This is a genomic window from Streptomyces sp. NPDC111516 (genome assembly GCF_055635345.1).
In genome coordinates, this window is the sequence record NZ_JBVKBV010000007.1 from 17,686 (window position 1) to 74,338 (window position 56,653).

Below are 56,653 nucleotides of genomic sequence, written 5' to 3' on the forward strand. Positions count from 1 at the left end.
AGCGTAGGGGCTGGTTTCTTGTCCGCCGCCTCGCCAATCACTTCCCCCACCCCGCTCAGCCCCACCCCCCCTTCCCCTACCCCAAAAAACCACCGCGCCGTGTCGTATACGTACCGCCCGCGAGTACCGGACCGCGGACGGGTCACTCGGGTGGTGCCCGTCAGCGCTTGACTCGGATCAGCTTCTTGTTGGCGAATTCGTCCATGCCGTACCTGCCGAGCTCACGGCCGATACCGGACTTCTTGATCCCGCCGAAGGGGAGCTCGGCGGAGGTGCCGGGGGCGTCGTTGATGTACACCATTCCGGCTTCGAGGCGGTCGGCCACGCGCAGTGCGTGTTCCTCGTCGTCGCACTGGACGACCGCGCCGAGGCCGTAGGGGCTGTTGTTGGCGAGTGCGATGGCCGCTTCCTCGTCGGCCACCCGGTGGATGAGGGCGACCGGGCCGAAGAGCTCCTCGTGGAAGGCACGCATCCCTTCGGTGACCCCGGTGAGGACCGTCGGCTCGAACCAGGCGCCGGGCCGGTCGATGCGGTGGCCTCCGGTGAGGACCGTGGCGCCGTGTGCCACCGCGTCGTCGACCTGGGCGGCGAGCCCGTCGGCGGCCGCGACGGAGGAGAGCGGGCCGAGGAAGGTGGCCGGGTCGGTGGGATCACCGGGCTCCACCGCCCTTACCGCAGCGGTGAACTGCTCGACGAACGCGTCGTGGTTCTCGTCGAGGACGATGATCCGCTTGGCGGCGTTGCAGGCCTGGCCCGCGTTGCCGAACCGGCCGATGAACGCCTGCTGGACGGCGCGCGTGAGGTCGGCGCCACCGAGCACGAGGAAGGGGTCGGAGCCGCCGAGCTCCAGGACGACCTTCTTCAGGTGCCGGCCGGCGATCTCGGCGACCGCCGCCCCCGCCCGCTCGGAACCGGTGAGCGAGACGCCCTGTAGCCGCGGGTCCGCGATGACATCGGCCACCTGCTCGTTGGTGGCGAAGAGGTTGATGTAGCCGCCCTCGGGAAGACCCGCGTCACGGAAGATCTCCTCCATGGCGAGCGCGGACGCGGGGCACTGCGGGGCGTGCTTGAGCAGGATCGTGTTGCCCAGCATCAGATTGGGCGCCGCGAACCGGGCGACCTGGTAGTAGGGGAAGTTCCACGGCATGATCCCCAGGAGCGGCCCGACCGCTTCCTTGCGGACGACGGCGGTGCCGCCCGACACGACGGCCAGTTCCTCGTCGGCGAGGAACGCGGCGCCGTTGTCGGCGTAGTAGCGATAGATCGACACGACGATGTCGATCTCCATCCGGGCCTGTGCGACCGGCTTGCCCATCTCCTGAGTGATCAGGTCGGCCAACTCGTCCTTGCGTGCGGCGTGCAGATCGGCGACCCGTTGCAGCAGCGCGGCCCGGTCATCGACGGCGCTGCCGCGCCAGCCGGCCTGCGCGGCGGCGGACGCGGCCACGGCATCGGCGATCTGCGCGTCGGTGGCCTGCGGGTATTCGCGGATCGTCGTGCCGGTGGCCGGGTCGACGATGGCGTACTGAGTGGTGGTCATGGTGCGTGCTCCCTTACGGCAGGGGGATGTTCTGGTCGACGACGACATGGATGACGGCGGGCCGGCGTTCGTCGGTGACTGCCTTGAGGGCGCGCTCGACGGCTCCGGCCGCCTGGTCGTCGGCGGTGACGGTCTCGCCGTGGGCACCGAAGGCTCGCGCGTAGGCGGCAAAGTCGGGGTTGGCGAGCTGGGTACCGCTGATCCGGCCGGGGTAGTGGTGCTCCTGGTGCTCGCGGATCGTGCCGTACTGCTGGTTGTCCATCAGGATCACCAGGAAGGCCGCGCCGTGCTGCACCGCCGTGGCGATCTCCTGACCGTTCATCAGGAACTCGCCGTCGCCCGCGACGGCGACGGTCAGGCGGTCCGGGCTCTCCAGTGAGGTGGCGAGGGCGGCCGGGACGCTGTAGCCCATGGAACCGTTGCGCATGCTGAGCTGGCTGGGGAAGACCCGGGTCGGCAGATAGCGCTGGGCCCAGACGCAGTGGTTTCCGGCGCCGAAGGTGTACACGGCGTCGTCGGGGAGCCGTGCGACGAGTTCGGCGACGACGGTCGTCATGTGGGCGGTGCCTGGTGCGGTCGCGGGAAGGCCGGCGCCGGTGCGGACCTCGGCGGGCAGTGCGGCGTGCCGGGCCTGCTCGTCGCGGGCCTCGGCGGTCCACCGCGTCCAGTCTGGGTGTCCCGTCAGGTCGAGGCCGGTCAGGGCCTCGGTGAAGGTGTCGGGGGCTGCGAGTATCTGCCGGGTGAGGCCGCCGCTGCGACCGCGCAGCGTCGCGTCGATGTTGGCGACCACGGTGGTGGACGTCGGGGACTGGCGCAGCGTGTAGCCGTCGCTGGGTACATCGGTCAGCACGCCGCCGACGCAGAGCAGCAGGTCGGCCTCTTCGACGCGGCGGGCCAGCGAGTCGGGTCGCCCGTATCCCAACTGGCCTATGTTGACCGGCGAGTCGAAGGGGACCCGGTCCGAGGCTCGCCAGTCCTGGGCCACCGGGATGTGGTGGCGCTCGGCGAATGCGGTGAGCCGGGCGGCGGCACGGGGGGTCCAGCGGGGGCCGCCGGTGAGGATGAGCGGGCGTTCGGCGTGGAGCAGCAGTTCGCGCAGCGCGTCGAGTTCGGCGGGGGCGACGCCGCCGTCCGTCACGGGGATGACGGGGTGGACCTCCGGGGGCGCGGGGCGGGTGATGATGTCCTCGGGCAGACCGACGACGACGGGTCCGGGACGGCCGGAACGGGCAGCGAAGAACGCCTCGGCGACCATTTCGGAGGCGCGCTCGGGCCGGTCGAGCAGTAGGACGCGCTTGGCCTGCGTGCCGAACCAGGCTCGCGGGTCGAAGTCCTGGAACGCCTCGCGGTCGCGGTGGTCGCTGGGGATGAGGCCGACGAACAGCACGAGCGGTGTGGCGTCCTGCCAGGCGGCGTGGATGGCCACATAGGCGTTGGCGGCACCGGGGCCGCGGGTGACCATGGCGACGCCGGGTTCACCGGTGAGCTTTCCGTGCGCCTCCGCCATATAGGCGGCGCCGCCTTCGTGGCGGCAGACGACGGTGGTGATGTCGGAGTCGTGCAGCCCGTCAAGGAGGTCGAGGTAGCTCTCGCCGGGGACGGCGAACACCCGCTCCACACCGTGCAGGGCGAGGGATTCGACGATGGCGTGACCGGCTGAGCGGGTTCGGGCGGGGGCGGTGCCGGGGTGTGCGGAAGCGACTGACGTTTCGGTCACGGACGGGTCCTTCGGGGAGGTGCGGCGCAGCGGCGGGTACGGATGCGCTCGACGGTCCCGTCAGTATCGGAAGGCGATCACCATGCCGTCCAATACAGAAATGGCAGTTCAACCATAACCATCAGGCATGAAGAGCAGGTGGCATCCACCGCGCGTGCCACCGAGCGACGCGACCGCCCGGCCCCCCAGAACCGGCCCGGGGCCGCAAGCAGACCCTGCGGCGCCCGGCTCCGGCCCGTGCACGTCACGCCGTGGCTCGCAAGCATCCGTACGCGTACGCCGAGCCGTAGTCGTTCTCGGCGCCGTACGCATACGTGGAGCCGCACGCGTACGCGGAGCCCTCAGGGACGTGGGGGCGCCGGGATCACGGCGTCCCCCTGCCCCACCAGAAAGTCCCGCAGCCGCACCGCCGTCGCGCGAATGGTGTCGGCCGCGAAGTGCCCCGGCAGCCAGGCCACATGGAGCGGCACCTGCAGCACCTCCCTGCACCCGGCCCCCTCCGTCGTGATCCACAGCGCGTGCGCCCCGTACCGCGGCAGATCGGTGCTGACCCCGATCCCGTGCCCCGCCACCGCGAGCGCCTCCACGGTCGGGCCGTCCTCGCATTCGATGAGCCGCTCGGGTACGAGATGTGCCGCGCCGAGCGCGTTGTCGAGTACGGCGCGGCTGACGCTGGAGCGCGAGTGGGCGAACAGCCGGTCGCCGCAGATCTCGGCTAGGTCCACCTCGGTGCGGCCTTCCTCGGCCCAGGGGTGGCCCGGTGCGACATGCGCCTTCAGCGCGGTGCCACCGAGATCGACGGTCTCGAAGTCCACGACCATCGGCGTCGGGGACACGATGAAGTCCGCCTCGTCGAGGAGCTCGTCATTGAGCGCGAAGTGACCCGCCTGACGGGTGATCAGCAGCGGATCGTCCGGACCCGTCGTGGCGATGAACGGTGCGAGGAAGCCCCGGATGGTGGCTGCCGTCGCGGCGACCGTCAACTGCGCGACCCGTCCGGAGCGGAGCCCCTCGACCGCGGCCTCCATCTGGCGGGTCTCCGCGATGACACGGCGGGCAAGGGGGACGAAGGCGCGTCCGGAGGCGGTCAGTACCAGCCGGTTGCCACGCGGCTCGAAGAGCGTCATCCGCACCTCGCGCTCCAGCGTCTTGAGCTGACGACTCAGTCCCGGCTGGGCGACATGGAGAGTGGCGGCGGCGGAGGTGATGGTCCCGGCCTCCACGACGGCGAGGAAGTACAGGAGGCGCCGGTAGTTCATCGGCCGATGATAGCTACGACCAAAAGCTTCGAGGCCACCGTGCGCCAGGGCGTCGCCGAGGCCGAGCAGGCCACCGGAGCCGGCCGCCGCATCGGGTGACAGCCGCACCGGGGACGTGACGGCGGCCGGTCAGCACAGTCACGTGCGCCGGCCGCCGCCCACACCCCCGTCGCTCAGCCGCCGCTTGTCATCCCACCGACCGCAGGGCCTCGGCCAGGATCTTCGCGCCCTCCTCCGCCTCCGGGATGGTCAGTGTGAGCGGCGGTGCGATCCTCAGCACGCTGGTGTTGTGACCGCCGCCCTTGCCGATGAGCAGGCCGCCCTCCCGGGCCGCTTCGAGCACGGTGGCAGCCGCCTGCGGGTCCGCCTCGTCGGTGCCGGGCTTCACCAGCTCGATGCCGATCATCAGGCCCCGGCCGCGCACCTCCCGCACACACGGGGAAACCGCGCCGACCGCACGCAGCCGCTCGATCAGCAGCCCGCCGACGCGCCGGGCGTTGCCCTGCAGATCGTGATCGAGGAGGTACGAGAGGTTGGCGAGGCCGGCTGCCATGGTGACCGGGGAGCCGCCGAAGGTCGAGATGGAGTTGGCGTCGAGGCAGTTCATGACGTCGGCGCGGGCCACGACACCGCCGATCGACATGCCGTTGCCGATGCCCTTGGCGAAGGTGAGGATGTCCGGCGGCCCGTTCTCGCCGTGTGCCTGCCAGCCCCAGAAGTGTTCCCCGGAGCGGCCCCAGCCGGTCTGCACCTCGTCGGAGATCCACAGGACGCCGTGGCGGTCGAGGACTCGACGGAAGGCCGCGTACAGACCGTCGGGCGGTGAGGTGAACCCGCCGACGCCCTGGATGGGTTCGGCGATCAGGGCGGCGGGCTCGCGGATGTGGCCGAGCAGATCCTCCAGGTCGGCGACGCAGGCCGCGATGAAGTCGGCGTCGCCGAGGTGCGCGTACGGCCCCCGGGTGCGGACGCCGCCGTGCACGTACAGCGTCTGCAGCGGCGACAGACTCGTGGGCGACCACGCGTTGTTGCCGGTGATGGAGACCGCGGAGAAGGACCTGCCGTGGTAGCTGTTGCGCATCGCGAGGATCTGGTTGGACCTGCGGTACGCGGTGGCGAGGAGGAGGGCCGTGTCGTTGGCCTCGGTGCCGGAGGTGGTGAAGAAGACCCGGGCGTCCGGGATGCCGGAGAGCGTGGCGATGCGTTCGGCCAGCTCGACCATCGGCCGGTTGAGGTAGAGCGTGGAGGTGTGGATGATCCGCCCGGCCTGCTCACTGACCGCCTTGGTCACCTCGGGCAGTGCGTGCGCGGTCATGGTGGTGAGGATGCCGCCGAAGAAGTCGAGGTAGCGCCTGCCGTCGGCGTCCCAGACGTGACGGCCCTCGCCGTGGGTGATCTCCAGCGGGTGTTTGTAGTAGAGCGCCAGCCAGTCGGGGCTGACGGCCAGATGGCGTTCGTGCAGGCTGCTCACGGCTCCACCAGTCCTTCGTATGCGTCGGGCCGGCGGTCCCGGTAGAACGCCCACTGCTGACGGACCTCGTCGATGAGGCCGAAGTCGAGGTCGCGGACGACGAGTTCCTCTTCCTTGTCACTGGCGACCTCGCCGACGAACTGGCCGCGCGGGTCGACGAAGTAGCTGGTTCCGTAGAAGTCGTTGTCGCCGTACTCCTCCTGGCCCACGCGGTTGATCGCGGCGACGAAGTACTCGTTGGCGACGGCGGACGCGGGCTGTTCCAGCTGCCAGAGATAGCTGGAGAGGCCGCGCGAGGTGGCGGACGGGTTGTACACCAACTGGGCTCCGTTGAGCCCGAGTTGGCGCCAGCCCTCCGGGAAGTGCCGGTCATAGCAGATGTAGACGCCGACCTTGCCGACGGCGGTGTCGAAGACCGGCCAACCGACGTTTCCGGGCTTGAAGTAGTACTTCTCCCAGAATCCCTTGACCTGGGGAATGTGGTGCTTGCGGTACTTGCCGAGATAGGAGCCGTCGGCATCGATGACGGCGGCGGTGTTGTAGTAGAAGCCGGACTGCTCGATCTCGAAGACCGGCACGACGATCACCATGCCGGTCTCGCGGGCGAGTTCCTGCATCCGCCGGACGGTGGGCCCGTCCGGGACGGTCTCGGCCCAGCGGTAGTGCTCGGGTTCCTGCACCTGACAGAAGTAGGGGGCGTTGAACACCTCCTGGAAGCCGATGATCTTCGCGCCCCGGCGGGCGGCCTCGCGGGCATGCTCCTCATGCTTGGCGATCATGGATTCGGTGTCGCCGGTCCAGGTCGCCTGGACGAGTGCGGCGCGTACGACTTGGGACATGAGCTGCTCCTTCGACGCGGCGTCAGAGAGCCTCTACGCGTTTCTACGCCCGTAGACACGTGCGTAGAGGAGAACGTAAGCCCCGTCATACAGCGGGGCAAGAGCATCGCCGTGAACCGACGGAGTCGATCATGTTTCACACCCGTGCGGTCCACATGCGCGCCGCCCGAGGCCCGTACGGCGCTCTGCCCCCCGAACCGGTCCCGCGCGCCGGTTCGCCGAAGCAGCCCGACCTCTCCGAGGAGCTGCCGAGCCTGCCCGTCGGCGGCACGCCGCCGCCGACGGTACGGACGTACGCAACCGCGCCCCTACCCGGCCAGCGGCACCGCATCCGACTCCGGGGCGCAGCGCATGAGCAGTGCATCCATCGAGAGTCCGAGCGCCCCGGCCAGCGCCGCGACGGTGAAGAACGCGGGCGTCGGGGCGCGGCCCGTCTCGATCTTGCGGAGCGTCTCGGCGGAGATTCCGGCGCTCGCCGCGATCTCGACCATGCTGCGCCCGCCGCGCGCCTCGCGGAGCAGCGCTCCGAGGCGTTCGCCGCGGCGGTGCTCTTCCGGGGTCAGGGGCGTTCGTACCATGCCGTCATTCTAATACCGACTCGACCGGTATAGTAATTGGCATGGTGCAACTCAACACAGACACATCCATCGAAGCGGAGGCGGGAATCGCGGCGGCGGTCGTCGGGAATCGCGGCGGCGGTCGTCGGGAATCGGATCGGCGACATCGCGCATGCGATCGGCACGGTGTGCCGCAGGGCCGGTTACGGCATTCCGGAGGGGTTCGGCGGCCACGGCGTGGGCCGGTCGATGCACGAGGACCCGGCCATCCCCAATGAGGGACGGCCGGGTCGTGGCATGCCGTTGCGGCACGGAATGGTGCCGGCGATCGAGCCGATGCTGATCGGCGGCGGCAAGGACGCGTTCCATCCTGACCGGGACGGCTGGACGCTGCGTACGTCCGACGGCAGCCGGGCCGCTCACGCCGAGTACACGGTGGCGATCAACGACGACGGTCCACGGATCCTGACCGCGTTGTGATCAACCCGTTCACCCATGCCCAGCGCCCGTCCCGGCACTGCCCGTCAAGACAGCTATTGACGGAGCATCAGGGGCGCCCGCTCGGCTTCACGACCATCGCGGAGCCCCCGCCCCGACGCACCTTCTCGGCGGCCGCCAGCCACCGTCCGTCCGGCAGCCGCTGCACACCTGTCGCCGCGCCGATCTCCGGGTTCACCTTGAAGGCATGCCCCAGCGACTCCAGTTGCGCCCGCACCGGGCTGTTCCACAGCCCTGGTTCGAGTTCCGTGGTCGCCGAGTTGCGCTGACTGGCGCGCGGCGCCGCGATGGCGTCGACCAGGGGCAGCCCACGGTCGACCGTGCCGATGAGCGACTGCAGCACGGTCGTGATGATCGTGGCACCACCCGGCGACCCGAGGGCCAGCACCGGCTCACCGTGCTTCAGCACGATCGTCGGCGAGATGGACGAGCGCGGGCGCTTGCCCGGACCGGGCAGGTTCGGGTCGTGGACCGCCGGGTTGGCAGGCGCGAACGAGAAGTCCGTCAGCTCGTTGTTGAGCAGATAGCCGCGCCCCGGCACGGTGATGCCGCTGCCGCCCGTCTGCTCGATCGTGAGGGTGTACGCGACGACGTTGCCCCACTTGTCGGCGGTCGTCAGATGGGTGGTGTTCTCCCCCTCGTACGTCGTCGGGGCAGCCGTGCCACCGGCCGCGCAGTCGGCCGGGTGGCTGGGGTCCCCCGGCGCCAGCGGGCTCGTCAGCACCGCGTCGTCCTTGATCAGGCACTCCCGCGAGTCGGCGAACCGCTGGCTGAGCAGCTCCCGCGTCGGTACGTCCTCGAACGCCGGGTCGCCGACCCACCGCCCGCGGTCCGCGAACGCGATCCGGCTCGCCTCGATGTAACGGTGCAGGTACTGCGCCTCGCTCAGCTTCGAAAGGTCCGTGGATTCAAGGATGTTGAGCGCCTCACCGACGCTCGTGCCGCCGGACGAGGAGGGTGCCATGCCGTACACGTCGAGGCCGCGGTAGTCGACCTTCGTCGGTGCCTGCCGCAGCACCCGGTAGGACCGCAGGTCCTTGGCCGTGAGGTCGCCGGGACGTACGACCCGGCCGGCCTTCGGGTCCACGGGCGGGTTGCGTACGGTCCGCACGACATCGTCGGCCAGCTCGCCCTTGTACAGCCCGTCGATGCCCTCGCGGCCGACCTGTTCGTACGTACGCGCCAGATCGGGGTTCTTGAACACCGAGCCGACGACCGGCAGTTGGCCGCCCGGCAGGAAGAGTTTCCGGCTCGCCGGGAAGTCGGCGAACCTGGCCTGGTTGCCCTCGGTCTGCGAACGGAACGTGCTGTCGACGACGAAGCCGTCCCTGGCGAGCCGCTCGGCCGGTTTCAACACCTGCCGCAGCGATTTGCTGCCCCAGGTGTCGAGCGCGGCGGCCCAGGTGGCCGGGGTTCCGGGAGTGCCCACGCTCAGTCCGCTGGTGACGGCGTCCTCGAAGGCGAGCGGCTTGCCGTTCTCCAGGAACAGCGAGGAGTCCGCACTGCGCGGTGCGGTCTCGCGGCCGTCGATCGTTTCCACGGTGTGCGTCCTGGCGTCGTAGTGGACGAAATAGCCGCCACCCCCGAGACCTGACGAGTAGGGCTCGGTCACACCGAGCGCCGCCGCGGTCGCCACCGCCGCGTCCACCGCGTTGCCGCCCTTGCGGAGCACCTCGATCCCGGCGGCCGACGCATCCGCGTCGACGCTGGCGACCGCCCCTCCGTACCCCACCGCCACCGGCGACTTGGGAGGTGGCTGGGACGGTGGTGCGGACGAGGACGGGGCCGCCACCCCCATCGTCACGACAGCGGCGAGAACGACCGGCAACGACACATACCGCGCGACGGGACGTCGCATGCGCACCTCCAGTGAAGGATTGTCCGCCGCAGGGTAACGCCGCACCCCCCGCCCCGTCAGGACCACCGGTGAACCCGGGGCCGATCGCCCGCTGACATGCCCGCCCATGACTGACGACGTGCGCAACCTCGTGCTGGGCGTGATAACAGTGAGGGTCTCGCGCTGGGCGGTGAGGTCCTGGTCGACGGTCGAGCACCTGGCGTAGCCGATGAGTTCTCCCACCCGGCGAGCGTGCCGTTTGGGCCCCCTTCACCGGACGATTTCGCGGACCGCCTATATGAGACGGTGTCCGTGCAGGTCGGCCGGTTCGGGGAGGGCAGCCCCGGCCGTCACGGTGAGGGATCCCCTGACGGACACAAGAGGAGGCCGCAGTCAGTACCCTGACGCGGTGACAACCGACACCGCCTTGTCGAGAGCCGTGAGTGGCACCGTCGACCTGCCTCTGCTCCCGCTGCCGGCGTCGAGCAGGTTCTGGGCGATGGTCGCATAGCGGCTCGCGGTGGTGTGGGACAGGTTGTGGGCGAGGTGCAACGGGTCGGCGCCGACTGTCACCGAAAGACCGTACGGAGGGGGTCGCCTGTGCTACTGGATCACGCCGGCGCAAGACCGTGATCAATCTCGCCGATGCTGGCTGTTCCGTTGGTCCCCACGGCCGGTGACCCACATCTCTGCGCTCGTTGGACTCGGGGATGTCACAGGCCGAGACGCTGTCTCGTCTCGTGTTCGGGAGTCCTCGATCAGGGAGTTGATGATGAACGTCGCGCTGTGGATCACCGCCGGAGTGCTCGCCGCTGTCTGCCTGGTGGGCAGCTCCAAGATGTTCGTGCCGCAGGAGAAGCCGGCCGCGGTGGGGTCCTCCGCGCAGTGGGTCCTAGAGTTCAGACCCGTCGCGCTCAAGCCATCGGCGCCGTCGAACTGCCGGCCGCCGTCGGCCTGATCCTGCCCGCGGTCCTCGGTATCGCGCCGGTGCAGGTGCCGCTGGCCGCCACCGGACTTGTCCTGCTGTTCACCTGCGCGGTCACCATGCGGCTGCGCCGCGGCGAGAATGCCACCATCACCGGCGACCTGATCTACCTCGTCCTGGCCGCCTTTGTCGCCTGGGGCCGCTTCGGCCCGGCGCCCTCACCGGCTGACCCACGGGGTCGACTGCCGCCGTGGGGCGCGGTGCGGTGCCGAAGTGCCGCTCACCGCGCCGGGGCCGGCGCCCACGCGCCAGGGTCTGCCGTCAAATTCGCTCCTGCTCCACGGGCGACGACCGGATCTGTCCGGGGAGTCGTCGCCGCCGAGATCGTCGGCGGTGGCCGTCGCCAGGGTGACGCGGGCGTGGTCGAGTTCCCGTGTAAATGAATCTTCAATTCGTTCTGTCTCTATAGAAAGATCACTGGCATGGAGATCCTTCGGTACACATTCCTTGTCTTCCACCTCTTCGGGTTCGCCGCGCTCCTGGGTGGCATCTTCTTCCAGCTGCGAGGGAAGGACCCGGTGACTGGCAGTTACATGGTGAGCAGCACGGTCGTTCAGCTGGTCACCGGTGCGGGACTCGTCTGGACCCGAATATCCCTGGACCTTCCGGTGCCTCACGCGAAGATGGGGGTAAAACTGGCCTTGGACGTCCTGGTGGCGGTGACAGCACTGGTGGGCATGCGCAACAAGCAACCGTGGGCCTTCTATGCCGTGGGGACGTTCACAGCGGCCGCAGCCATCGTGGCCGTCGCATGGAAGTAGCTTCCCCAGCAGGCCCGAGCCCGCATCCGCACCACGAACACACCTCAGAGGGCATTTCACCTAGGCGGATTGCCCTTTCTGTCCTAGTAGGTTCCTCGCCAAGCGCATTGCGGATGAAACAACATCCACCTGGCGAGGCGCCTACTAGGCCCTAGGCCCTCGGGGAGCATTCGACCGGGAAGTACCGCCAGGGTGTGCAGTTTCCTGAACGCCTGTTGGCGGTTCGGGCCTGGTGGCAGGGTGTCGGAGATGAAGCGCGAGTGGTTGCAGAGGTTCCGTCGAGAGCAGCGGAAGCTCGCCCGGGTGCGACGGGCGGCGTGGCGGTCGGAGCAGGCGGAGCGGGACTGGGCTCTGGCCGCTGCCCGGAGCGGGGGTAAGGCTGAAAGGGTCTCGGTGCGGAAGGTCGCCGAGGCTGCCGGGTTGTCACCATCGCGGGTACACCAATTGACCCAGGGCGCCGACCTCGATGCGCTGGATGCCGCGCTCGGAGAACTGCGCGCGGCCGGGTGGCCGGCCCCGGAAGATCCGGGCGGCGGTCCAGGCCAGGCGGGATGCGCCCGCATTTCCGCTGATCACGGGCCAGGCGAGGGTACTCACTGCCGCACCAGCGGTTGCCGTTGCTCATGGCTCTTCCGCTCTCGTAACGAAGGCCCCGCCAAAGCGGGAGCCTTGCGTTTCCGCAGGTCAGGTGGCCGTCATGAAACTGAGTTCAAGGTGGGGACCCCCTGGAACGTGTCCGAAAGGGCTCGGGCCTGTGAATTCGCCGTTACTCGCTCAAGATCCGGCCCAAGCCCCCGACGGGAAGCGGGGAGACTTCTCGGCCCAGCGCACGGTTGCCTTCCCTGGCTGGCGGCCGGTCATCCGGCCCGTCGGACGGCAACTTGCCCTACCACCCGGGCCTTCGCTTCTGATGACCCGTCGGCCTGCCGGTTGGTAGCCTCAGGGCGAACGACGCACAGGGGAGGTCCACTTGGTGCCGCGGTTGGTGTTCGTACACGGAATAGGCGGACTTCGGGATACCGAACGTGAACTGGCCGCGTGGACGGGTGCCTTGGCAGACGGGATGCGGGCGGCCGGCCACACGGCACTCGTCGAGCGGCTGACCACTACGGATGCGGGCCGTTGCGTCTTCGCCTCCTACGCCGACCTTTTCTCGCTCCCCGAGGCCCAGGGCGGCGGCGGGACGACGGCCGAGGGCGAGGCGGGCGAGATCCTCGAAGATCTCCTCGTCGAGCTGGTAGCCGCTCTCGCGTCCGAGCACTCCGCCACCGAGGCGCCCCACGACAGCGCCTGGCAGGACCGGGAACGAATCCTGGCCCACGCGCGCGCCGAAGCCGACACGTCCGGCCAGGCCCAGGGAAGCCTGTCGGCACTGCGCAGGGCTCTGAATGTGGCGACCACCCTGATGGCGCTCAAGCCGTGGAGCGGTGTCGCACGCTGGGCAACTCCCAAGCTGATGGTCCGGGACCTCGCCCAGGTGTCGCGCTACCTGGCGCGCGGGGAGAAGGACGCGTCCGGGCTGACCCTCGACAGTCGCGTACGGAACCGTCTGCACGAGGCGCTCGGGGACGCCCCCGTGGTCGTGGTCGCGCACTCCCTGGGGACCGTCGTCGCACTGGAGGCACTGCACGAGCATCGGGCGGTCACCCCCCTCCTCGTCACCCTCGGATCACCGCTCTCGATGCGTACGGTCGTCCGGCCCAGGCTCCTGCCGCAGCCGCCGCGCACACCCGAGCGCGTCGAACGATGGCTGAACTTCTGGGACAAGGACGACATCATCGCCGTCCGCCCCCTGCTCGAACGCGATGTGCTGGCCAACGCGACCGGGGTGCTTCCCCGCAGCAGCCGGGTCGACTCGGACGGAATCTGGGTTCACTCCGCCGGGAAGTACCTGGCCCAGGCCGCCGTCGCAGGCCCCGTCGCGGAAGCCCTCATGTCCGCAGAGGCCGGTCCGCCTCATGAGTGAGAGGCCCCGGCGCCACCTTCTCGTCGTGGCACCTCAGTGCGCATCGATGCAGCACCTCACCCGCCTCGGGGAGGCGGCCTCCGAGCTGCATACCGCGCTGACCGACCCGGACATGGGCGACTGTGCTCCGGGGCTCCCCGACGGACGCTCCCTGATCGACGACGAGCGGCTGACGAGCAACTGGATCCGGACGCTGATCGGCGAGGCGATCCGCCATGCCGAGGATCGGCGGGCGTCACTCGTCCTCGCCCTGCTGGGGCACGGATTCGTGCCCGGAAGCACGCACACGCTGTACCTGATGGGCGCCGACTCCGCCGAGGACGCGACCGAACGGGCGGTCAACGTGGGCGAACTCCTCGCAGCCGCCGCGAACAAGGCCGACATCCCCAGCGTGCTCGGCATCATCGACACCTGCCACGCGGCCGGTGCGGTACCCCCGGGTCAGGACCTCACGGGCGGCGCCGGCAACGGGCGCAGTCGACTCGCCGTACTCATGTCCGCGTCGCTCACCCAGCAGGCGGTCGACCTCTCGTTCTCCAGAGCGCTCGCCAAGCTGATCAGGGAGGGCGTGCCCGGAGCGGGCCCCCTGCTGGGGGTGGACGACGTACAGCGGGAGCTGCGCGGCTCCGTCGTCGGTCAGGACGTGACGGTCTCCCAGCACGACGGCGACCCCTTCGCGACGGAGCCCGTCTGGGTCACCCGCAACATGCAGGGCCGCGGTACCGACCCCGGCGGGCTTCTCGGACGGCTGGCACGCGAAGACCTCACCGAGGCATTCGGCGCACTCCCTGCCGACGTACCCTCCCTGCCCGTGCCGCACGACGTGAAGTCCGCGCTCGACAGCCTGGAGGCACTCAAAGGTCTCCTCCCGTCCCCGGCCCGTGACCGGGCCGAGGAGGTCGTGCACTTCATGCTCACCGCGCTACGAACCGTCGGGTTCCTCCGTGCCTGGCTCGGCAGCGAGCTGACGACGGCCCGCCTGCGCCAGGCCCTGCGCGCCCTGCTGGCGTCGGAACACCGCGCCCTGGCCTCTCCGGTACCCGAGTTCACCGACGTTGCGATCCTGGACCAGCTGGCTTTCGACCACCCGGTGACCCGGAGCAATGGCAAACCGTCGGTCGCCGAGTTCGTGGTGCGCCTCGCCCTCGCCTCGGGCAAGGATCTGGCCTCTCCGGAACTGCACGCATGGGCGCGGTCGGTGGATGCCCAGCAGGAACTCAATGACGCCGTGGCGAAGGTCCTCGACGACCGGGAGGACCAGCAGCTGAGGCTTGCCGTCAGCCTCGACTCCTCGCTGACAGGTGGCTGGCCGGAAGCCGTGAGCGCGTGGCTGCTCCAGGACGGGAAGCTGCTCGAACGGCAGGACTTCAGCTGCCCCACGGTGGACCGAGCAGGTGCGGAGGCCGCGGTCGAGGAGGCGGCCAGCTGGGCGGAGGACCATGCGGAGGCGCTCGGGCGGCGTCTGAGATGGCTCGATGTCGCAGTGCCGAGCGGTGTACTGCTGGAGTGGCGTCCGGAGGAGGCCGGCAAGGGCCTGCGCTTCGGGGTGCAGTACGACGTCGTGTTGCACTGGAGCCGTCGGCTCGCCCCCGATCCCCTTCTGAGACGCGTCCAGGGCGCGGTGAACAAACGGTGGGAGGAGATCGCCGCCTGCACCGGAGTGCCTGTCGACTGGCTGGACGCCTCCGACACGGCCGACCGGCCGCCGTTGCAGGGCAGGTTGCGGGACGGCCTCTACCGACGGGCCATCGGCCTGACGCACCACACCGGACTCGACGGCCAGCTGATGGAAATCCTCCTCTCCTACACCCCAGTGCTGTTGTGGCCCCAGGGAGCGGAGGGATTCCCCATTGACCGGCACAGTTGTCTGGAGCCGCAGTGGGTGACCATGCCGGAAGGACTCGGCCACGCCTACCAGCGGCGATGGCGCGGCGAGTACGCCGGTCACTTCGCCGATCTCCGCGCGGTCTGGGACGACCGCGAGTGGTTGAGGTTCTGTCGGCTCGTGAGGACCACCGTTCCCCCCGTCCAGAACACGATCAAGGAAACCTCATGACGTGGAATCCGTACTACCGAGGCGACGGCGTGGTGAGGCAGGACACTCGTCTGCCCGACCCGCCGCCGTGGAGGACCTTCCCCCGCGTGTCGTCCCCCGGACTGTTCGAACCGCCGGAAGGACTCGTCGCCGCGGTCAACGCCGCTCTCGCCCTGCGCCGGCCCCTGCTGATCACGGGTAGTCCGGGCACGGGCAAGTCCACCGTGATCGAACAGGTCGCGGCGGAGCTCGCGCTGGGACCCGTACTGCGCTGGCATGTGACCTCGCGCAGCACGCTCGGGGACGCTCTGTACCGTTACGACGCTCTCGGGCGCATCCACGCCCACCGGCTGCAGCAGGACAGGATGCGCGCCGGTGAACAGGACGTCGGCACCGATGACATCGCGGCATTCATGACCCTGGGACCACTGGGAACGGCGCTGCTGCCGTCGGACCGGCCGCGTGCGCTCCTCATCGACGAGATCGACAAAGCCGATCTGGATCTTCCCGGGGACCTGCTCGACGTGCTGGAACGCGGCGAGTTCCGCATCGAGGAACTGCGCCGTGAAGGGCAGGAGCTCGCCTACCTGCGCATGTCCGGTGAGGATGCCAAGCACCCCGTACACAGCGGCCATGTGCGGTGCACCGAATTCCCCTTCATCGTGATGACGAGCAACGGGGAGCAGGAGTTGCCCGCACCGTTCCTGCGGCGGTGCCTGCGCTACACGATGCCCCGCCCCACACCGGAGCTCGTCCGGGAAGTCGTGCGCAGGCACCTGCAGCTCGACGTACCTGAATCGGGTCCGCTCGCCGATCTCGTCCACGACTTCGTACGCCGGGTGGGCGACGGCGAACGAGTCGCGATCGATCAACTGCTCAGCACCCTCCATCTGCTGGACGGACCGGCGAAGATGGAGGCATCGGAGCGCAGCGGAATCATCGGACTCCTGATGAAGAACCTGTCCGGTGCCTGACCGGGCCGACGGGCTGGGTGCCGTCGTCGACTCACTGCTCGGTCTGGACAGAGATCTCGACGCGGTGTCGATCGCCGAGGTCCTCTGGCTCGCGGCCCAGGACGACAGCCCTTCACCGGGCGACGGTACGGAGACCTACGACGCCAGGAGCCGGAAGGCCCCGGACGCCCGGGCGACGGCCGCCGGGCAGTCGGCGGAGACGGACGAGGCCGCACGGCGGAGCCCGCTGCACACACCCTGGGAGGAGGGTACGCCAGGCCCGGGAACGGTCGAGGTGTCGCTGCCCCGGAACAGCACACTGCCGCGCGGCCGGGAGCTGGCGCGGGCACTGAAGCCGCTGAAGCGACCATGGCCGCGAGGCCGCAGGCAGCGACTGGACATCCCGGCGACGGTGGCCGACTATGTGCGCGTCGGAGAACTCACCCCGGTGTTCTCCGACGAACCGGAGCGTTGGTTCGACGCAACCGTGGTCATCGACCGGTCACCCACCATGGCGGTGTGGGCCGGCACAGCTGACGAACTGGTGCGCCTCCTGGCCCGCACCGGGGTGTTCCGCACCATGCGGGTCCGCGAGCTCTACGCGGACGGGCTCCTGGAGAACACACCGACCTTGCACGGCCCCCTGGGACAGCACGTCGTGGAGGGCGGCGGGAGATCCGTCCAGCCGCGACGGCTCATGCTCGTCCTCTCCGACTGGGCGTCGGCCGCGTGGCGCGACGGCTCGCAGTGGAACCAGCTCCGTACGTGGGCTGCCGCCATGCCCACCGTCCTTCTCAACCCGTTACCGTCGAAGATCTGGCGCCAGGCGGGCATGAGCCTGCCGGCCGTCCGCGTGGTCTCGCCCGGGACACCCGGCGTGAACAACGCTCAGCTGCGGTTCGTCACGACACTCCTGATGAACCAGGCGTTTCCCGGTACCACCGACCGCGACTGGCTGCCGGTCCCCGTGAACTCCCTGTCACCCCACGCGATCGGCAGCTGGGCACGCACCCTCATGCTCTCGGATCCCGCCGGCTGCGAAGCCCTGCTCCTGCCCGCGCCAGGTCTCGTCGACCAGATGGTGGAACCGGACGAGGAGGAACCGCGCAGCGGCCGGTCCCTGACGGACGCCTATCTGTACCGCGCATCTCCGGCCGCGGTCCGCCTGGCCGTGCTGTGCTCGCTGTACCCGCAGGTGAGCATCGACATGCTCAGGGTCGTTCAGCAGAGCCTGGTCCCGGAGGCAACGCCCCCCGACCTGGCCGAATTCGTCGTCGGCGGCCTCGTCACCGTCACCGAGGCCGCCCGGGCGGGCGGCCATCCCGTACTGCGGTTCCGGGACGGTACGCGCGAGCAGCTCATGCCCAGACTCGGAGCCCGGGACGCCCGGCGTCTGCACAGTGCCGTTGACCGGTTCATCGAGAGCAACTCCGCCTCGCTCACCCGTTTCCCGGCCGCCGTGTCCGGTTCCAGGGCGGCCGCAGGGATTCCGGTGGACCCCGAACCCTTCGGCGAGGTGTCGGCCGGTGTCCTGCTGGCGTTGGGACTCCCCGTCGAGACGCCCGCGCCGGTCGGCCTCACGGAAACCGCCACTGCCGAGTCCCCGGTGGAACCGGTACCCGATCCCGGCGCTGCGGCGGCCGAAAGCGCGGGGGCCTTCACCCCCTCCCCGCCGCTCCCGCGCGGAGGGAGGACCGACCACACAGCGTCCCCGTACTTCTTCCTGAGCTACGCGCACACCCCGGGGTACGCCGGTGGAACGGAGCCGGACATGTGGGTCGAACGGCTCTTCCAGGATCTGTGCGGTCACGTGACAGCCATGACCGACCTGCCCGCAGACGTACCGGCCGGCTTCATGGACCGAGAGGTACAGTCCGGCGAGGGATGGTCGGAACGGCTGGCTGGCGCACTGGCCAGCTGCCGGGTCTTCGTGCCTCTGTTCTCGCCGCGCTACTTCGCCAGCGAGATGTGCGGCAAGGAGTGGTACGCCTTCGAACAGCGGGCCGTCCATCACCGCGCGCGTTCGAATCAGCCCGCGGAGGCAATCGTCCCCGCGCTCTGGGTACCTGTGCCCCCCAGCCAACTTCCGGTCCCAGCCGAGCGGTTGCAGTTCAACCACCGTGACTTCGGGGAGCGTTACGCCAGTGACGGGCTCTACGGGCTGATCAAGCTCAGGATGTTCGCCGACGAATACGAACGAGCGGTGTACGAACTGGCGAAGCGCATTGTCAGCGTCGCCGACACCATGCGGATCGCCGAAGACAGGCCCGTTGACTACCGCATGGCTCCCAGTGCCTTCGGACACCCGACCGGTGGGGGTGGTGGGCCCAGGCCGTTGCGGATCACCGTGATCGCGCCCACCCGCCACGACCTGCCCGAGGGGCGCAGGCCGGAGTACTACGGCGACAGTGCAAGGGACTGGAACCCCTACTACCCGGACTCTGCCCGCCCTCTGGCCCAGGTTGCCGAAGAGGTGGCGCGGTCCCGCGGCTACCAGGCCGTCATCACCTCGTTCGACGAGGAGTACGGACTTTCGGGAGGAAGGCAGCTGCCCGACACCCCGGAGATTTTCCTCATCGACCGCTGGGCCCTTCAGGACGAGGACCGCAGGCGCAGGCTCGCCGCCTTCGACGCGGAGTACCAGCCCTGGGCGACGGTGATCGTGCCCTGGAACCGCGACGATGGCCAGAGCAGAGCCGCCGAGGCCGAACTGACCGAGACGCTTGTACAGACGATGCCGGCCAAGATGCGGCACGCATGGACAGTGCTCAGCATGGAGGAGTTCGGCCAGTTCCTTCCCCAGGCGGTCGACGTGGCCGCTCAGGAGTACCTGAGGTATGCGCCGGCCAATCCGCCGGCGGGCGAGCGGCGCAGCGACACGGCCCGGTGACCGATCGCGGTACTCCGTGATCATTTCGGGAACGCCCCACCGCCGGAATGTCTCGGCGGCGGGGCGAGTGGTCGGCACGCGGTCAGCCCTGCGCGGCGAAGGCCTCCGGCTATCTGGCCCGCAATTACGAGAAGCTGGCCCGCAAGCACGGCAACAACACCTTCTGCCTGCTGCTGAAGGTGGTCAACTCGCAGGCGTACGGCCCCGATGTGGTGGAGCTCGTCGCCGATGTGACACGGGCTGCGCAGACCCCCGTACCGGCACCGCGCAACTCTCACCGGGCAACGGGCTGAGCCCCTGTCGCGAAGGCAGGAAGCCGACGGTCAGACGGAGCAGTGGGCCGGTCCGATGACACCGTCGGTGCCGATCACCTTCACCGCCGCGCTCCGGTCCGCGGTACGGGCCTGCGCGGCCGTGCAGATCAGCTGCTGCCGGGCGACCTCGGAGAGTTCCCCGACGGGGGTGTTCACCCGGACGGACACACCGTCCGGCCCCAGAGTCAGACCCGACACCCCTTGAATGTACGGAAGTTCGGTACGGAGACCCGCGTCGGCCTCGGCCTTGGTGGGCCCGCCGAACAGCATGGCGACCGCCTTGTCGGAGCCACGCCACACGTCGGCCGCGCCCTTGTCGTCGACGTAGCCTTCCACCGTCAGGTCGACCTGCCGTACGACGGGCATCAGCCGGTTCGCGGACGACGAGGACACGAAGTAGAGCAGCACGCCCTGTTGGCCCCCCGGGGCCACCTGCACGGTCGCCGGATCGCCGACCTCGACGACATCCGTCTGCCGTATCCCGCACCCGGTTCCCAGCAGTGCAAGGGGCAGCAGGGCGCCGAGCGCACGTACGCGTCTCACTGCTCCTCCAGCGGAAGTTCCACGGTCAGGACCGCGCCGCCCCCGGGCCCGGCGGCGGCGTGCACGGTACCGCCGTGCAGCCGTACGTTCTCCTGGGTGATCGCCAGGCCGAGCCCGCTGCCCGCCGACCGGGTGCGGGCCGTGTCGGCCTTGTAGAACCGGTCGAAGATGTGCGGAAGCACGGCCGGGTCGATACCCGGCCCGTTGTCCGCGACCTCGGTCACCAGCCGGCGGGCCGCACCCCGCCGCTCGGTCCGCAGCCGTACGGTGACAGGCTGCGCACCGTGCCGCAGGGCGTTGCCGACCAGGTTGGCGACGACGACGTCGAAGCGGCGCGGGTCGAGCATCGCCCTTATCCCGTCCGGCAGTTCGGTGCGGACCCGGTCCTCCCAGTGCCTGCCCTGCAGGGTCTTGCGGATCGTCTCGGCGACGTCGACCTCATAGAGGTGGAGATCCGCGGCCTTCGCGTCGAAGCGGGAGATCTCCATCAGATCCTCCACGAGGGTGGCGAGCTTCCCGGTCTCGGCACTGATCAGCCGGACGGCCGCCGCGGTGTCGGCGTTCAGCTCGGCGGCGTCCTCGTCGAGCACCTCGGTGACGGCGAGCATCCCGGCGAGAGGGGTGCGCAGCTCGTGCGAGACGTCCGAGGCGAAGCGTCTGGCCCGCGCCTCCGCCCGCTGGAGCTCCTCCACCGACTCCTGGAGCTTTGTCGACGACTCGTTGAACGTCCGGGCGAGTTCGGCGAGTTCGTCGGAGCCTTTGACCTCGATACGGCTGTCCAGCTCGCCCCGGCCGATGCCGGCGGCGGCCCGCCGCAGATCGCGTACCGGACGCAGCACGCTGCGGGCGGCGAGCAGGGCGGGCACCAGCGCGATCAGGAGGGCGGGCAGGGCGCCGTCGCGGGCCGCGGTGACCATGGCGTTGACATTGGCCTCCTCGGTGGAGAGCGGCATCACGGCATAGAGGACGAGCCCGGTGGGCTGGCGCCCGTCGCCCCGGTCGAAGACTGCGGGCATCCCGATGGTCAGCCATGGATCGCCGTTCTTGACGACCCGTTGGAAGGAGCCGTGCGCGTTGTCACGGGCCGCATTGCGCAGTGCGGGCGTGATCACACCCGAGGTGGGCTGGTCCGTCGAGGACACGCGGATCTTCCCGTATTCGGCGAAGACTCTCCACGTGTGCGGCTTGCCCTCCCTGGCGAGGGTCTGGCAGGTCCGCCGCAGTTGCTCCGGATCAACCGGCAGGGTCACTGCCTGTGCGGCGATCCGGTCGCGGAACTGGGCGACGGCCGTGTCCTGCGCCTGCTGGAGGATGGCGGAGCGGGCCTCCCGGTAGGTCAGGGTCGCGGTGGTGACGACGCTGATCGCCGCGACCAGGAGGAAGGCGCCTATGAGACGGGTCCGCAGTCCGAACCGCGCGGCGAAGAGCTTCATGCGAGCGGTCCGAAGCGGTAGCCGAAACCACGGACGGTTTGGATGTAGCGCGGGCTGCCCGCCACGTCCTCGATCTTCTGCCTCAGCCGACGCACGCAGGCGTCGACCAGGCGCGCGTCTCCGTGGTAGCTGTGCTCCCAGACGTATTCGAGGAGTTGCTGCCTGCTGAAGACCTGCTCGGGCGAGGCCGAGAGGTGGAGCAGCAGCTTCAGTTCGGAGGGCGCGAGCAGGACGCGCTGCCCCGCCTTGGCGACCGAGAGCCCTGCGCGGTCGACGGCCAGTTCGCCGTGGAATTCGATGCCACTGCGCCCAGCGGGTTCGGCGAGTCTGCGCAGTACGGCGCGGATCCTCGCCTCTATCACTTCGGTACGAGCGGGCTTGACGATGTAGTCGTCGGCGCCGGCCTCCAGCCCGACGACCACGTCGAAGTCGTCACCGCGCGCCGTGAGCATGATGATCGGCAGCTGGCTGGTCTCCCGTATCAGGCGGCAGACCTGGACCCCGTTCATTCCTGGGAGCATCAGATCGAGGAGCACCAGATCGGGCCGGAACTCCCCCAGCTCGGCCAGTCCCTCCTCACCGGTCTCCACGGCCCGCAGCTCATGACCGCGCCGCCGCAGCCCCAGCTCGACCCCTTCCCGTACGGAGGGGTCGTCTTCGATCAGCAACACGCGAGGCATGGCGGCAGTATCCCAGCGATCAAGGAATGGATTCGAACCGGTGACCGGACTGTGCGCCGGGGGCTCACGCCCGCCGCAGCCGCCCCCGGCCCGCGGCGATCATGGCGCTGATCTCCCGCAGCCGGAACGGCCGTGCCAGCAGCGCCACCGTGAGAAGGAGTACGACGGCGCCCGCCCCCACCGCGGCGAAGTCCCCGGACCCCTCGCAGGCGCGAGCGGCCAGGTATCCCAGCAGCCCGGCGGGCACACTCGCCACCACCAGCCGGAGCTGCGCCCACAGCCCGGGCGAACGCAGCAGCGAGGGCCGGGCGGCATCGCTGCCGGAGACCCTGCGGTGCAGCACGTAGGCGGTGACGCCGAAGCCCACGAACAGCGCCACGGAGTACGCCCCGGCCATGCCCGTCACGGCCCAGCGGACCGGCAGCAGCAGATACGCGGCGACGCAGAGCCCGGCGTTGAGTACCGCGATCACCAGATTGAGGAGGAACGGGGTGCGGGTGTCGCTCATCGCGTAGAACGCGCGGGAGAGCACGTACTGCCCGGAGTAGGCGATCAGCCCCGGCGCGAACGCCATCATCATTCCCGCCATCACGGCAATGTCCGCGTCGCCGGTGCGCCCGTATCCGTACACGGCCCCCATCACCCACGGTGCCAGCGCGAACAGCAGGGCCACCGCGGGGACCACGACCGCGGCCGAGGTGCGCAGGGCGTACGAGACATCGCGTCGCACACCCGTCAGGTCGTTGTCGGCGGCCGCCCGGCTCATCCGGGGCATCAGCGCGGTGACGAGCGAGACGGTCACGATGCCGTGCGGCACCACCCACAGCTGAAAGGCGTAGCTGTACGCGGTGTAGCCCACGCCGCCCGGCACATGCTGTTCGGCGGCGTGCTGCCCGGTGGCGGTGGAGAGCCGGGTGACCACCCAGTAGGCGATCTGGTTGGTCAGCACGAGCATGACGAGCCACCCGGCCGCGCGCAACGGCCGGGTGAGTCCGCTGCCCCGCCAGTCGAACCGCGGCCGCCAGCGGAACTTCGCGGCGCGCAGCGCGGGCACCAGGGCAAGGGTCTGCACGGCGATCCCGGCGGTGGTCCCCCAACCGAGCCACTGGGCCTGCGCCGGGGTCAACGTACCGTCGGAGCCTGCCGCGACGGCCAGATAGATCCCGAACACCGCGATGATCACCACGTTGTTGAGGACGGGAGTCCACATCATCGCGCCGAACCGGTCGCGTGCGTTGAGCACTTGGCCGAGGAGGGTGAACAGTCCGTAGAAGAGGATCTGCGGCAGGCAGTAGCGGGCCAGGGCGATGGTGAGTTCGGCCTGTTCGCCGTGGTAGTCGGGGGCGTAGACCGAGACGATCCACGGTGCGCCGACGACCGTGATCGCGGTGAGGGCGAGGAGCCCGATCGTGCAGAGGGTGAGCAGCCGGTCGGTGTACGCGGCTCCACCGTCGGCGTGGTTCCTGGCGGCCCGCACGAGTTCCGGGACGAAGACGGCGTTGAGCGCGCCACCGATGAGCAGTGTGTAGAGGATGTTGGGCACGGTGTTGGCGACGGTGTACCCGTCCGCCTGGAGTCCGGTGCCGAGCGCGGCGACGACGACCGCCGAGCGTACGAAGCCGGTCGCCCGGGAGACGATGGAGCCGGACGCCATGACGGCGCCGCTGCGCAGCACCGAGCCGGACCTGCGCTCTGCGGCCTTCTCGGAGGCCGCCTCGGTGGCCGTCATCGGCGCGCCAGGTACGCCTGGAACGCCCGGTACAAGGTGTTGTTGGCAGGTCCGCCCACCGATGTCTCCCACTCTCCGAGGGTCTCGACCACCTGACCTCCGGTGCCGAGCTTCCAACGGAGCAGCCCGAAGGGTCGGTCGTCGGGGTCAAGGGTGGAGGGTACCCCGCGCATGTCGTGCACATCGGCACCCAGCTCATGGGCGTCGAGCATCATCTTCCACTGCAGTGCGTTGCTGGGACGGACTTCGCGGCGGTGGTCGGCGGAGGCGCCGGTCTGGTACCAGACCCGCCGGCCGGTGCTGATCATGGTGTGGGCGGCCAGGATCTCGCCCTGGTGGACGGCCAGATAGAGCCTCATCCGACCGGGGTGTTCGGCGTTGAGTACGGCGTACTGCTGCTGGTAGTACGCCAGGGAGCGGCCGAGCCGGAAACCGTCGCGATCCTCGGTGATCCGCAGCAGGCGGTGGAATTCCGGCAGTTCGGCCGCGCCGCCGATGACGATCCGCACCCCGGCCTGCTGGGCCTTGCGTACGTTGCGGCGCCACTCCTGGTTGAGTCCCGACCACAGTTCGTCGCGGGTCCGTCCGGCGAGCGGCACCTGGAAGACGTAGCGCGGCTGTGCGTCGGCGTCCCCTCCCCCGTCGCCGCCGCAGCGGCGCCAGCCGCGGGCCCGGAGCCGTTCGGCGACGGCCGTGCCGAGCGGCTCGACCCCGGTCGCGAGTACGTCGCCGACCTTGCGGCCGCGGCCGGTGGCCGCTTTGAGGCGGGCTGTGTCCCAGCGGCGGTACGCCGGCGAGGGGCCGATCCGTACGGCGAAGGCGCCGGACTTCCGCAGGTGCGCCATGAGCGGCCGCAGCCAGCGGTCGATGTCGGGATCGGCCCAGTCGGCCACCGGCCCCTCGGGCAGATAGGCGAAGTACTTGCGGGTTCCAGGGAATTGCCGGTAGAGCACCAGCGCGGCCCCGGTCAATTCACCCGAGTCGCTGTGCCAGCCGACCATTTCGGAGGCCCATCGGTCCTTCACCGAGGCCCAGCACGGATACTGCAGAAAGCTTGCCTCCGTGCGGGTGGACACGAAGGCCCGGTGCTCTTCGGCGGTCAGGCTGCGTATCCGTAGCTCGTGGTCATGGCTGCGGTCTCCGGTCGCAAGCAGCGCTGACATGTTCGTGGCCCTCCCTGGTCCGCCCCGTTGTCGGCTCTGCGGGGCTGCACAGGATGCTCACAGCGGTCCGTGACGGAGCCGAGCGGCGAATGTGACCGGACGATGACCGTTGCGATGCGGTCCATGTCACAGAGAGGATTTCCTGGTTTTCGGCCGATTTGTGGAACCTATCGTCGGTGGTAACGCCTCTCCATCGATGAGAAGCAATGCCTTGGAGGTTTTCCGTTGTTCCCCGAACGTCGGCGCATACGCCGTACCGCCCCGCTCGTCCGCCCGGTCCGGCTCACGCTGATCGCCGGTACCGCGGTGCTCGGCACCATGCTCACCGCCTGTACCGGTGCCTCGGCCTCGGACTCGGAGAAGGCGGCGGCCGGGGCCGCACCGGCGCACGACACCAAGATCTCGGTGAACCTCCAGGGCACCCGGGCCACCCCCGGGAAGCCGGTGGAGGTGACCCTCGGTGCCGGAAAGCTGAAGGCGGTCACGGTGAACTCCACCGAGGGGGACGCGCTCACCGGCCGAATATCCGCCGACGGCAGGACCTGGACGTCGGACCGGGTGGCCGCGCCCGGCACCACGTACGGCGTCGAGGCGAAGGACACCGAGGGCGGCAGCGACAAGGCTCGGTTCACCACCGCCGGGGCCGACAAGGTCAACAAGCTGACGCTGGCGCCCGGCAAGAACACCACGGTCGGCATCGCCCAGCCCCTGTCGATCGTCTTCGACAACCCGGTGAAGGACCGGGCGGCGGTCGAGAAGGCCCTGAAGGTCTCCACCTCGAACAACACCGAGGGCTCCTGGGGCTGGCTGCAGGACTACTCCGGCAAGGACCGCGTCGACTGGCGCCCCAAGGAGTACTGGAAGTCAGGTACGAAGGTCACGCTCGACGCCGATCTCAACGGCATCGACTCCGGCCCGTCCGGCGGCTGGTTCGTCCGCGACTACCGGACCACGTTCACCATCGGCGCCGACCAGGTGGTCAAGGTCGATCTCGACCGTCACCGGCTGGCGCTGAAGCGGGACGGGAAGACCGTCATGGACGTGCCCATGTCCGCCGGCACTCCGGGCGGCGAGAAGGCGTCCTGGCGCGGCACGGCCGTGCTGATGGCCAAGGAAGGCACGATCAACATGCGCTCCGAGACGGTCGGCCTGGGCGATGCCTACGACAAGATGGTCGACTCCTCGATGCGGCTGACCTGGTCGGGGATGTACGCCCACGCGGCGCCATGGAATGCCGCCTACTTCGGGGTGGCCAACCACAGTTCGGGCTGTGTCGGCATGAGCGATGCCAACGCCGGCGCGCTGTACCAGCAGGTGCGGGTCGGCGACCCGTTCGAGATCACCGGTGCCGACGCCAAGGGCACGGTCGCGGAGGGCAACGGGTACGGGGCGTGGAATGTGACATGGTCCGACTGGCAGGCGAAGAGCGCACTGAAGTGAGCCGCTGAACCCCGTCGCACCACGTGATCGACACGCTCGACCCGCTGTACGTCGAGCACGGCCCGGCCGGCTCGCAGCTGACCTTCTCCTCGCCCTCGGCGGACCCGTCGTACGGGACCGCCGACTCGCGCGAGGAGTGATCACCGGCTGCTGCCGGACGGGCACTGCTCCTCAAAGACCGCTTCGCAGCGGATCCCGGCTACTGCACTCCCGGCAGCAGCGTTCCTGGTTCGGCCGGCGCGACCTCCACGGCCTTCGTCTTCGGATTGCGCCGCTCCTGCTTGGCCACCCAGGTCGCGAACCAGGAGAGCAGCATGCACATCCCGATGTAGATCGGCGAGATCACCATCACCACGGGGATGAAGGGAAGATCGTAGTCGAGGTTGGACGCGATGAGTTTGCCCGCGTGGAGAAATTCCTCATAGGTGATCAGGTAGCCGAGCGAGGTGTCCTTCAACGCGACCACCAGCTGACTGATGATCGTGGGCAGCATGGCGCGCACCGCCTGCGGGGCCAGTACGAACGTGGTGACCTGCGTCTTGCGCATCCCGAGGGCGTACGCGGCCTCGCGCTGGCCGCGCTCCACCGAGTTGATCCCGGTACGGAACACCTCGGCGAGCACCGAGCCGTTGTAGAGCGTCAGGCCGGCGACCAGCGCGGGCAGGGGCTGCACCTTCAGGGCCACGAAGATGAAGAAGATCATCACCAGTACGGGCATGGCCCGGAAGAACTCGACCAGAACCGTCGAGAGCCGGCGCACGGCCCAGTGGTCGGAGAGCCGGCCGACGGCGAGCACCGCCCCGAGCACCAGGGAGAGCACCGCGGCCAGCGCGAACGCCTTGAGGGTGTTGCCCAGTCCGCGCAGCAGCAGCACCTGAATGCCCTTGTATTCGAAGGGTGTCCATTTGGCGCCGGCGAACTGTCCGGTGTCGACGAGCAGATGGACGATCCAACCGAACAGGGCGAGGATCAGGGCCGTCGACGCGAACCCGTAGAGGCGGTGGCGCCTGCGGGTGACCGGGCCCGGGATGTCGTAGAGCGCGGTGGCGGAGGGCGTGGTGCGGGTGATCATCGGGCGACTCCCCAGCGCTTCTCCATCACATGGAAGAGCGCACTGATGGACAGGGTGATGATCAGGTAGCCGACGGCGATCCAGACGAAGGTCCAGATGATGCTGTACCCCAGCTCGTTGAGGGTCTTGTAGGTGCCGAGCAGCTCGGTCACGCTGAAGGCCCCGGCGATCGCCGAGTTCTTGGCGAGCGCGATCAGCGTCGAACCGATCGGCGGGATCACCGTGCGGAACGCCTGTGGCAGCACGATGCTGTTCAGCGTCTGACCGAACGTCATGCCGAGGCTGCGAGCCGCGTCGCCCTGCCCCTTCGGCACCGTGTTGATGCCGGAGCGCAGCACCTCGCAGATGAACGCGGAGGTGTAGCAGCCGAGCGCGAGGACCGCGAAGACCTCGAAGGGAAGCACCAGCCCGAAGCGCGGCAGTCCGAGCAGAACGGCGAAGAAGAGCAGCGTCAGCGGGGTGTTGCGCAGCACCGTCACCCAGACCGTGCCGAGTACCCGGAGCGAGCCGACGGGTGCCACCCGGCAGGAGGCCATGAAGAAGCCGAGGAGCAGGGCCAGGATCGAGGAGTAGACGGTCAGCTCGACCGTGCCGAGGAAGCCCTTGCCGTAGAGCGAGAAGTTCTCCGTGAGTACGTCCATGGTCGATGCCCGCCCTCTCAGGTCGCCGGGTAGCGGTCGATGGGCGGCGGGGTCGGCGCGGGCGCTCCGGACAGACCGAGTGTGGCCTCGAACGCCTTCTTCCAGTTGCCGTTCTTCTGGTTCGCCTCCAGGGCGTCGTCGAGAGCGAACCGCAACACGTTGTCGCTGCGCGGGACGCCGATGCCGTACGGCTCCTCGGAGAAGGGCTTGCCCACCACCTTCATCTCCTCGGGCGCCTTGGCGGCGAAACCCAGCAGGATCGCGTCATCGGTGGTGACGGCGTCGACCTGGTAGGTCAGCAGGTTGTCGACACAGATCGAGTACGTGTCGTAGGCGACCAGGATCGCCTTCGGATAGTCGGCGGCGATGCGCTGGTACGGGGTCGATCCGGCCGCCGAGCAGACGGTCCTGCCGGCCAGGTCCTGCGGTCCGTCGATGTCGTGCTCGTCGGTGCGCACGAGCAGCGACTGCCCGGCCATGAAGTAGGGCCCGGCGAAGCCGACGAGCCTCTTGCGCAGGGCATTGATGGTGTAGGTGCCGACGTAGTAGTCGATCTGACCGTTCTGCAGTGCCGTCTCGCGGTTGGCGGAGGCGATGGTCCGGAAGCGGATCGTCTTCGGGTCGAAGCCGAGCGAAGCCGCCATCATCTTGGCGATCTCGATGTCGAAGCCGGAGTAGACGCCGGTGGCCGGGTCCTTCTCGCCGAGGTAGGGCTGGTCCTCCTTGGCCCCGACCCGGAGGTATCCGCGATTCATCGCTTTCTGCCAGGTCGGTGATCCGGGCAGCCGGAAGGCGGTGTCGACCTTGTACACGGGCAGTTGTTCGGGCTTCGACCCCTTCACCGACGGGCTGCCCTCCTTGCCGCATCCGGCGGCGAGCACGGCGAGCAGGAGAGCGGCGCAGGCGGTCAGAACTTTTCTCGTACGCAACACGGAGCCCCCCGTCAGTGCTTCAGGATCTTGGACAGGAAGTCCTTGGCGCGGTCGCTCTCCGGGGCGGTGAAGAACGCCTCGGGAGTGCGGTCCTCGATGACGCGTCCGTCGGCCATGAAGATCACACGGTTGGCGGCGGAGCGGGCGAAGCCCATCTCGTGCGTGACGACGACCATGGTCATGCCGTCCCGGGCGAGCTGCTGCATGACCTCCAGCACCTCGTTGATCATCTCCGGGTCGAGCGCCGAGGTCGGCTCGTCGAAGAGGAGCGCCTTGGGGTTCATGGCGAGGGCGCGGGCGATGGCCACACGCTGCTGCTGGCCGCCGGAGAGCTGGGCGGGGAACTTGTCGGCCTGCGAGGCGAGTCCGACCCGCTCCAGCAGCTCCCGGGAGCGCCGGTCGGCCTCGTCCTTCTTCCGCTTGCGGACCTTGAGCTGGGCGAGCGAGACATTGTCCAGCACGGTCTTGTGCGCGAACAGGTTGAACGACTGGAAGACCATGCCCACTTCGGCCCGGAGCCGGGCCAGCCCCTTCCCCTCCTCGGGGAGGGGTCTGCCGTCGATCGCGATGTACCCGGACTCGATCGTCTCAAGCCGGTTGATGGTCCGGCAGAGCGTCGACTTGCCGGAGCCCGAGGGGCCGATGACCACCACCACCTCCCCGCGGCCGACGGTGAGACTGATGTCCCGCAGTACGTGCACCTGTCCGTAGAACTTGTTGACGTCCCGCAGCTCGATCAATGGATCGACGGCCATGCCCTGCCCCACCCACTTGTCGCTATGTCGAGGTCAGCGCAAACTATCCAGCGCGAAAAGGGGCTTCGCCTACGACACGCATAAATGGGGCATAAGGCGTCTTATCCGGTTTTGGTGAGAGCCCTACCCCTCGGCCGATTCCGAGTACACCTGCGAGAGCTCGGGGCTGCCCGCCATCGCCCAGTCCAGTCCGGCCTCGACCACATCGATCTCCCGCCCCGAGGCGAGCCGCACCACGGGCTGCCCGCTCGGCCAGATGTTCCAGACCGCACCGGGGACATTGCGCACCAGAACCGTGCCGAGGTAGAGCCCCGCGTCATTACCCAGCCAGGGCAGCTCCTCGGGATCGTCGCGCCAGCGCGGCGGCAACTGGTCGAGAGCCGCCAACGAGTCCGGGCTGTCGTCGAGTTCGAGCCCTCTTTGCCCTGCCCGGACACGCAGCAGCTCGCACTCGGCAAGCAGCTCGGCCACGCCCTCGGGATCGGCCGCGACGGCGGCGGCGAGCCCCGTCCCTCGCGTACCGTCGTGACGCTTACGCCAGTTGTCCAAGAAGGGGATGTTCATACCACTCAGGGTCGCATCCCGGGCGTGTTACGCACCACAGGGCGCGCGGCCTGTCGTTCGAGTGCTGAACCGGATGCGGCCCGGTCCAGATGTTCCGGCGGAAAAGGGGTGGAGACGAGGGGGGCCGGGCTGGTAGCTTCGCGATCGTGTCCAGCCCCGAGTCCGACAGAGACTAGCCACCGGTCCGCCGGTGGCCGAACCGCTGTCGCGTCGATCCCGCCCGCTCGTGTACCGGCGGTGGGGCCGCTTCCGCCCGGCTGCCGCCGCAGGACCACCTCGGTGTGGGCTGCGCGTTCCCCGTCTGTGCCCGTGACGCACTCGTACGTGCACGCGTGCACGGATTCTCCGGCACCCGCGCCTGCCGCGCGTGCCCGAGTCCCGTCCATGAACACCCCGGACGTTCCGTCGCGTTGCCGCCCGTCCTGACGGGCGGGCGCGGCCCACACCCCCTGCATGGTCCATCCATCAGCCGTCCATGGGGTTCCTTTCATGCCTTTTGCCGTGTACGCACTCGGGCTCGCCGTCTTCGCCCAGGGCACATCCGAGTTCATGCTGTCCGGTCTGGTCTCGGACATCGCCGCCGACCTCCACGTAACCATTCCGGCCGCCGGGCTGCTGACTTCGGGCTTCGCGATCGGGATGGTCGTCGGGGCGCCGTTGATGGCGCTCTTCAGCCGGAACTGGCCGCGCCGCCGCGCCCTGTTGTTCTTCCTCTGCGTCTTCAGCGCCGTTCATGTCGCCGGCGCGCTCACCCCCAGCTATGGGGTGCTGCTCGCGACGCGGGTCGTCGGGGCCCTGGCGAATGCCGGATTCTGGGCCGTGGCCCTGGTGACCGCGGTCTCCATGGTCGGGCCCGAGGCCCGGGCACGCGCCACGTCCGTGGTCGTCGGGGGCGTCACCGTCGCCTGCGTGGCCGGAGTACCCGCCGGTGCGGCGCTGGGCGGACAGTGGGGGTGGCGGTCGGCATTCTGGGCCGTGGCGCTGGTCTCCGTACCGGCCGTCGTAGTGATCGCCAGGACGATTCCGGGGACACGGCCGGAGGCCGTCCCGGCACGCGCCCGCGTCGAGCTGCGGGCCCTGGCCCGTCCGCGGCTGCTGCTCACGCTGCTGACGAGCGCCCTCGTGCAGGGCGCGACGTTCTGCGCGTTCTCCTACGTCGAACCGCTCGCCACCCGGGTCACCGGACTCGGTACCGACTGGGTGCCCGTTCTGCTCGCGCTGTTCGGCCTGGGCTCGTTCGTCGGGGTCACCGTCGCCGGCCGGGTCGTCGACGCACGGCCCCTCGCCCTCACCGCGGCCGGTCTGCTCACGCTCACCGTCGGCTGGACCGGGCTCGCACTGAGCGCGGGAAACCCGTTCGCGGCGGTCACGCTCGTCGCGGTCCAGGGGATGCTCGCGTTCGGCACCGGGACGGCGCTGATCTCGTGGGTGTTCCGGCTGGCGGCCGACGCGCCGACCCTGTCCGGCTCGTTCGCCACATCCGCGTTCAATGTGGGCGGCGCGCTCGGCCCCTGGCTCGGCGGACTCGCGATCGGTGCAGGACTCGGCTTCCGCTCACCGCTGTGGGTGAGCGCGCTGCTGATGGTTCTGGCGCTGGGCACCGCCTGGGCGTCGCTGGGCATGCGCCGGGCCGCCGACCGGCAGAACCCGGATCGCATTCCCGCGGTCTGACAGCAGGGTGGTTAAGAGGAGCTCAGGCCCCGCCCGGCGCTGAACGGGCGGGGCTGTCCTGGTCACAGCAAGCAGCCAGCAAGCGGGATAAGGACATCGACCACCGTATCGGCGACCACTGACAACGACGGCTCGTCCGAGGCGTCAGACGTCGAGGTCCACGACCACCGGGGCATGGTCGGACGCGCCCTTGCCCTTGCGTTCCTCGCGGTCCACATAGCTGTCCTGGACCGCCGCGACGAAGGGCGCGTTGCCGTAGACGAGGTCGATCCGCATGCCCTTGTTCTTCGGGAAGCGCAACTCCCGGTAGTCCCAGAAGGTGTAAGGACGGTCGTACTTGAGCGGGCGCGGCATGACGTCGGAGAGCCCCTCCTGGCGCAGTGCGGCGAGGGCTGCGCGCTCGGCGGGGGTGACATGGGTCGCGCCCTCGAACAGCGCCGGATCCCAGACGTCCTCGTCGGTCGGGGCCACGTTGAAGTCGCCCAGGACCGCGAACGGCCGCGGGCCCACGGCGTCCGCCGCGACGGCCTTCTGCAGGGCCTCGAACCAGCGCAGCTTGTACGCGTAGTGCGCGTGCTCGACCTCGCGGCCGTTGGGCACGTACACCGACCAGACGCGAACCGGGCCGCAGGTCGCGGAGATCGCCCGGGGCTCCTGCTCGCCCTCGTACCCGGGGCCGTCGGGCAGGCCCTTGACGACGTCGGACAGGCCGGCCCGGGAGACCAGCGCGACCCCGTTCCACCGGCCCGTGGCGTGGACCGCGGACTCGTAGCCGAGTTCGCGAAGTGCGTCTGCCGGGAACTGTTCGGCGGCGCACTTGGTCTCCTGGATGCACAGCACATCCGTGCCGGAGCTCTCCAGCCAGGCCAGCAGCCTCGGGAGCCGGGCGGTGATCGAATTGACGTTCCAGGTGGCGATGCGCATGTACGTAAACCTAGCGGCTGCCACTGACAACCGCCGGACCGGCCGGGGTCACAGGCCGGTCGATTCCCCCGGGGTCAGCCGGCCGTGGTCGGTGCCGCCGAGGCTGCCGATCTGGTTGTCGTAGATCGGGCGGGCGAGGTCGGTGAGGAGCGCGTCGTGGATGTCGATGGCGCGGCGCGGCTTGACCTCGCGTACGTAGTCGATGACCTCGGAGATCTTGTTCCAGGGGGCCATCACGGGGAGCATCAGGGTGTCGACCGGCCGGTCGGGGACGGTGAGGGCGTCGCCCGGGTGGAAGACCGAGCCGTCCACCAGGAAGCCGATGTTGGTGATCCGCGGGATGTCAGGGTGGATCACCGCGTGCAGCTCGCCGTGCACCTGTACGTCGAAGCCCGCCGCGGAGAAGGTGTCACCGTGGCCGACGGTATGGACGCGGCCGGGGAAGGCCGTGGCGAGCCGGTCGGCGACGCTGCGCAGGGTCCAGATCTCGGCGGCCTGGTTGGCCTCCAGACCGGCGCGCAGCCGCCCCTCGTCGAAGTGGTCGGGGTGCTCGTGCGTCACCAGGATCGCGTCGGCGCCGACGGCGGCGTCCTGCTCCGAGAAACCGCCCGGATCGATGACGAGCGTCTGCCCGCCCTTCTCCAGGCGGATGCAGGAGTGCGTCTTCTTGGTCAGTGTCAGGTGCGCGGGGTTCACGGCGTTCATGGCCCCATCCTGCTACGGGCGGGGCGTCGTTTCTTCCTGAATCACGGTCTGCGCGATCGAGAACGCAGCGCTCGCGGCGGGCACGCCGCAGTACACAACGGTCTGCATCAGCACCTCCTTGATCTCGGCCGGGGTGAGGCCGTTGCGCAGCGCGGCCCTGACATGCGCGGCCAGGCTCTCCAGACGGCCGGAGGCGACCAACGCGGTGAGCGTGACGCAGCTGCGGGTGCGGCGGTCGAGGCCCTCCCGGGTCCACACCTCGCCCCAGGCGTACCGCGTGACGAGCTCCTGGAAATCGCCGGTGAAGTCGTCGGCGGCGGCCGTGGCCCGGTCCACATGGGCGTCGCCGAGCACCTCGCGGCGCACCTTCATGCCGGGCTCGTACGGGTCGGCGCGTCCGGTGGTGCCGGTCTCCGGCTGCGCGGTGGCGGCGGTGATCTCGGCCACGGGCAGCACGGGGGTGGAGAGCTGCGGAGTGAACGGCGGAACGGGGATGGCGGCGAGAGTGTCCTGCCAGGCGGTGGAGAAGTGGGTGAGGAGCAGATCGGTGACGGCTCCGGGCTGCTCGACCGGGGCGAGGTGGGAGGCGCCGGGGACGAGGGCGAGCCGGGCGTCCGGTATGCCCGCGACCAGGGTGCGGGCGTCGCCGGGCCCGGTGACCCGGTCCTCGGCGCCGACCAGGACGAGGGTCGGGACGGTGATGCGGCCGAGGTCGCCGCGGATGTCGAAGGCGGCGAGGGCTTCGCAGGCGGCGATGTAGCAGCCGGGGTCGGTGGTGCGGACCATCTGGACGGCCCACTCGACGATGGCCGGCTGGGCGGCGGCGAAGCCCGGAGTGAACCAGCGCTCCGGCGCGGTGCGGGCCATCGGTTCCAGGCCATTGGTGCGGACGACCACGCCGCGCTGGCGGAATTCGTCGGCGCTGCCGAACCGGGGCGAGGCGGCGATCAGGGCGAGCGAGGCGACCCGGTGCGGGTGGCGCAGCGCGAGGTCGGCGCCGATCGCGCCGCCGAGGGAGCAGCCCGCGTATCCGAAGCGCTGGACACCGAGCCCGTCGAGGGTGGCCAGCAGCCGGTCGGCGAGTTCGGTGACGGCGGAGGCCGGGTGGGCGGGGGCGCCGCCATGACCGGGAAGGTCGAAGCGGAGGACCCTCCAGTGCTGGGTGAGCTCCGGTATCTGCCGGTCCCACATGTGCCAGGTGGTGCCCAGCGACGGACCGATGACGAGGACTGGGGCGTCCTCGGGGCCGTCGAACCGGTACTGCAGCGTGTGCACGGGCAGGGCCTGCGCCTGGGCCGCGGGTGGGATCCGTACAGGAGGCACGGGGGACAGGGGAGATACGGGAGGCACGGTTGCGGCGGGCGGCACGGGCACCGGGGTGTCGGCGGACTGAACCTGGTGCGTCGGCTGCGCGGCGTCGGGCGCGGGCCGGCTCTGCTGCTGCACGGGCTGCGGCACCGGGACCGGGACCGGCTGCACGGGCTGCGGCACCGGGACCGCGACCGGGACCGGCTGCGCGGGTTGCGGGGTCTGCACGGGCTGCGGGGTATTCATGTCACTGGCGTCGCTCACTCGCTCCAGGTTAGTGAGCGGCCTGTCGGCTCCCGGTCAGGGGGTCGCCGTGGATACGACATAGACGACAGGGTTCATCGGATCGGTCATGTTCACGGTGATGTCCTGATCGGGCCGCGGGTCCTTGTTGGTGTGCTTGGTGCCCGCCCACTGGATGCCCGGGGCGAAGCTCCAGCCCGCGATCTCCTGGTCGCGGGGGCCGATGGTGACCTTGTCCGTCACCAGTTCGGCGCGGCCGCTGCCCATCCGGCTCAGGAACCGGTCGAGCCCGGCGGACGTGGTGCGGAACTCCACGTACAGGCGGCTGGTCTTCCAGTTGTTGGTTTCGTAGTACTGCACGTCCAGCGCGTTGCCGGGCATCGGCAGCTCGTAGATCCGGCGCTGCAGCCGGGACGGCCAGCCCTCCCGGAGCCCCTGCGCGGAGGCCTCGGCCTCCTTGTTCTGGCCGGAGCGGCGGCTCTGGTGCGCGGAGATCAGCAGGTAGCCCGCCGGGATGCCGATGAGCAGCACGATGGTGATCGCCGTGATCAGACGGCGGCGGATCATCCGGCGCCGGTCCTGCGGCGGCCTTTCGTCGTCGGGCGGCGAGGACTGGCGCGGCAGGACGGGGTGCTCGGCTGTGGTCATGTCTGTGACGATCCCTACGAGGTGCGAGTGCTGCGCGTGTTACGGATGGTGCTCGCGGCCTGGTCGTAGATCTGCGCGTACCGCTCGTACCGCTCGACGCGACGACGGTTGGTACGACGGAATCTGCGGGCCACCAGCCGGGCCAGGTCGGCGGCGCCGACCATACCTGCCTCCGGGCCGAGCTGCGCCTTCGCGATCCGGGCCTCGGGGCGGTAGCCGCGGCCGGTGAGGTGGCGCTTGAAGGCGTCCCTGGCAGGGCCGATCAGCAGATCGTCGGCGGCGCTGACGCCGCCCCCGATGACGAAGCAGGAGGGATCGAGCGCGGCGGCCAGATTGGCGATGCCGACGCCGAGCCACTGGCCGATGTCCTGGAGCAGCTCGACGCACATCGCGTCGCCCTCGCGGGCCAGTTCGGTGATGAGCGGCCCGGTGATGTCGGGGATGTTGCCCTTGACCCGCTCGATGATGCCGTGCGCCACCGGGGAGTCGGCCGCGGCCAGCTCCTTGGCCTCGCGGACGAGGGCGTTGCCGGAGCTGTACTGCTCCCAGCAGCCGCGGTTCCCGCACGGGCAGCGGTGCCCGCCGGGCACCACCTGCATGTGGCCGAACTCACCGGCGACTCCGTACTTGCCACGCTTGACCTGGCCGTCCTCCAGGATCGCGCCGCCGATGCCGGTACCGAGCGTGATCATGACGAGGTGGTCCTCGCCACGGCCCGCTCCGAAGCGCCACTCCGCCCAGGCGGCGGTGTTGGCGTCGTTGTCGACCATGACGGGGACGACGAGGCGGGAGGCGAGGGCGTCGCGCAGCGGTTCGTCGCGCCAGGCGAGGTGCGGGGCGAACAACACCTTGGAGCGGTCCGCGTCGACCCAGCCGGCCGCCCCGATGCCGACGGCGTGCACATCGTGCCGGTCGGACAGGTCCAGGACCAGCTCGACGATGGTGTCCTCGACGACCTTGGGGCTCTTGGACTTGTCCGGCGTCTCGGTGCGCAGCTGCTCCAGGATGTTGCCGTCCGCGTCGACGACGCCGGCCATCACCTTCGTACCCCCGATGTCGATGCCGACGGTGGGGACCCGCGGCGCCGTGAGGTGCGAGCGCCGCTCCCGGCTGCCCACGGTCCGCAGGACGGTGGCGCGGGCGGAGCCGCGGTGTGTGAAGTCGCGGTACGTGCTCATCGTCCCTGCGGGGTCTGGGGGGGCCGGGGGCGGTGCTCCCGGCGGCGGACTGCGCCCGTCGGGCTCGATTCTGCCACTGCCTGGGGCAGCGCGGTCGGCGGAACCTTCGGCCGGGTCCGTACCGGCCCCGGGGCTACTGCGGGTCGTCGGTGACCGAGTGGCCGCCGAGATGGGTCGGTTCCGGGGCCCGCTCCAGCTCGTGGCCGAGCTCCTCCAGCTCGCTGCCGCCCGCCATCTGACGGGTCAGTTCGTCCAGCGTGATGCTCGACCGGGTGTGGCTGCCGGCCATGGCGCCCCGCTTGAGCAGGACGAACCGGTCACCGACGAGATACGCGTGGTGCGGGTTGTGCGTGATGAGGACCACGCCGAGACCGGCGTCGCGCGCGGCCGCGACGTACTTGAGGACGACCCCGGACTGCTTGACGCCGAGCGCGGCGGTCGGCTCGTCCAGGACGAGGACCTTGGCGCCGAAGTAGACGGCACGCGCGATGGCGACGCACTGGCGCTCGCCGCCGGAGAGCGTGCCGATCGGCTGGTCGACGTCGCGCAGGTCGATGCCCATGCGCAGCAGCTCGGAGCGGGTCGTCTCGCGCATCAGCCGTACGTCGAGGCGCTTGAAGGGGCCCGCGCCGGTGGTCGGCTCGGAGCCGAGGAAGAAGTTCCGCCAGACCGGCATGAGGGGGACGACGGCCAGGTCCTGGTAGACCGTGGCGATGCCGCGGTCCAGCGCGTCGCGTGGGTTGGCGAGGGTGGTCTCCTCGCCGTCGATGAGGAAGGTTCCCGAGTCGTGCCGGTGCAGTCCCGCGATGATCTTGATCAGGGTGGACTTGCCGGCGCCGTTGTCACCGAGGACACAGGAGATCTCCCCCGCGTGGACCTCCAGCGAGACGTCCTGGAGCGCCTTGATGTTGCCGTAGAACTTGCTGACGTGGTCCAGCTCGACGAGCGCCCGATGGGACGTCTCCCGGTCGGCCGGTGCCTGGGGGGCCGTCATTTCGTCGCCTCCGCGCGCTTGCGTACCCATGCGTTGAGCAGGGTGGCCAGGAGCAGCATGGCTCCGAGGAAGAACTTGAACCAGTCCGGGTTCCACTCCGCGTACACGATGCCCTTGCTGGTCATACCGAAGATGAAGGCACCGACCGCGGAGCCGATCGCGGAGCCGTAGCCGCCGGTGATCAGGCAGCCGCCGATGACGGCCGCGATGATGTAGATCAGCTCGTTGCCGACACCCTCGCCGGACTGCACCACGTCGTACGAGAACAGCAGATGCTGCCCCGAGACCCAGGCGGCGAAGGCGACCCCGAGGTACAGCCCGATCTTGGTACGGATCACCGGGACGCCGACCGCGCGGGCCGCGTCGGCCTCGCCGCCGACCGCGAAGATCCAGTTGCCGAAGCGGGTGCGGAGCAGGATCCAGGTGGCGATCGCGACGAGCACCGCCCACCACAGGATGGTGACCTTGAACTCGACGCCGCCGATGGTCCACTGCGAGGCGAAGACCTGACGGGCCGATTCGAAGCCCTCCATGTCGCCGATGGACTTCGTCGACACCGTCCCGCTGATCAGCTTGGTAAAGCCCAGATTGAGGCCGGTCAGCATCAGGAACGTGCCGAGCGTGATGATGAAGCTCGGCAGTTTGGTACGGGTCAGCATGAAGCCGTTGAACGCCCCGACGGCCAGCGTGACCAGCAGCGACACCAGGACGCCGACCCAGACGTTGGCCGTCATCTGGTAGCTGAACATCGACGAGATCAGCGCGGAGCTGGTGACCAGGACGCCGGCGGAGAGGTCGAACTCGCCGCCGATCATCAGCAGCGCCACCGGCGCGGCCATGATCCCGATGGTGGAGGCCGCGTACAGCACCGTGCCGAGGCTGGAGGCGCGCAGGAAGCTGTCGGCGACGATCGAGAAGAAGATGAACACGGCCGCGGCGCCGACCACCGAGCCGAGCTCGGGGCGGCCGAGCAGTTTGCGCAGCGGTGAGGTGCGCAGCAGCCGCTCGTCGGCCGCGGTCGGGGCGGGTGAGCCGGTGACGGTACTCATCGGGTCCCCCGCTTCGTGTATTCCGCCAGCTCGGCGGCGTCCTTCGAGGTGATGATCTGCGGTCCGGTGAGGACCGGCCGGCCGCCGCCGAGCACATTGCGGTTGTAGCGGTGGAGCCAGAGCAGGTCGACGGCCTCGTACCCCTGGAGGTAGGGCTGCTGGTCGACGGCGAAGCCGAGGCTCTTGTCCTGGAGGGCGGTGGCGACCTGGGCGTTCAGGTCGAAGGTGTCGACCTCGGCCTTGCTGCCCGCGGTCTTCTTCGCCTTGACGGCCGCGTCCGCGAACGGCGCCCCGAGGGTGACGACGGCGTCGATGTTCTTGTCGGCCTGGAGCTTCGCCTCGATGGACGCCTGGACGTCGGGCATGTTGGTGCCCTCGACGTACAGGTTCTGCATCTGCCCGTCGAACGTCTTCTTCGCTCCGGCGCAGCGCTGCTCGTGGCCCACGTTGCCCTGCTCGTGCAGGATGCACAGGGCCTTCTTGCGGCCGCGCGCGTTGAGCTCGTCGCCGACCGCCTCGCCCGCGATGGACTCGTCCTGGCCGATGTGGGTGAGCGCGCCGAACTGCTTGGACTCCGCGGAGCCCGAGTTCACCGTGATCACCGGGATGCCTGCCTTGGCGGCCTTGGCGACGACATCCTTCATCGCGTCGGGCTTGGCGAGCGTGACTATCAGCCCGTCGACCTTCTGGTCGATGGCGGCCTGGACGAGCTGGGCCTGCTGCTGCGCCTCGTCGTTGTGCGAGTACAGGAACTTGATGTTGTCCTTGACGGCTGCCTGTTCGGCGCCCCGCTGGACGATGTCCCAGAAGGTGTCGCCGTCGCCCGAGTGGGTGACCATGGCGAAGGTCCAGCGGGGCGTGGTCACCGCGGACCGGCCCTCGGCCGCAGCCCGGGCCGCGCGCTCCTCCGCCCGCTTGCCGCCGGTGCTGCTGCATCCCACGAGGGAAGCCCCCAGCACCGCCGCAAGCACGGCGCCCATCGCACGTACCCCTGTCCGAACCCTTGCCACGACGCCGTGCCCTTCTTGTGCTGCTCGCTGTGCTCTTTGGTGGGGCCGGGGTCGATTCACGCCCTGCCCGGCTGGCCAAGTATCCCCGAGCCGCCGACGGCGCCGCCCGGCAGGGGCGTGGCAGGTGCGCGGGCACCGGGTGTGCGCGGCGGCGCGCGGGACGGTCATCGGGTGCCGCGCGCGGTGTATTCCTCCAGCTGCGGTACGTCGTCGGCGGTGACGATCGCCGGGCCGGTGAGCACCGGTTTTCCGCCGCCGATGACGTTTCCGTTGGTCTTGTTCAGCCACAGTTCGTCGACGGCGAGATAGCCCTGGAGGTAGGGCTGCTGGTCGACGGCGAAACCGACCTCCTGGGCCTTCAGCCGCTTGACGACCTCGGCGTTCAGATCGAAGGTGTCGACCTCGGCGCGGCTGCCGGCTCCCTCCTTGGCCTTGACGGAGGCGGCCGCGAAGGGGGCGCCGAGGGTGACGATCGCGTCGATGCCCTTGTCGGCCTGGAGCTTCGCCTCGATCGACGAGGTGGAGGCGGGCATGTTGGTGCCCTCGACGTTGAGGTTCTCGACGGTGCCCCCGAAGGTCTTCCGCACCCCGGCGCAGCGCTCCTCCAGCGAGACGTTGCCCTGCTCGTGGACGACGCAGACGGCCTTCTTGCGGCCCCGCGCATCGAGCTCCTCGCCGACGGCCTCGCCCGCGACCTTCTCGTCCTGCCCGATGTGTCCGAGTGCGCCGATCTCCCGGGAGAACTGCGCGCCCGAGTTGATGGTCACGACGGGTATGCCGGCCTTCACGGCCTTGGCGACGACGTCCTTGACCGCTTCCGGCTTGGCGAGGGTGACAACGATGCCGTCGACCTTCTGGTCGATGGCGGCCTGGACGAGCTGGGCCTGTTCCTTGCCCTCCTTGTTCGCCGAATACAGGAACTCGACGTTGTCCTTGGCGGCGGCCTGTTTCGCGCCGCTCTGCACGATGTCCCAGAAGGTGTCGCCCTCTCCCGAGTGCGTGATCATCGCGATCTTCATCCGCGGGGTGGCGGCCGTTTTGCCTCCGCTGCCGCCCCCCTGGGGCTTCTCCTCGGCGCGCTCGCCGCCGGAGCTGCTGCATCCGCCGACGGTGAGGCCCATGCCGATGGCGGCCGCGGCGATCAGGATTGCTGCCTTGCGAGGGGTACGCATGGTGGTCCGCCTTCTCTCCCGGCCGCGCGAGTGCGGCTGGGTGAGTTCTAGCGGCGGGCGTACGAGACGTCAACGGGGCCGTGGGGCCGTCGTCACCGTACGAGCAGCTGGAAATCGAAGGTGTAGCGCGAGGCCCGGTAGATGTGGGAGCCGAACTCGACCGCGCGCCCGGTGTCGTCGAAGGTGGTGCGCTCCATCGTCAGCACGGCGGCCCCTTCCGTCTCGGCGAGACCGGCCGCCTCCTCGGCGGTGGCGAGCCGGGCGCCGACGGTCTGGCGAGCGCTGTGCAGGGTGATGCCGGCGCCCCGCATCATCCGGTAGAGGCCGGTGGTCTCCAGCCGTCCGGCGTCCAGGTCGATGATCCCGAGGGGCACGTGGTTGCGCAGGAGTGCCAGCGGCTCGTCGTGCGCGTACCGCAGTCGTTCGAGGAGGTGTACGTCGGTGCCCGCCGTGATTCCGAGCGCGTCGGCGACGTCGGCACCGGCGGGTTCGACGGTGTTGCGCAGGACGCGGGTCGTGGGGCGCCCGCCCGCCGCCTCCAGGTCGTCGTACAGGCTGCTCAGTTCGAGCGGGCGGCGGACCCTGCTGTGCACGACCTGGGTGCCGACGCCGCGGCGGCGGACCATCAGGCCCTTGTCGACCAGTGACTGGATGGCCTGGCGGACGGTGGGCCGGGACAGGCCGAGCCGGGCCGCGAGCTCGATCTCGTTGCCGAGGAGGCTGCCGGGGACGAGCCGGCCCTGCTCGATGGCCGCTTCCAGCTGCTGAGCCAGCTGGTAGTAGAGCGGAACCGGACTGGTGCGATCCACGCCGAGCTCAAGCGCGGCGGGGTCGGGGGTGGGTTCGGGCACGCGTGGAGGGTAACTCCCACATCAGAACCTCCGGTAGTCAGGTCGTCCTGTTGTCCGGACAGCATGAACATCGAACAACCCGCCTCTTGTCAGGACATATGGTTGACAGCGCAGTCCGCGGGCGTCACGTTGGGTCCATGCGCATCGGACTCATCGGCACCGGACGGATCGGTTCTTTCCACGCGGGCGTGCTGGCCCGCCATCCCGAGGTGGACGCCCTGGTGGTGACGGACACCGACCGGGCGCGGGCGGCCGAGGTCGCGGACCGCACCGGCGCGACGGCCGCGGACAGCGCCGCCGAGGTGTTCGGCGCGGGTGTGGACGCCGTGGTGATCGCCTCGGCCACGTCGGCGCACGCGGAGCTGATCGGGCAGGCCGCGCGGGCGGGACTGCCCACGTTCTGCGAGAAGCCGATCGCCTTGGACCTGCCGGGGACGCTGAGCGCGCTGCGCGAGGTCGATCGAGCAGGGAGCGTGCTCCAGCTGGGCTTCATGCGCAGGTTCGACGCCGGGTACGGGGCGGCGCGGGCCGCCGTGCGGGCGGGGGCGCTGGGCCGGCTGCACACCGTGCGGGCGATGACGATGGACCCTGCGCCACCGCCCGCCGCGTATCTGCCGCTCTCCGGCGGCCTGTACCGGGACTGTCTGGTCCATGACTTCGACATGCTGCGGTGGGTGACGGGCCGTGAGGTGGCCGAGGTGTACGCCACCGGATCGGACGCCGGGCCCGAGATGTTCCGGGCGGCCGGCGACGTCGACACGGCGGCGGCCCTGCTCACTCTCGACGACGGCACCCTGGTCACGGCGACGGCCACCCGCTGCAACGGCGCCGGTTACGACGTACGGATGGAACTGGCGGGCGAGCTCGGCCAGATCACGGTCGGCCTGGACGACCGTACGCCGGTCACCTCGGCCGAGCCGCAGGGCCCCGCCGCACCGCACAGCCCCTGGCCGGGCTTCCTGGAACGGTTCGCCCCGGCGTACGAGGCGGAACTGGACGCGTTCGTACAGGTGGTCCGGGGCGCGCTGGCCAATCCGTGCGACGGCCGGGAGGCGTGGTACGCGCTGCTGATCGCGGAGGCGTGCGAGGTGTCCCGCCGCGAGCGGCGCCCGGTGGAGATCGCGGAGATCGCCGCGGGCACCGCCGACCGTCCGGTGGAATCGGCCGGCCCCTCCTCGTGACCCGGCGGCGGGCCGGGCGGGTTCAGGAGGACGACGCGGCGGACAGTACGGTGCCTTGCGCGACCGCGCAGAGCGTCCTCACCCCGTCCTCCCCCGCCGCGAACAGCTCACAGCGGACCACGGCCTGACGGCGGCCGGTGTGCACGACGTCGGCGTGGGCGATGAGTGTGCGGCCGGTGGCGGGCCGGATGTACTGGATGGAGAAGCCGCCGGTCAGTACCGCCGGGCCGAGCGTCGTCCCGGCGGCGAAGGTGATCGAGTTGTCGGCGGCGTAGGCCAGGACTCCGCCGTGCAGAAAGCCGTTCTGCTGCTGGAGTTCCTGCCGGATGTCCACTTCGAGGGTGGCCGCACCGTCCCCGAAGGCGGTGATCCGCGCCCCGACGAGCCCGCTGAACGGCTGGCTGTCGAGAACCTTCTGTGCCATCTGCAAGTCAAGTCCGGTCATGACAGAGGTTCTTACCTCACCAGCGGACGGGCAACCGGCGCACCCCCCGGATAAGGAGCCCCGGGATCCAGTCGAACCCGCCCGCGCCCGCGTCCAGCACGAGGCCGGGGCACCGCTCAAGCAGCGTGCGGATCGCGATCCGGCCCTCCATCCGGGCCAGCGGGGCACCCATGCAGAAGTGGCTGCCGTGCCCGAAGGCCAGGTGCCCCTGGGCGTCGCGGCGGATGTCGAAGGTGTCCGGTCGCGCGTAGCGGTCGTGGTCGTGGTCGGCGCCCGCCAGGGAGACCAGAACCGGCTCGCCCGCCGGGATGACCCGGTCCCCGATCTCGACCTGTTCGCGGGGGTAGCGGAACGTGGCGGTCTCCACCGGGCCCTCGTAGCGCAGCATCTCCTCGACCGCGCCGTCGATGAGGCCGGAGTCGGCCCGGAGAGCGGCCAGTTGGTCCGGGTGTTCGAGCAGTGCGCGTACCCCGTTGCCGATCAGGTTGACCGTGGTCTCGTGGCCGGCGACGAGCAGCAGGAACGCCATGCCCACGAGCTCGTCGGGGGACAGTCCGTCCCCCTCTTCGTCACGTGTCCGGACCAGCGCGCTCATCAGGTCGTCACCGGGTGAGCAGCGCTTGTCCTCGATGAGTTCGCCGAGATACTCCCCCATGGCGGCCACCGACTCGGTCGCCTCCTGCGGTGTGGCCGGATGGATGACGCCGTTCGACAGCCGGCGGAACACCTCGCGGTCCAGGTCCGGCACGCCGATCAGTTCGCAGATGACGGTCATGGGCAGGGGGAAGGCGAGCGCGTCGACGAGATCGGCGTGTCCCGACGGCACCATCGCGTCGAGGAGTTCGTCGGTGATCTGCTGGACGCGCGGGCGCAGCGCCTCGACCCGGCGGGCGGTGAACTCCCTGGCGACGAGTTTGCGGAGCCGGGTGTGGTGGGGTGCGTCGAGTTCCAGCATGTTGGCGAAGATCGGGGCGGTCTGGGCGGGCGCGCCGGGCAGTCCACGCCAGTCCTTGCCGAGCCGTTGATCGGCAAGGGCCGCGCGGGCCTCGTCGTACCCCACCACGAGCCAGACCCGCTCGATGTCGTCGGTGCGGACGGTGTGCACGGGACCCGCGGCACGCAGCTTCGCGTAGTACGGATACGGATTCGCGGTGAAGTCCTCGACCCCGCGCAGATCGACGTCGACGTTGGCACTGGCATCGGACATGGGATCGCCCCTCCCGGTCTGATCGGCTCGATCGTCTCGGATCGACCGGTTCACCCTATGTCGTCGGCTCGCCGCCCTCGTCATCGAGAAGACCCGCGTCGTGCACCAACAGCGCGATCTGGACACGGTTGTTGAAATCGAACTTGGCCAGAATCCTGGAGACCTGCGTCTTCACGGTCGCCACGCTCAGATAGAGCTCCGCGGCGATCTCGGCGTTGGAACGACCGCGTCCGACGGCGATCGCGACCTCGCGTTCGCGTTCGGCGAGTGCGGCGATCCGCTGTCGTGCCCGGTCTGCGCGGTCCACCCGGCCGTCCTGGCCGCTCCCGTGCCCGATCCCGGCGGCTCGGTCCATGAGCCGACGCGTCACCGCGGGCGACAGCACCGGATCACCGGCCGCCACCCGCCGCACCGAGCCGACGATCTGTGCCGGAGGAGTGTCCTTCAGGACAAAACCGGCGGCTCCGGCGCGGATGGCCCGCAGCACCTGTTCGTCGGCGTGGAACGTCGTCAGGACGATGATCTCCGGAGCATCGGGACGGGCGCGCAGCACCTCCGTGGCGATCAGTCCGTCCATGGCCGGCATCCGGATGTCCATCAGCACCACATCGGGGCGGACGCGGTCGACGAGATCCGCGACCTCGGTGCCGTCGGCCGCCTCCCCCACGATGTCGATGTCGTCGGCGCCGCCGAGCATGAGGGTGAGCCCGGCCCGTACGAGCGGGTCGTCGTCGACGATGAGCAGCCGGACAGGCGAGGCCACGCGATCGATGGGGGTCGGGGTGGTCATGGCGACACCGTAGCCGGACCCGGGCGCCGCACGCGCCGGGCCCGTCGCGGCCGCTCCGGACCGACCGACGGTCAGGCCGACCACGGCAACCAGGCCCGGATGCCGAAGCCGCCGTCGGATTCCGGGCCGTGGTCGAGGCGGCCTCCGGACAGGGTGGCGCGTTCCGTCAGGCCGATGAGGCCCTGGCCGGAGCCGGGGACCCGCTCGAACGGCCGGGTGGGCGCCGGGTTGCGCACCTCGATGGTGAGTCCGTCACCCGGGCCGCCGGTGAGCGTGACAGTGACCTCGGCGCCGGGTGCGTGTTTACGGGCGTTGGTCAGGCCCTCCTGGGCGATGCGGTAGACCGTGCGGCCGGTGGCTGCGGGGGCCGCTTCGGGGTCGGTGACGCGGTTGTCGACGGTGACCTTCATACCTGCCAGACGTGACTCGGCGATCAGCGCGTCCAGGGTGGCGAGGGTGGGCTGCGGCCGGTTGCCGTCGCCCTCACCGGGGCTGCGCAGGACTCCGATGATCTGACGGAGGTCCTGGAGGGCCTCGTGCGCGCTGTCCCGGATGACTCCGGCGGCCCGTGCCACCTCGGCCGGGGGTGCGTCGGGGCGGAATTCGAGCGCGCCGGCGTGGACGCTGAGGAGGGTCAGCCGGTGGGCGAGGACATCGTGCATCTCCCGGGCGATGGCCTCGCGGGCCAGCCGTTGCGCCTGCTCGGCGCGGAGCCCGGCCTCGGTCTCGGCCCGGCGGGCCCGCTCGCGGAGTGTGACGACGAGCTGGCGCCTGGACCGTACGACCATGCCCCAGCTGAGCACCAACAGGGACAGCAGCACACCGATGATCGTCGACTCGGCGAACGAGCTGCCCGGGTCGGGGCGCAGATACGGCTGCAGGGGTGCGGCGACCAGAGCGAGCACCCCGATGGCCGCCACGGGCCGGAACGGCCGGTGCACGGCCACGCCGAACAGGGCCACGAGCATGGCTCCCGCCGCGACGGGTTCGATGATGGAGATCAGGGTCAGAGCCACCGCGACGGTGACCGGCCATCGCCGCCGCACCCAGAGTGCGCAGCAGGCCGCGGCCCCGATCAGGCAGTCGGCGAAGACGACACCGGCGGGGGTGGTGTGGTCGGCGTGGATCGTCGCCGCCGCGAGCAGACCGATCCCCGCCGCACAGAGGAAGGCGGTGATGTCGACGCCCCAGTCCCGCACGGTGCGTCGCGTGCGGCCGCTCTGGTCGCCGGGCAGCTCGGGGTCGGCCATCGCCGAGGGCAGCAGCCAGCGGTACTCCGTACGCGTCATATCGACAAAACTACTCACGTAAGGGGTTCGCACCGGCCGTGCGGGAGCGGGAAGACACCAAAGTTGCCGGATCGGATACTTTCGGCGCCGTGCCGCAGACCAGCGGCCGACACCGCGGCCGGAACGGGCTCGCGAGGCTCTCCCATGAAGAAACTCTGCGAGTCGGTCGGCTTCATCGTGTTCATCCAGGGCGTCGCCGGGCACGGGCGCGCGGCACCTCCGTGGCGATCAGCCCGTCCATGGCCGCATCGACCACATCTGCACGAAGAACGCGAAGAGCGTGCAGACGACGGAGAGGATCCACAGGACGCCGTAGAGCCGTCGGTGGTTGGCAGGGCGAGCGAAGCCGTCCCAGTGATCAGCCGCCCCCGCTCTCGATTCTGCCGCCCTGGAGCTGGACGGCACTCCACGTGGTGCCGCGCGCGGCGCTGGGAGTGCCGGTGGTGCGGGCCATACGTGCCCCGCGCCGACCCGGCCTCAGCCGCGACGGCTGCGCGCCCAAGCACTCGTAGGTCGCTGGTCTCGCATGTCCATGCATCGTCACCGATGGATACGCTGCGATGACGTGTTCCCCTACCTGGCTTGAGGGTTCGGAGTCATGGTCTGTGGAACGACGGGTCGTTCTGCTCGCCGAGTACGGCCTGCCCGATGGTCGCCAGGACGTGGTCGTCGTTGTCATGGAGCTCGTAGAAGGTCAGGTCGCGCAGTATCCGCTCCACGGGGCTCGGGCGGATCAGGCTGCGGGCACCGCATGCGCGGATGACGTGGTGCACTGTCTCTTCCGCCAAATGCTCGATCACATGCCAGGCCCTGCTGCCTGCGATCCGTGCCTCCTCGACCCTGCCTTCGTCCCACAGACCGGCGACGTAGCGCAACCAGAGGCGGGCGGTGTCGATGTTGACCGCCATGCTGCCCACCCGCTGCTGCACATGGGGATCACCGCCTTTGCCCTGCCGCATCAGATACCCGAGCCCGTATTCGTTCGCGGCCAGGGCGCCGCCGAGGAAGCTGGCAGCGTAGTGCGGGATGAAAGCGGTCTGCCAGTGCCCTTCGAAGTAGCCGCCGGGGCGGCCGATGAGATGCTCGCGCGGTACGAAGGTGTCGTGGAACCGCACCACATGGCTGACCGTCGCGCGCATGCCGATCGGGTCCCACCACGAACTGTCCACGGTCACAGTCGGGTCGGACAGGTCGCAGGCGAGCAGCAGGAGTCTTCCGTGGGCCTCTCGGCTGTGCCGGGCTCCACCGGGGCCGGCCGGATCGACGAGCAGGATCGCCCACTGGGCTCCGGTGGCGCTGGTGGCGAACGCCTTGCTGCCGCGGAGGGTCCAGCCGCTGCGGACGGGTGTCAGCACGGTGCCGAAGCGACCGCTCTCGCCCGGCTTGGGGGCCTGGGGTTCGCCGCTCCAGGCGGCCCATTTCTCTCCGTGTTCGACCACGCCGGTGAACCAGTGTCGCTTCTGCTCCGGGCCGGCCAGGGCGTCGATGAGGACGAGTGCGTTGGCGTGCCCCTCCCAGCAGCGGGCCAGTGACAGATCGGCCTTGGCCAGCGTGGTGGTCATCTCCCACAGAGGCAGGGTGTTGCGCTGCTGGGGGCCGTAGCCCAGGCCGCCATGCTCCCGCGGCACAGGGGCGGCCAGAAACCCGCCGGAGAACAGATCGTCGAAGTCCTCGGCGGGGAAGGCGGCACTGCGGTCGTATTCCTCGGCGCGGGGGGCGAAGTTGTCCGCGGCCAGCTTCGCCACGGCGTCGAGAACGATCCGGTCGCCCCCGGCCACCGGATCGCGGGCCGGACCCTGGCCCAGGTCGTCGGTCATAGGGGGACGGCCCCTTCCGAACGGTAGAAGTGGGCGCGGTACATCACGTTCGGTATCTGCGGATCGACGGTATCGACGGTATGGACGTCGATGGTCAGCAGGCCGCGGTTGAGGTAGCCGCAGAGGATGACCTGACGGGAGCCGAGCGGACCTTCGGCGAGGAAGGCCACGGCCTCGGGGGCGTCCATGTCATCGGCCAGAGGGACGGCGGGCAGGGTGGCGCCGGTGACGGGCGTTGCGGTCGGTACGAGCGCCTCTTGTGACGGGTCCGGGTCGCCGCGCTCGGTGATCCGCAGCATGAGCCGGCTGCCGTCGACCGCGGCATCGACCAGGTTGATGCCCGTGGCGGTGATGTCGAAGTTGACCCAGCCACCAGCCAGTGGTGCCGGATCAACCGTCCGTGCCGTCATGCCCGCCCCTCCGCCCTGTGGAAGAACGAGCGGGCCCAGTGGTCGGCCCTCCTGCTGTCATCGCTGAAGATGCTGCTCGTGGTGGCCACCAGGATGCCCGTCTTGTGGTAGGCGCACAGGACAGTGCGTAGCGAGCCGAAGTTGTAGATCGCCGAGAACGACCAGGCGGCCGATGGGGTTCCTGGCGCGGTGTACACGACCGCCGACACCTCACCCCAGTCGCGCGGCTGCGGGCTGCCGGTGCCGAAAGCTCTGACGAACAGGCCCTTCTCGTGCCACGTCACGTTCAGCCGTAGGGCGCCCTTCGAGCTGCCCTGGTCGGTGTTGACCCAGTCGCCCAGCAGCGCCGAGACGTCGGGGACGTCCGGCGGCCGCGGCGCGGCCGGTCCGGCGGGGGAGGGCGAACGGGTCGTCATGGTGCCTCTCCGCTCGTGGGTTGCGCCGGGGGCGATTCCCCCGGCTCGGTGAGGTCGTGGACGTCGGCGCGCTCGACCTGGCTGAAGCAGAGGGAGCGCAGTGGCAGCGCATCGGGGAACGGATGGCCTGTCAACAGGTGGAATTGTTCGCTCACTTCGACGAGCAGGACGTCCCACCCGTCGATGCCGATCAGTCCGCGGGCGCGGGTGGCGCTCATGAGCGCGGTCGGAGGATCGCGGTAGACCATTTCCAACACCGCCGCGTCCGGTTCAACGGCGGCAACCGGAAACGGTTGCCTCTCCGCCAGGGGTGTGGCGTGGACGAGCACAGCGTGTCCTGCCGGGGAGAACCGGCAGAGCGGTACGTAGGGAGCCCCGATGCGCCAGGAGGCTTCCCGGCCGCGCGCCTGCCCCCGGTTGACCAGGGTCACCTGGGCTCCGGCCTGGAGCAGGGCCAGCGCGACGGCCTGCCCGGTGCTGCCGCAACCGATGACGGCGGCCCTGCGGCCGCTGGGATCGATCCCGGCCCGGGCAAGAATGTGCAGGGCAGTGGCGGAGTCGGTGGTGGCCGCCCGCCAGCGCCCGGCGTCGTGCCACAGAACGTTGGCCGCGCCGCACCGCAGCGCCTGCGGGGCGACGATGTCCGCTACTTCGACCGCGCTCTGCTTGTGGGGAGCGGTCACGGTCAGCCCGCGTAGCGGCAGCCGGGCCAGCGCCCCGAAGTCGTTGGCGCAATGCCAGAAGCGGGGGAACGTGTCCACCTGGAAGGGCAGGTAGATCGCGGGCAGCTGCAGCTCCCGCAACGCCGCATTGTGCAGCCGGGGTGACAGCGAGCGTCCCGGGGCATGGCCGGCAATGCCGAACAGGGCGCTGAGCGGTGGCAGCGCGGGCAGTCCGTAGTCGGTCAGGAGTTGGCCCAAGCTCGGCATTCCGTCCGCCCCCGGGGTACCGGCCCGGCCGAAGGCGAGGGGCGCGCCCAGCCACGGCGCCAGCACCCGGGTCCAGGTGCCGGCCGGACCGGACGCGAACGCCGTCACGTCGGAGCGCCCGAGCCCGGTGAGCAGCAGCGGCGAGGCCGACCCGTATTGGGTTCCCGACTGCGGCACGAGGAGGTACAGCAGCGCAGGTGTGGTGGCCATCGTGGCGAACCGCTCCCGCAGTTCCGCGGTTGCCTCCAGCACGCCTGCCCCGCGGTCGGCGCTCCGCTCGGGGCGTGCGGGTTCGGGCTGGTGCCAGGAGACGCGCCGCTGCCGGGCGGGGATGCCCGCCAGCAGTTCCGGGACCAGGTCGTCCACGGCCTCCAGATCGACCACGTCATAGTGGTCCGCCGCGCGGAGGAGCCGGGTGCGGCGTTCGACCGGGCCGGCAGCCGAGCGGCCGCCGTGGCGCGGGGAGCGCAGGCTGTAGGTCACTGGCCCGGTGAAAAGTTGGCGCAGCCGGTGCGGATCGGGGTCGCCGACCAGGTCCGCACGCACCTCCAGCGCGTCGGCCACCCCTGCGAGGCCGCGCAGGCGAGGCGTGGTGAGATCCTCGGGTCGGGCGACCACTGCGACTATGTGAGCCCGCCGCGTGACGGCGGCATCGCACCCGCTCATCAGGCGCTCCATTGGACGCACCCCTCCAGAGGGGCCTGCGGCAGGACGAGCCGATTGACAGCCGGGGTGCACACGATGGGACGGTCGGAGTCGATGCCCAGCAGCAGGCGCAGGACACCCGCGCAGTCGGCGGTCGGCGGCCCGTAGAAGCGCAGGTTGTCGCGGAGGTGGGCCCATGCGGCGGCGGTGTCCGCGGTGGCGTCCCCCTTGGCCGGCAGCGCTCCCGACCTGGCGGCGCGGGCACGGCGTTCGACGACGTCGTCCAGCGACGGCGGCCGGTTGGTGTAATCAGGCGTGGGCCGATCACCGCGGTCGAACGCCTCGCACAGGGCGTCCACCAACGCCTCCGGGGTGCTGCCGATCACCGCGATCACCTGCCCCATCCGGGTGTTGCGGCTCGACGGTGCGCCGCGAGGAGGTCGGAGCGAAGGAGTTCGCCCAGGCGGACGCGGACGCACCGCTGGATGTGCCGGGCGCACCGGCCGTACACCTCCGGGGACTGCCCCTCCGGATTAGGGATGTCACAGCGCGGATCCAGACACAGGGTGCGGCCCTCGGCCTCGGGTGCCATGGCGATCACCCCGTGGCGATGGGCCCGGGTCATGCAGTAGATGACGGAGCTGTCCCGGCAGAGCTCAGGGGTGACCGGGCGTGCTCGGTGAAGCCAGGGATTCCCCCGGCCCGGCACTCGGTCCAGTCCGAGCTCAGCGAGCGCGGACCTGGCGTTGGGAGCCATCGGGTCCCCAGGCCGCGTCGCCGCAACACCCGCGCTGGAGAACCAGAAGGCGTACGCGACTCCCGCCTCCGCGGCCTGGGCCCACGCGATGACCTCGGCCATGGGCGAACGGGAGGTGTTCCCGCCACAGACGAACAGCACGCGGCACACCGCCCTGGTGGCGCGTACCCGCCACCAGGTGACGGCCGACGGGTAGGACAGCGCCGCCGCTGCGCCGACGCCGAAGAGGAGCGCGAGGAGCTGAGCGTCCCCCGGAGCTTGGAGCCCGGCCACCCACGCCAGCGAGAAGGAGGCGGCCAGACCGGACATCAGGCTGGCGAACGCCCATGCCGGCACGCCCCAGGTGTACTCGCGCCGGTCCAGGTAGATCAGCGAAGCGAAGACGAACAGCACCTCGTACGCCACGCCTATGCCCGCCGCCGCCAACGCGACAGGGGTACCGAGGAATGTGGTGAAGCCCGCACGCAACTGCGCTTGCCCGGCCAGTGCCCCTGCCGCCAGCAGCAGAGCCAGCCAAACCGGCGCGGCGACATGCTCCTCCACGAAGAAGCGGCGGTCTGTTGCGATAACCCCCGACTTGGCCACCCGGCTCATGATTTCGAACCGGCCCATGTAGCCGACAAGATAGATCAGGACGCTCAGCACGGCAGCCAGCGTGAGGTGGTAGCTGTTCACATCACCGAGTGCCACTGAAACCGCGATCAGACTGAGGCACAACCCCACCCAGGAAGATGCCGTCACCCGCCGTTTGCGCGCCTTGTCAACCAACGGGGAGACAACCAGAACTCCCCCGCGCATCAACAACAGCATGAAGAGGATCGATACACCGGAAAAGGTGTAGTTCATCGTGGTGGTGCCGATAATAAGCGAAGCGAAGAAACCGGCTGCCAACGTTTCCCGGCCCGCCACTGGAATCCGACGCCCCCCGATCCCACTTCGCCGCATGTGCCGCCACCAACCCGACAGGGCTACGAACACAGGCATCACCACGAGCTGTCCGAGGACGGCTGCAGGCAGCAGCTCAAAGCCGTTGACCGGCTTTCCCGACAGCGGAGTCACTCCGCTGGCCAGTGCCTTCACCAGCATCGCGTACGGAACATACGATATGAAGTAACCGAAGGTGAGCCATCCCATACGCAGGCCCGTTTCTGATCGAATGTTCGGGATAATCCTACAGGTGGAGTGATGAAGTGCGGCAAACGACACTCAACCCTCGAGGGGCCCTGGGATCGACCTGTCCGTCCATCGCTCGAAAAACAGAACCCCAATAACCGCTCTGGATTTTAGACCGAAACGCACGGTCGAGCCGCGCATCATTTCCGGCTCGTGACCACCTATTGTGCGGGCGTCGCTTATCCGTCAGGGCGCGTCTCAGGGCAACAAAATCGCGTCAGACTCTATTGCGCGCATTCCGTGGCCCGTGCAAGAAATTCGAGGTCAGTAATCACACAGGTGCTATCACTGAAAAATTTTTCCGTTCGCGCGGACACTCGGCCAGTGCATGAAGCGCACGCTTCCTCTCCATGCTCCCTCTTCGATAGCCGGCCTGCCACTTGTCGGCCGACGGGTGGACCGCCGCGCCGGGTGATGTCAGCTGTGACCGCCAGTGCGTGGCTGCCCTGCCGGTAGTTGACGGTGCGGATGCCAAGTGCGCCCTTGAGGCGTCCGGCGGGCAGCCACCTGCGGAATGGGGCCGGGGCCATGGCCGGGTTTGGGAAACAGGCAGATCGATGCCCTGATCGGCATACCACTGCGACGGGTGGACGAAGATCGTTTCGCGGTCCTGCTTGCCCATGAGGTAGCCCTTGGACAGTGACGGACGCCCAAGCATTCGAACAAAACAGACCAAAGCCCCATCAGTCCATACAGAAACGCGGCCAGCCGCAGCCATCACCGAGCATGATCGCACGCGACCTCTGACATCAGTTCCGACGGCCGTCGCAGTGGATTCCCTCGGTCTTCAGCGACTCCACAGACTGCGTCACACAGGCCACTCGCGCGGGTCACCGCCGCGCACCTCAGAGATCCGGATGTCCACGAGGAGTTCTGAACCGTCAGGACTCGTCACGGACTACTGACGGCTGGGCTTGAGCTCCGTCATCCGGGACCAACCGTCGCCCGGGACCTCGATATTGATGATCTCCGGGGTCACCGCGACGAGGTCCGCCATCTGGTCCATCGCCGCCGCGAAGTGCTCGGACTTCACATGCGCCTCTCCGGCCTCGGGGGACGCGAAGGCCTCCAGGAGCACGAACTGGTCCGGGTTCTCGACGCTGTACGACCACTCGAAGAACACGTTGCCCGGCTCCTGACGGGTGGCGAGGGTGAAGGGCTCGACGGCGGACAGCCAGTTGTCGCGCTCTTCGCTGTGGACGGTGAACTTGACGGCGATGAAGATCATGACAACTCCTGCTCGGATGTGCGACGCACCCAGCGTCCCACACGCCCTGAATGCGGACGCATCGGGCGCACCCGAGGGCGTGGCGGGAGCCGCCACGCCCGAAGGAGTGACAGGAGCCGCCACCCGCGAGGGGCGGCAGGGCCGCCCGTCCCGGGTCTCCCAGCCGTCACCCATCTGCGGGTCAACCAGCACCCCGACGGCGGCGGGATTCAGCAGGTTCTCGCGCTCGGCGAAGCACTCGTCGTTGGCGGCGATCACCCCGGCGTCGAGCCGCCGGTCGGCAAGGTCGACAAGGCCGGTGAGGGGAGGTCGGCGGTGCGGTGCTCGGCATACGGCTCGCCGCCGGCGTACGGGTTCGCATCGGCGGTGAAGCGGGCTGTCGCCGTCATGGTCACTGATTCCTTTCGAGGAGGCGGCCGGTGGGTTCGCCGACGGTGCCGTCCGCCGCGATCCGCTGCCCGCGCAGCCACGTCGACTTCACGACGCCGTCCAGGGTCTTGCCGGCGTAGGCGGTGACCTGGTTGCGGTGGAAGAGCTCGGCGGGGTCGACGGTGAAGGTCTCGTCGGGGGCGAGGACCGCGAAGTCGGCGTCGCGGCCGGTCTCGATGGCGCCCTTGCGGGTCAGCCCGGCCAGTTCGGCGGGGGCGGCGGACATCCAGCGGACGACGTCGTCGAGCGAGTGGCCGCGCTTGCGGGCCTCGGTCCAGATGGCGGGGAGGCCCAGCTGGAGGGAGGAGATGCCGCCCCACGCGGAGGAGAAGTCCGGCGTCTTGAGGTCGGCGGTGCACGGCGAGTGGTCCGAGACGATGCAGTCGATCGTCCCGTCGGCCAGGCCGTCCCACAGCGCGTCCTGGTTGACGGCCTCGCGGATCGGCGGGCAGCACTTGAACTCCGTCGCGCCGTCCGGGACTTCCTCGGCGGTGAGGGTGAGGAAGTGCGGACAGGACTCGACGGTGACCCGTACGCCCTCACGCTTGGCGGCGGCGATCATCGGCAGCGCGTCGCTGGAGGACAGGTGCAGCACGTGGACCCTGGCGTTCAGCCGCCTGGCGTGCGCGATGAGTCCCTCGATCGCGGTGTTCTCGGCGTCCCGGGGCCGGGAGGCGAGAAAGTCGGCGTACGCGGGTCCGCTGCGCTGGGGGGCGGAGGCCAGATGGCGCGGGTCCTCGGCGTGCACGATCAGCAGCCCGCCGAAGCCGGAGATCTCGGCCATGGACCGGGCCAGCTGCTCCTGGTCGAGCTCGGGGAACTCGTCGACGCCCGACGGCGAGAGGAAGCACTTGAAACCGAAGACTCCGGCCTCGTGCAGCGGACGCAGGTCCTTGACGTTGGACGGGATCGCCCCGCCCCAGAATCCGGTGTCGATGTGCGCCTTGGGGGCTGCCACCTGCTGCTTGGTACGCAGATGCGGGACGGTGGTGGTCGGCGGGAGGGAGTTGAGCGGCATGTCGAGCAGGGTGGTGATGCCACCCGCCGCCGCGGCGCGGGTGGCGGTGTGGAAGCCCTCCCACGCAGTGCGGCCGGGATCGTTCACATGGACATGGGTGTCGACGAGTCCGGGCAGCAGGACGTCGTCGCCGAAGTCCTCCAGCCGGGCACCGGCCGGCACCTCGGTGTCGTACGGCAGGACGGCGTCGATTCTCCCCTCGGCGACGGCGACCGCTGCGGGGCGAGTCCCGTCCGGGGTGACGACACGCGTCGAGCGCAGTACCAGTTTCACGTCCGCACCGGACACCCGTGCTCCTCACTTCGGACTTTCGGCGACTGAAAAATTCAACGAACTGTTGAACGAACTGTTGAGGGAGTCTTCACTCGGGATTCGGGCCCGTCAAGACCCCACCTTCCTCGCCCGACGGCAGACGGACCACCGGCAGCCGGGGCTGGAGGTTTCCACAAAGTAAAATACAAATTTCGGAACGCGGAATGTACCATGGGACCAGTGCGGCACCGCAGTAAGGCCCCGCTGACTGCAGACACCGGGACAAACGGGCTCTGACCGGCCAGGACGCCGCACCCGGAGCAGTGCGCCGATCGGGAAC

At 69.7% G+C, this 56,653-nt stretch carries 50 protein-coding genes and 3 pseudogenes; 11 read left to right on the forward strand and 42 right to left on the reverse strand.

Translation table 11 applies throughout. From position 1 onward, the window contains the following. Positions 1-160: 160 nt before the first annotated feature. The 6 genes from ACZ7L9_RS15695 to ACZ7L9_RS15720 form a co-directional block, all read right to left on the reverse strand. Positions 161-1,540, reverse strand: a complete 1,380-nt coding sequence (locus tag ACZ7L9_RS15695; protein WP_471415715.1) for an NAD-dependent succinate-semialdehyde dehydrogenase — start codon at positions 1,538-1,540, stop codon at positions 161-163. A 13-nt stretch (positions 1,541-1,553) separates the two neighbouring features. Continuing rightward, the gene (locus ACZ7L9_RS15700) at positions 1,554-3,257 is read right to left on the reverse strand and encodes a thiamine pyrophosphate-dependent enzyme (RefSeq protein WP_471415716.1); all 1,704 of its coding nucleotides are present in this window, start codon (positions 3,255-3,257) and stop codon (positions 1,554-1,556) included. Positions 3,258-3,598: 341 nt separating this feature from the next. After that, on the reverse strand, positions 3,599-4,516 hold the full coding sequence (locus tag ACZ7L9_RS15705) for a LysR family transcriptional regulator (RefSeq protein ID WP_471415717.1): 918 nt from the start codon (positions 4,514-4,516) through the stop codon (positions 3,599-3,601). 187 nt (positions 4,517-4,703) lie between these two features. Further along, positions 4,704-5,987, reverse strand: a complete 1,284-nt coding sequence (locus ACZ7L9_RS15710; protein ID WP_471415718.1) for an aspartate aminotransferase family protein — start codon at positions 5,985-5,987, stop codon at positions 4,704-4,706. After that, the gene (locus ACZ7L9_RS15715; RefSeq protein ID WP_471415719.1) at positions 5,984-6,826 is read right to left on the reverse strand and encodes a nitrilase-related carbon-nitrogen hydrolase; all 843 of its coding nucleotides are present in this window, start codon (positions 6,824-6,826) and stop codon (positions 5,984-5,986) included. The genes ACZ7L9_RS15710 and ACZ7L9_RS15715 overlap by 4 nt, the downstream gene beginning before the upstream one ends. A gap of 308 nt (positions 6,827-7,134) precedes the next feature. Next, positions 7,135-7,404, reverse strand: coding sequence for a helix-turn-helix domain-containing protein (locus ACZ7L9_RS15720; RefSeq protein WP_471415720.1), 270 nt, complete (start codon positions 7,402-7,404; stop codon positions 7,135-7,137). A gap of 102 nt (positions 7,405-7,506) precedes the next feature. On the opposite strand from ACZ7L9_RS15720, the pseudogene ACZ7L9_RS15725 reads away from it, so the two are divergent. Next, positions 7,507-7,863, forward strand: a pseudogene (locus ACZ7L9_RS15725) (M24 family metallopeptidase); the annotation flags it as partial. 67 nt (positions 7,864-7,930) lie between these two features. Here the strand turns inward: ACZ7L9_RS15725 and ggt are convergent. Beyond that, positions 7,931-9,739, reverse strand: coding sequence for a gamma-glutamyltransferase (ggt, locus tag ACZ7L9_RS15730; protein WP_471415721.1), 1,809 nt, complete (start codon positions 9,737-9,739; stop codon positions 7,931-7,933). A 372-nt stretch (positions 9,740-10,111) separates the two neighbouring features. After that, positions 10,112-10,291, reverse strand: a complete 180-nt coding sequence (locus tag ACZ7L9_RS15735; protein ID WP_471415722.1) for a hypothetical protein — start codon at positions 10,289-10,291, stop codon at positions 10,112-10,114. 312 nt (positions 10,292-10,603) lie between these two features. Between ACZ7L9_RS15735 and ACZ7L9_RS15740 the strand changes: the two genes are divergently transcribed. After that, positions 10,604-11,086 (forward strand): DoxX family protein, encoded by a 483-nt coding sequence (locus ACZ7L9_RS15740; protein ID WP_471415723.1) that lies wholly within the window; start codon positions 10,604-10,606, stop codon positions 11,084-11,086. A gap of 39 nt (positions 11,087-11,125) precedes the next feature. After that, on the forward strand, positions 11,126-11,464 hold the full coding sequence (locus ACZ7L9_RS15745) for a hypothetical protein (RefSeq protein ID WP_471415724.1): 339 nt from the start codon (positions 11,126-11,128) through the stop codon (positions 11,462-11,464). A gap of 423 nt (positions 11,465-11,887) precedes the next feature. Here ACZ7L9_RS15745 and ACZ7L9_RS15750 read toward each other — a convergent pair whose 3' ends face one another. Beyond that, positions 11,888-12,040: a hypothetical protein gene (locus tag ACZ7L9_RS15750; RefSeq protein ID WP_471415725.1), complete on the reverse strand. Its 153-nt coding sequence runs from the start codon at positions 12,038-12,040 to the stop codon at positions 11,888-11,890. Between the two features lie 475 nt (positions 12,041-12,515). On the opposite strand from ACZ7L9_RS15750, the gene ACZ7L9_RS15755 reads away from it, so the two are divergent. The 5 genes and pseudogenes from ACZ7L9_RS15755 to ACZ7L9_RS15775 form a co-directional block, all read left to right on the forward strand. Beyond that, positions 12,516-13,430, forward strand: coding sequence for an alpha/beta fold hydrolase (locus ACZ7L9_RS15755; RefSeq protein ID WP_471415726.1), 915 nt, complete (start codon positions 12,516-12,518; stop codon positions 13,428-13,430). After that, a complete protein-coding gene (locus ACZ7L9_RS15760) occupies positions 13,423-15,486 on the forward strand; it encodes a vWA-MoxR associated conflict system protein (RefSeq protein ID WP_471415727.1) in 2,064 nt (687 codons plus the stop codon). Before ACZ7L9_RS15755 ends, ACZ7L9_RS15760 begins: the two co-directional genes overlap by 8 nt. Next, positions 15,483-16,439 (forward strand): AAA family ATPase, encoded by a 957-nt coding sequence (locus tag ACZ7L9_RS15765; protein WP_471415728.1) that lies wholly within the window; start codon positions 15,483-15,485, stop codon positions 16,437-16,439. The genes ACZ7L9_RS15760 and ACZ7L9_RS15765 overlap by 4 nt, the downstream gene beginning before the upstream one ends. Continuing rightward, positions 16,432-19,308, forward strand: a complete 2,877-nt coding sequence (locus ACZ7L9_RS15770; protein WP_471415729.1) for a TIR-like protein FxsC — start codon at positions 16,432-16,434, stop codon at positions 19,306-19,308. The genes ACZ7L9_RS15765 and ACZ7L9_RS15770 overlap by 8 nt, the downstream gene beginning before the upstream one ends. A 101-nt stretch (positions 19,309-19,409) precedes the next feature. Then, positions 19,410-19,601 (forward strand): annotated as a pseudogene (locus ACZ7L9_RS15775) (hypothetical protein); the annotation flags it as partial. 30 nt (positions 19,602-19,631) lie between these two features. Here the strand turns inward: ACZ7L9_RS15775 and ACZ7L9_RS15780 are convergent. The 5 genes from ACZ7L9_RS15780 to ACZ7L9_RS15800 all read right to left on the reverse strand — a co-directional run bounded on the left by ACZ7L9_RS15780 (position 19,632) and on the right by ACZ7L9_RS15800 (position 25,170). After that, a complete protein-coding gene (locus tag ACZ7L9_RS15780) occupies positions 19,632-20,165 on the reverse strand; it encodes a hypothetical protein (RefSeq protein WP_471415730.1) in 534 nt (177 codons plus the stop codon). Next, positions 20,162-21,598, reverse strand: a complete 1,437-nt coding sequence (locus ACZ7L9_RS15785) for an ATP-binding protein (protein WP_471415731.1) — start codon at positions 21,596-21,598, stop codon at positions 20,162-20,164. The genes ACZ7L9_RS15780 and ACZ7L9_RS15785 overlap by 4 nt, the downstream gene beginning before the upstream one ends. Continuing rightward, positions 21,595-22,278, reverse strand: a complete 684-nt coding sequence (locus tag ACZ7L9_RS15790; RefSeq protein WP_471415732.1) for a response regulator — start codon at positions 22,276-22,278, stop codon at positions 21,595-21,597. The genes ACZ7L9_RS15785 and ACZ7L9_RS15790 overlap by 4 nt, the downstream gene beginning before the upstream one ends. A 64-nt stretch (positions 22,279-22,342) precedes the next feature. Then, positions 22,343-24,007, reverse strand: coding sequence for a murein biosynthesis integral membrane protein MurJ (gene murJ, locus ACZ7L9_RS15795; protein WP_471415733.1), 1,665 nt, complete (start codon positions 24,005-24,007; stop codon positions 22,343-22,345). Then, on the reverse strand, positions 24,004-25,170 hold the full coding sequence (locus ACZ7L9_RS15800; protein ID WP_471415734.1) for a lipid II:glycine glycyltransferase FemX: 1,167 nt from the start codon (positions 25,168-25,170) through the stop codon (positions 24,004-24,006). Before ACZ7L9_RS15800 ends, murJ begins: the two co-directional genes overlap by 4 nt. A gap of 225 nt (positions 25,171-25,395) precedes the next feature. Here ACZ7L9_RS15800 and ACZ7L9_RS15805 point away from each other — a divergent pair, with 225 nt between their 5' ends. Then, positions 25,396-26,610 carry a L,D-transpeptidase gene (locus ACZ7L9_RS15805; RefSeq protein ID WP_471415735.1) on the forward strand — a complete coding sequence of 405 codons (1,215 nt, stop codon included), beginning with the start codon at positions 25,396-25,398 and terminating at the stop codon, positions 26,608-26,610. A gap of 199 nt (positions 26,611-26,809) precedes the next feature. On the opposite strand, the gene ACZ7L9_RS15810 is transcribed toward ACZ7L9_RS15805, so the two are convergent. From ACZ7L9_RS15810 to ACZ7L9_RS15830, 5 genes are all read right to left on the reverse strand, one after another. Then, positions 26,810-27,682, reverse strand: coding sequence for an amino acid ABC transporter permease (locus ACZ7L9_RS15810; protein WP_471415736.1), 873 nt, complete (start codon positions 27,680-27,682; stop codon positions 26,810-26,812). Beyond that, positions 27,679-28,323, reverse strand: coding sequence for an amino acid ABC transporter permease (locus ACZ7L9_RS15815; protein ID WP_471415737.1), 645 nt, complete (start codon positions 28,321-28,323; stop codon positions 27,679-27,681). Before ACZ7L9_RS15815 ends, ACZ7L9_RS15810 begins: the two co-directional genes overlap by 4 nt. Positions 28,324-28,340: 17 nt before the next feature. After that, positions 28,341-29,255 carry a glutamate ABC transporter substrate-binding protein gene (locus tag ACZ7L9_RS15820; RefSeq protein ID WP_471415738.1) on the reverse strand — a complete coding sequence of 305 codons (915 nt, stop codon included), beginning with the start codon at positions 29,253-29,255 and terminating at the stop codon, positions 28,341-28,343. An 11-nt stretch (positions 29,256-29,266) separates the two neighbouring features. Next, the gene (locus tag ACZ7L9_RS15825; RefSeq protein WP_471415739.1) at positions 29,267-30,010 is read right to left on the reverse strand and encodes an amino acid ABC transporter ATP-binding protein; all 744 of its coding nucleotides are present in this window, start codon (positions 30,008-30,010) and stop codon (positions 29,267-29,269) included. A 123-nt stretch (positions 30,011-30,133) separates the two neighbouring features. Continuing rightward, entirely contained in the window at positions 30,134-30,574 is a 441-nt protein-coding gene (locus ACZ7L9_RS15830; protein WP_471415740.1) for a DUF6278 family protein, read from the reverse strand. A gap of 489 nt (positions 30,575-31,063) precedes the next feature. Between ACZ7L9_RS15830 and ACZ7L9_RS15835 the strand changes: the two genes are divergently transcribed. Further along, positions 31,064-32,245 (forward strand): Cmx/CmrA family chloramphenicol efflux MFS transporter, encoded by a 1,182-nt coding sequence (locus ACZ7L9_RS15835; protein ID WP_471415741.1) that lies wholly within the window; start codon positions 31,064-31,066, stop codon positions 32,243-32,245. A gap of 144 nt (positions 32,246-32,389) precedes the next feature. Here ACZ7L9_RS15835 and ACZ7L9_RS15840 read toward each other — a convergent pair whose 3' ends face one another. The 10 genes from ACZ7L9_RS15840 to ACZ7L9_RS15885 all read right to left on the reverse strand — a co-directional run bounded on the left by ACZ7L9_RS15840 (position 32,390) and on the right by ACZ7L9_RS15885 (position 42,285). Then, positions 32,390-33,169 carry an exodeoxyribonuclease III gene (locus tag ACZ7L9_RS15840; protein WP_471415742.1) on the reverse strand — a complete coding sequence of 260 codons (780 nt, stop codon included), beginning with the start codon at positions 33,167-33,169 and terminating at the stop codon, positions 32,390-32,392. Between the two features lie 48 nt (positions 33,170-33,217). Then, complete coding sequence (locus ACZ7L9_RS15845) at positions 33,218-33,874, reverse strand: MBL fold metallo-hydrolase (RefSeq protein ID WP_471415743.1); 657 nt, start codon at positions 33,872-33,874, stop codon at positions 33,218-33,220. Between the two features lie 12 nt (positions 33,875-33,886). Beyond that, positions 33,887-35,446, reverse strand: coding sequence for a bifunctional 3-oxoadipate enol-lactonase/4-carboxymuconolactone decarboxylase PcaDC (pcaDC, locus tag ACZ7L9_RS15850; protein WP_471415744.1), 1,560 nt, complete (start codon positions 35,444-35,446; stop codon positions 33,887-33,889). A 36-nt stretch (positions 35,447-35,482) separates the two neighbouring features. Then, positions 35,483-36,073 (reverse strand): hypothetical protein, encoded by a 591-nt coding sequence (locus ACZ7L9_RS15855; protein ID WP_471415745.1) that lies wholly within the window; start codon positions 36,071-36,073, stop codon positions 35,483-35,485. A gap of 14 nt (positions 36,074-36,087) precedes the next feature. After that, positions 36,088-37,251: an ROK family glucokinase gene (locus ACZ7L9_RS15860; protein ID WP_471415746.1), complete on the reverse strand. Its 1,164-nt coding sequence runs from the start codon at positions 37,249-37,251 to the stop codon at positions 36,088-36,090. Positions 37,252-37,384: 133 nt separating this feature from the next. Then, a complete protein-coding gene (locus ACZ7L9_RS15865) occupies positions 37,385-38,245 on the reverse strand; it encodes an ATP-binding cassette domain-containing protein (RefSeq protein WP_471415747.1) in 861 nt (286 codons plus the stop codon). Further along, positions 38,242-39,294, reverse strand: coding sequence for an ABC transporter permease (locus ACZ7L9_RS15870; RefSeq protein ID WP_471415748.1), 1,053 nt, complete (start codon positions 39,292-39,294; stop codon positions 38,242-38,244). Before ACZ7L9_RS15870 ends, ACZ7L9_RS15865 begins: the two co-directional genes overlap by 4 nt. Then, a complete protein-coding gene (locus ACZ7L9_RS15875) occupies positions 39,291-40,304 on the reverse strand; it encodes a sugar ABC transporter substrate-binding protein (RefSeq protein ID WP_471415749.1) in 1,014 nt (337 codons plus the stop codon). Before ACZ7L9_RS15875 ends, ACZ7L9_RS15870 begins: the two co-directional genes overlap by 4 nt. Positions 40,305-40,468: 164 nt before the next feature. Beyond that, on the reverse strand, positions 40,469-41,476 hold the full coding sequence (locus tag ACZ7L9_RS15880; protein ID WP_471415750.1) for a sugar ABC transporter substrate-binding protein: 1,008 nt from the start codon (positions 41,474-41,476) through the stop codon (positions 40,469-40,471). Between the two features lie 92 nt (positions 41,477-41,568). Then, a complete protein-coding gene (locus tag ACZ7L9_RS15885) occupies positions 41,569-42,285 on the reverse strand; it encodes a GntR family transcriptional regulator (protein ID WP_471415982.1) in 717 nt (238 codons plus the stop codon). A 179-nt stretch (positions 42,286-42,464) separates the two neighbouring features. Between ACZ7L9_RS15885 and ACZ7L9_RS15890 the strand changes: the two genes are divergently transcribed. Next, positions 42,465-43,508: a Gfo/Idh/MocA family protein gene (locus ACZ7L9_RS15890; protein WP_471415751.1), complete on the forward strand. Its 1,044-nt coding sequence runs from the start codon at positions 42,465-42,467 to the stop codon at positions 43,506-43,508. A 22-nt stretch (positions 43,509-43,530) separates the two neighbouring features. Here ACZ7L9_RS15890 and ACZ7L9_RS15895 read toward each other — a convergent pair whose 3' ends face one another. The 13 genes and pseudogenes from ACZ7L9_RS15895 to allB all read right to left on the reverse strand — a co-directional run bounded on the left by ACZ7L9_RS15895 (position 43,531) and on the right by allB (position 56,349). After that, entirely contained in the window at positions 43,531-43,953 is a 423-nt protein-coding gene (locus ACZ7L9_RS15895; protein ID WP_471415752.1) for a PaaI family thioesterase, read from the reverse strand. 16 nt (positions 43,954-43,969) lie between these two features. Then, the gene (locus ACZ7L9_RS15900; RefSeq protein WP_471415753.1) at positions 43,970-45,160 is read right to left on the reverse strand and encodes a cytochrome P450 family protein; all 1,191 of its coding nucleotides are present in this window, start codon (positions 45,158-45,160) and stop codon (positions 43,970-43,972) included. Positions 45,161-45,215: 55 nt separating this feature from the next. After that, entirely contained in the window at positions 45,216-45,950 is a 735-nt protein-coding gene (locus ACZ7L9_RS15905) for a response regulator (RefSeq protein ID WP_471415754.1), read from the reverse strand. 71 nt (positions 45,951-46,021) lie between these two features. Next, positions 46,022-47,239 (reverse strand): sensor histidine kinase, encoded by a 1,218-nt coding sequence (locus ACZ7L9_RS15910; protein ID WP_471415755.1) that lies wholly within the window; start codon positions 47,237-47,239, stop codon positions 46,022-46,024. A gap of 596 nt (positions 47,240-47,835) precedes the next feature. Then, complete coding sequence (locus tag ACZ7L9_RS15915; protein ID WP_471415756.1) at positions 47,836-49,056, reverse strand: acyl-CoA dehydrogenase family protein; 1,221 nt, start codon at positions 49,054-49,056, stop codon at positions 47,836-47,838. Continuing rightward, positions 49,053-49,466: a hypothetical protein gene (locus tag ACZ7L9_RS15920; protein ID WP_471415757.1), complete on the reverse strand. Its 414-nt coding sequence runs from the start codon at positions 49,464-49,466 to the stop codon at positions 49,053-49,055. Before ACZ7L9_RS15920 ends, ACZ7L9_RS15915 begins: the two co-directional genes overlap by 4 nt. Then, positions 49,463-49,882, reverse strand: a complete 420-nt coding sequence (locus tag ACZ7L9_RS15925; protein WP_471415758.1) for a hypothetical protein — start codon at positions 49,880-49,882, stop codon at positions 49,463-49,465. The genes ACZ7L9_RS15920 and ACZ7L9_RS15925 overlap by 4 nt, the downstream gene beginning before the upstream one ends. After that, positions 49,879-51,477, reverse strand: coding sequence for a hypothetical protein (locus tag ACZ7L9_RS15930; protein ID WP_471415759.1), 1,599 nt, complete (start codon positions 51,475-51,477; stop codon positions 49,879-49,881). The genes ACZ7L9_RS15925 and ACZ7L9_RS15930 overlap by 4 nt, the downstream gene beginning before the upstream one ends. Further along, a complete protein-coding gene (locus tag ACZ7L9_RS15935) occupies positions 51,477-51,842 on the reverse strand; it encodes a hypothetical protein (RefSeq protein ID WP_471415760.1) in 366 nt (121 codons plus the stop codon). Before ACZ7L9_RS15935 ends, ACZ7L9_RS15930 begins: the two co-directional genes overlap by 1 nt. 5 nt (positions 51,843-51,847) lie before the next feature. After that, the gene (locus ACZ7L9_RS15940; protein ID WP_471415761.1) at positions 51,848-53,299 is read right to left on the reverse strand and encodes an arsenate reductase/protein-tyrosine-phosphatase family protein; all 1,452 of its coding nucleotides are present in this window, start codon (positions 53,297-53,299) and stop codon (positions 51,848-51,850) included. A 985-nt stretch (positions 53,300-54,284) separates the two neighbouring features. Beyond that, positions 54,285-54,614 (reverse strand): putative quinol monooxygenase, encoded by a 330-nt coding sequence (locus ACZ7L9_RS15945; protein WP_471415983.1) that lies wholly within the window; start codon positions 54,612-54,614, stop codon positions 54,285-54,287. 141 nt (positions 54,615-54,755) lie between these two features. Next, positions 54,756-55,003: pseudogene (locus ACZ7L9_RS15950) on the reverse strand (allantoicase); the annotation flags it as partial. A gap of 2 nt (positions 55,004-55,005) precedes the next feature. Then, positions 55,006-56,349: an allantoinase AllB gene (gene allB / locus ACZ7L9_RS15955; RefSeq protein ID WP_471415762.1), complete on the reverse strand. Its 1,344-nt coding sequence runs from the start codon at positions 56,347-56,349 to the stop codon at positions 55,006-55,008. Between the last annotated feature and the right edge of the window lie 304 nt (positions 56,350-56,653).

Excerpts from the sequence above, each read along its gene's own strand:
- ACZ7L9_RS15695 (WP_471415715.1), bottom strand. The coding sequence starts at position 1,540 with ATGACCACCACTCAGTACGCCATCGTCGACCCGGCCACCGGCACGACG.
- ACZ7L9_RS15705 (WP_471415717.1), bottom strand. The coding sequence starts at position 4,516 with ATGAACTACCGGCGCCTCCTGTACTTCCTCGCCGTCGTGGAGGCCGGG.
- ACZ7L9_RS15715 (WP_471415719.1), bottom strand. The coding sequence starts at position 6,826 with ATGTCCCAAGTCGTACGCGCCGCACTCGTCCAGGCGACCTGGACCGGC.
- ACZ7L9_RS15720 (WP_471415720.1), bottom strand. The coding sequence starts at position 7,404 with ATGGTACGAACGCCCCTGACCCCGGAAGAGCACCGCCGCGGCGAACGC.
- ggt (WP_471415721.1), bottom strand. The coding sequence starts at position 9,739 with ATGCGACGTCCCGTCGCGCGGTATGTGTCGTTGCCGGTCGTTCTCGCC.
- ACZ7L9_RS15745 (WP_471415724.1), top strand. The coding sequence starts at position 11,126 with ATGGAGATCCTTCGGTACACATTCCTTGTCTTCCACCTCTTCGGGTTC.
- ACZ7L9_RS15760 (WP_471415727.1), top strand. The coding sequence starts at position 13,423 with ATGAGTGAGAGGCCCCGGCGCCACCTTCTCGTCGTGGCACCTCAGTGC.
- ACZ7L9_RS15765 (WP_471415728.1), top strand. The coding sequence starts at position 15,483 with ATGACGTGGAATCCGTACTACCGAGGCGACGGCGTGGTGAGGCAGGAC.
- ACZ7L9_RS15785 (WP_471415731.1), bottom strand. The coding sequence starts at position 21,598 with ATGAAGCTCTTCGCCGCGCGGTTCGGACTGCGGACCCGTCTCATAGGC.
- ACZ7L9_RS15790 (WP_471415732.1), bottom strand. The coding sequence starts at position 22,278 with ATGCCTCGCGTGTTGCTGATCGAAGACGACCCCTCCGTACGGGAAGGG.
- murJ (WP_471415733.1), bottom strand. The coding sequence starts at position 24,007 with ATGACGGCCACCGAGGCGGCCTCCGAGAAGGCCGCAGAGCGCAGGTCC.
- ACZ7L9_RS15800 (WP_471415734.1), bottom strand. The coding sequence starts at position 25,170 with ATGTCAGCGCTGCTTGCGACCGGAGACCGCAGCCATGACCACGAGCTA.
- ACZ7L9_RS15810 (WP_471415736.1), bottom strand. The coding sequence starts at position 27,682 with ATGATCACCCGCACCACGCCCTCCGCCACCGCGCTCTACGACATCCCG.
- ACZ7L9_RS15815 (WP_471415737.1), bottom strand. The coding sequence starts at position 28,323 with ATGGACGTACTCACGGAGAACTTCTCGCTCTACGGCAAGGGCTTCCTC.
- ACZ7L9_RS15825 (WP_471415739.1), bottom strand. The coding sequence starts at position 30,010 with ATGGCCGTCGATCCATTGATCGAGCTGCGGGACGTCAACAAGTTCTAC.
- ACZ7L9_RS15830 (WP_471415740.1), bottom strand. The coding sequence starts at position 30,574 with ATGAACATCCCCTTCTTGGACAACTGGCGTAAGCGTCACGACGGTACG.
- ACZ7L9_RS15835 (WP_471415741.1), top strand. The coding sequence starts at position 31,064 with ATGCCTTTTGCCGTGTACGCACTCGGGCTCGCCGTCTTCGCCCAGGGC.
- ACZ7L9_RS15840 (WP_471415742.1), bottom strand. The coding sequence starts at position 33,169 with ATGCGCATCGCCACCTGGAACGTCAATTCGATCACCGCCCGGCTCCCG.
- ACZ7L9_RS15845 (WP_471415743.1), bottom strand. The coding sequence starts at position 33,874 with ATGAACGCCGTGAACCCCGCGCACCTGACACTGACCAAGAAGACGCAC.
- ACZ7L9_RS15855 (WP_471415745.1), bottom strand. The coding sequence starts at position 36,073 with ATGACCACAGCCGAGCACCCCGTCCTGCCGCGCCAGTCCTCGCCGCCC.
- ACZ7L9_RS15860 (WP_471415746.1), bottom strand. The coding sequence starts at position 37,251 with ATGAGCACGTACCGCGACTTCACACACCGCGGCTCCGCCCGCGCCACC.
- ACZ7L9_RS15865 (WP_471415747.1), bottom strand. The coding sequence starts at position 38,245 with ATGACGGCCCCCCAGGCACCGGCCGACCGGGAGACGTCCCATCGGGCG.
- ACZ7L9_RS15870 (WP_471415748.1), bottom strand. The coding sequence starts at position 39,294 with ATGAGTACCGTCACCGGCTCACCCGCCCCGACCGCGGCCGACGAGCGG.
- ACZ7L9_RS15880 (WP_471415750.1), bottom strand. The coding sequence starts at position 41,476 with ATGCGTACCCCTCGCAAGGCAGCAATCCTGATCGCCGCGGCCGCCATC.
- ACZ7L9_RS15890 (WP_471415751.1), top strand. The coding sequence starts at position 42,465 with ATGCGCATCGGACTCATCGGCACCGGACGGATCGGTTCTTTCCACGCG.
- ACZ7L9_RS15895 (WP_471415752.1), bottom strand. The coding sequence starts at position 43,953 with ATGACCGGACTTGACTTGCAGATGGCACAGAAGGTTCTCGACAGCCAG.
- ACZ7L9_RS15900 (WP_471415753.1), bottom strand. The coding sequence starts at position 45,160 with ATGTCCGATGCCAGTGCCAACGTCGACGTCGATCTGCGCGGGGTCGAG.
- ACZ7L9_RS15905 (WP_471415754.1), bottom strand. The coding sequence starts at position 45,950 with ATGACCACCCCGACCCCCATCGATCGCGTGGCCTCGCCTGTCCGGCTG.
- ACZ7L9_RS15910 (WP_471415755.1), bottom strand. The coding sequence starts at position 47,239 with ATGACGCGTACGGAGTACCGCTGGCTGCTGCCCTCGGCGATGGCCGAC.
- ACZ7L9_RS15915 (WP_471415756.1), bottom strand. The coding sequence starts at position 49,056 with ATGACCGACGACCTGGGCCAGGGTCCGGCCCGCGATCCGGTGGCCGGG.
- ACZ7L9_RS15920 (WP_471415757.1), bottom strand. The coding sequence starts at position 49,466 with ATGACGGCACGGACGGTTGATCCGGCACCACTGGCTGGTGGCTGGGTC.
- ACZ7L9_RS15925 (WP_471415758.1), bottom strand. The coding sequence starts at position 49,882 with ATGACGACCCGTTCGCCCTCCCCCGCCGGACCGGCCGCGCCGCGGCCG.
- ACZ7L9_RS15930 (WP_471415759.1), bottom strand. The coding sequence starts at position 51,477 with ATGAGCGGGTGCGATGCCGCCGTCACGCGGCGGGCTCACATAGTCGCA.
- ACZ7L9_RS15940 (WP_471415761.1), bottom strand. The coding sequence starts at position 53,299 with ATGCTGGTGAAGGCACTGGCCAGCGGAGTGACTCCGCTGTCGGGAAAG.
- ACZ7L9_RS15945 (WP_471415983.1), bottom strand. The coding sequence starts at position 54,614 with ATGATCTTCATCGCCGTCAAGTTCACCGTCCACAGCGAAGAGCGCGAC.